Source organism: Streptomyces sp. ATexAB-D23, from assembly GCF_000373645.1.
GTDB classification, from domain to species: domain Bacteria; phylum Actinomycetota; class Actinomycetes; order Streptomycetales; family Streptomycetaceae; genus Streptomyces; species Streptomyces castrisilvae.
Genome location: NZ_KB892001.1, coordinates 499581 through 555393, shown reverse-complemented (window position 1 = coordinate 555393; position 55813 = coordinate 499581). Strand labels below are relative to the sequence as shown.

The 55813-nt window shown below is 71.1% G+C and carries 44 protein-coding genes and 4 pseudogenes (1 of these 48 running past the window's edge); 20 read left to right on the top strand and 28 right to left on the bottom strand.

The genetic code is table 11. From position 1 onward, the window contains the following. Together B082_RS0102390 and B082_RS39705 are read right to left on the bottom strand one after the other, a co-directional pair. Positions 1-954 (bottom strand): annotated as a pseudogene (locus B082_RS0102390) (type IV secretion protein Rhs); the annotation flags it as partial. Beyond that, positions 948-1106 (bottom strand): annotated as a pseudogene (locus B082_RS39705) (SseB family protein); the annotation flags it as partial. The pseudogenes B082_RS39705 and B082_RS0102390, both read right to left, overlap by 7 nt. 206 nt (positions 1107-1312) lie before the next feature. Here B082_RS39705 and B082_RS0102385 point away from each other — a divergent pair. Further along, positions 1313-4303, top strand: coding sequence for a bifunctional [glutamine synthetase] adenylyltransferase/[glutamine synthetase]-adenylyl-L-tyrosine phosphorylase (locus B082_RS0102385; protein ID WP_018550220.1), 2991 nt, complete (start codon positions 1313-1315; stop codon positions 4301-4303). A gap of 84 nt (positions 4304-4387) precedes the next feature. On the opposite strand, the gene B082_RS0102380 is transcribed toward B082_RS0102385, so the two are convergent. Both B082_RS0102380 and B082_RS0102375 read right to left on the bottom strand, forming a co-directional pair. Continuing rightward, a complete protein-coding gene (locus B082_RS0102380) occupies positions 4388-5296 on the bottom strand; it encodes a phosphatase PAP2 family protein (protein WP_018550219.1) in 909 nt (302 codons plus the stop codon). 139 nt (positions 5297-5435) lie between these two features. After that, positions 5436-6500: a LacI family DNA-binding transcriptional regulator gene (locus tag B082_RS0102375; RefSeq protein ID WP_018550218.1), complete on the bottom strand. Its 1065-nt coding sequence runs from the start codon at positions 6498-6500 to the stop codon at positions 5436-5438. Between the two features lie 378 nt (positions 6501-6878). Between B082_RS0102375 and B082_RS0102370 the strand changes: the two genes are divergently transcribed. From B082_RS0102370 to B082_RS0102350, 5 genes are all read left to right on the top strand, one after another. Then, positions 6879-8156: an extracellular solute-binding protein gene (locus B082_RS0102370; protein ID WP_018550217.1), complete on the top strand. Its 1278-nt coding sequence runs from the start codon at positions 6879-6881 to the stop codon at positions 8154-8156. 21 nt (positions 8157-8177) lie between these two features. Beyond that, positions 8178-9194, top strand: coding sequence for a carbohydrate ABC transporter permease (locus tag B082_RS0102365; RefSeq protein ID WP_018550216.1), 1017 nt, complete (start codon positions 8178-8180; stop codon positions 9192-9194). Continuing rightward, entirely contained in the window at positions 9191-10069 is an 879-nt protein-coding gene (locus B082_RS0102360) for a sugar ABC transporter permease (protein ID WP_018550215.1), read from the top strand. The genes B082_RS0102365 and B082_RS0102360 overlap by 4 nt, the downstream gene beginning before the upstream one ends. A 109-nt stretch (positions 10070-10178) precedes the next feature. Then, positions 10179-11906, top strand: coding sequence for a glycoside hydrolase family 13 protein (locus B082_RS0102355; RefSeq protein WP_018550214.1), 1728 nt, complete (start codon positions 10179-10181; stop codon positions 11904-11906). Further along, positions 11891-12961, top strand: a complete 1071-nt coding sequence (locus tag B082_RS0102350; RefSeq protein WP_018550213.1) for a LacI family DNA-binding transcriptional regulator — start codon at positions 11891-11893, stop codon at positions 12959-12961. Before B082_RS0102355 ends, B082_RS0102350 begins: the two co-directional genes overlap by 16 nt. Before the next feature lie 63 nt (positions 12962-13024). On the opposite strand, the gene B082_RS0102345 is transcribed toward B082_RS0102350, so the two are convergent. Next, positions 13025-13837 carry a hypothetical protein gene (locus tag B082_RS0102345; protein ID WP_018550212.1) on the bottom strand — a complete coding sequence of 271 codons (813 nt, stop codon included), beginning with the start codon at positions 13835-13837 and terminating at the stop codon, positions 13025-13027. 563 nt (positions 13838-14400) lie between these two features. On the opposite strand from B082_RS0102345, the gene B082_RS0102340 reads away from it, so the two are divergent. From B082_RS0102340 to B082_RS0102325, 4 genes are all read left to right on the top strand, one after another. Further along, positions 14401-16140, top strand: a complete 1740-nt coding sequence (locus tag B082_RS0102340; RefSeq protein WP_026249346.1) for a carbohydrate-binding module family 20 domain-containing protein — start codon at positions 14401-14403, stop codon at positions 16138-16140. Between the two features lie 89 nt (positions 16141-16229). Continuing rightward, on the top strand, positions 16230-21554 hold the full coding sequence (gene pulA, locus B082_RS0102335) for a pullulanase-type alpha-1,6-glucosidase (protein ID WP_026249345.1): 5325 nt from the start codon (positions 16230-16232) through the stop codon (positions 21552-21554). A 150-nt stretch (positions 21555-21704) separates the two neighbouring features. Next, positions 21705-23741, top strand: a complete 2037-nt coding sequence (locus B082_RS0102330; protein ID WP_018550209.1) for an ATP-binding protein — start codon at positions 21705-21707, stop codon at positions 23739-23741. A 135-nt stretch (positions 23742-23876) separates the two neighbouring features. Further along, a complete protein-coding gene (locus B082_RS0102325) occupies positions 23877-24227 on the top strand; it encodes a 5-carboxymethyl-2-hydroxymuconate Delta-isomerase (RefSeq protein ID WP_018550208.1) in 351 nt (116 codons plus the stop codon). A 4-nt stretch (positions 24228-24231) separates the two neighbouring features. Here B082_RS0102325 and B082_RS0102320 read toward each other — a convergent pair whose 3' ends face one another. From B082_RS0102320 to B082_RS0102305, 4 genes are all read right to left on the bottom strand, one after another. Next, entirely contained in the window at positions 24232-24954 is a 723-nt protein-coding gene (locus B082_RS0102320; protein ID WP_026249344.1) for a TetR/AcrR family transcriptional regulator, read from the bottom strand. A gap of 34 nt (positions 24955-24988) precedes the next feature. Then, positions 24989-26077 (bottom strand): PDR/VanB family oxidoreductase, encoded by a 1089-nt coding sequence (locus tag B082_RS0102315; protein WP_018550206.1) that lies wholly within the window; start codon positions 26075-26077, stop codon positions 24989-24991. 2 nt (positions 26078-26079) lie between these two features. Next, positions 26080-26985, bottom strand: a complete 906-nt coding sequence (locus B082_RS0102310) for a metal-dependent hydrolase (protein WP_018550205.1) — start codon at positions 26983-26985, stop codon at positions 26080-26082. An 83-nt stretch (positions 26986-27068) separates the two neighbouring features. After that, the gene (locus B082_RS0102305; protein ID WP_018550204.1) at positions 27069-27614 is read right to left on the bottom strand and encodes a carboxymuconolactone decarboxylase family protein; all 546 of its coding nucleotides are present in this window, start codon (positions 27612-27614) and stop codon (positions 27069-27071) included. A 69-nt stretch (positions 27615-27683) separates the two neighbouring features. Between B082_RS0102305 and B082_RS0102300 the strand changes: the two genes are divergently transcribed. Beyond that, positions 27684-28175, top strand: coding sequence for a MarR family winged helix-turn-helix transcriptional regulator (locus tag B082_RS0102300; protein WP_018550203.1), 492 nt, complete (start codon positions 27684-27686; stop codon positions 28173-28175). A 145-nt stretch (positions 28176-28320) separates the two neighbouring features. Continuing rightward, entirely contained in the window at positions 28321-29991 is a 1671-nt protein-coding gene (locus B082_RS0102295) for an alpha-L-fucosidase (RefSeq protein WP_018550202.1), read from the top strand. A 219-nt stretch (positions 29992-30210) separates the two neighbouring features. Here the strand turns inward: B082_RS0102295 and B082_RS0102290 are convergent, their stop codons facing one another. Continuing rightward, positions 30211-30864: a LuxR C-terminal-related transcriptional regulator gene (locus B082_RS0102290; RefSeq protein ID WP_026249341.1), complete on the bottom strand. Its 654-nt coding sequence runs from the start codon at positions 30862-30864 to the stop codon at positions 30211-30213. After that, entirely contained in the window at positions 30849-32117 is a 1269-nt protein-coding gene (locus B082_RS0102285) for a sensor histidine kinase (RefSeq protein WP_026249340.1), read from the bottom strand. Before B082_RS0102285 ends, B082_RS0102290 begins: the two co-directional genes overlap by 16 nt. 239 nt (positions 32118-32356) lie before the next feature. Between B082_RS0102285 and B082_RS0102280 the strand changes: the two genes are divergently transcribed. Then, on the top strand, positions 32357-34489 hold the full coding sequence (locus tag B082_RS0102280; protein ID WP_199783739.1) for an MMPL family transporter: 2133 nt from the start codon (positions 32357-32359) through the stop codon (positions 34487-34489). Positions 34490-34564: 75 nt separating this feature from the next. Here B082_RS0102280 and B082_RS0102275 read toward each other — a convergent pair whose 3' ends face one another. The 5 genes and pseudogenes from B082_RS0102275 to B082_RS35425 form a co-directional block, all read right to left on the bottom strand. Beyond that, on the bottom strand, positions 34565-35173 hold the full coding sequence (locus B082_RS0102275; RefSeq protein WP_018550198.1) for a winged helix-turn-helix domain-containing protein: 609 nt from the start codon (positions 35171-35173) through the stop codon (positions 34565-34567). Positions 35174-35603: 430 nt separating this feature from the next. Further along, complete coding sequence (gene glnII, locus B082_RS0102270) at positions 35604-36638, bottom strand: glutamine synthetase (protein WP_018550197.1); 1035 nt, start codon at positions 36636-36638, stop codon at positions 35604-35606. Positions 36639-36767: 129 nt separating this feature from the next. Beyond that, entirely contained in the window at positions 36768-37910 is a 1143-nt protein-coding gene (locus B082_RS0102265; protein ID WP_018550196.1) for an ARPP-2 domain-containing protein, read from the bottom strand. After that, positions 37907-38293, bottom strand: a pseudogene (locus B082_RS35430) (hypothetical protein); the annotation flags it as partial. The gene B082_RS0102265 and the pseudogene B082_RS35430, both read right to left, overlap by 4 nt. Positions 38294-38455: 162 nt before the next feature. Beyond that, a pseudogene (locus B082_RS35425) lies at positions 38456-39558 on the bottom strand (hypothetical protein); the annotation flags it as partial. A 411-nt stretch (positions 39559-39969) separates the two neighbouring features. Between B082_RS35425 and B082_RS0102255 the strand changes: the two are divergent. Then, positions 39970-40884: a Gfo/Idh/MocA family protein gene (locus tag B082_RS0102255; protein WP_018550195.1), complete on the top strand. Its 915-nt coding sequence runs from the start codon at positions 39970-39972 to the stop codon at positions 40882-40884. A gap of 10 nt (positions 40885-40894) precedes the next feature. Here the strand turns inward: B082_RS0102255 and B082_RS0102250 are convergent, their stop codons facing one another. Further along, entirely contained in the window at positions 40895-41254 is a 360-nt protein-coding gene (locus B082_RS0102250; RefSeq protein ID WP_018550194.1) for an arsenate reductase family protein, read from the bottom strand. A 141-nt stretch (positions 41255-41395) separates the two neighbouring features. Between B082_RS0102250 and B082_RS0102245 the strand changes: the two genes are divergently transcribed. Then, on the top strand, positions 41396-41692 hold the full coding sequence (locus B082_RS0102245; protein WP_018550193.1) for a hypothetical protein: 297 nt from the start codon (positions 41396-41398) through the stop codon (positions 41690-41692). A gap of 69 nt (positions 41693-41761) precedes the next feature. Here the strand turns inward: B082_RS0102245 and B082_RS0102240 are convergent, their stop codons facing one another. Together B082_RS0102240 and B082_RS0102235 are read right to left on the bottom strand one after the other, a co-directional pair. Beyond that, positions 41762-42202: a hypothetical protein gene (locus tag B082_RS0102240; protein ID WP_018550192.1), complete on the bottom strand. Its 441-nt coding sequence runs from the start codon at positions 42200-42202 to the stop codon at positions 41762-41764. A 92-nt stretch (positions 42203-42294) separates the two neighbouring features. Then, positions 42295-42669 (bottom strand): VOC family protein, encoded by a 375-nt coding sequence (locus B082_RS0102235; RefSeq protein ID WP_018550191.1) that lies wholly within the window; start codon positions 42667-42669, stop codon positions 42295-42297. Positions 42670-43332: 663 nt separating this feature from the next. Between B082_RS0102235 and B082_RS0102230 the strand changes: the two genes are divergently transcribed. Beyond that, positions 43333-44838 (top strand): SulP family inorganic anion transporter, encoded by a 1506-nt coding sequence (locus B082_RS0102230; protein ID WP_026249339.1) that lies wholly within the window; start codon positions 43333-43335, stop codon positions 44836-44838. 1 nt (position 44839) lies between these two features. On the opposite strand, the gene B082_RS37680 is transcribed toward B082_RS0102230, so the two are convergent. From B082_RS37680 to B082_RS39400, 7 genes are all read right to left on the bottom strand, one after another. Further along, a complete protein-coding gene (locus tag B082_RS37680; RefSeq protein ID WP_018550189.1) occupies positions 44840-46117 on the bottom strand; it encodes an MFS transporter in 1278 nt (425 codons plus the stop codon). Positions 46118-46236: 119 nt separating this feature from the next. Then, entirely contained in the window at positions 46237-46809 is a 573-nt protein-coding gene (locus B082_RS0102215) for a GNAT family N-acetyltransferase (RefSeq protein ID WP_018550188.1), read from the bottom strand. After that, positions 46802-47347 carry a lasso peptide biosynthesis B2 protein gene (locus B082_RS0102210; RefSeq protein ID WP_234018099.1) on the bottom strand — a complete coding sequence of 182 codons (546 nt, stop codon included), beginning with the start codon at positions 47345-47347 and terminating at the stop codon, positions 46802-46804. The genes B082_RS0102215 and B082_RS0102210 overlap by 8 nt, the downstream gene beginning before the upstream one ends. Before the next feature lie 11 nt (positions 47348-47358). After that, positions 47359-49161: an albusnodin/ikarugamycin family macrolactam cyclase gene (locus tag B082_RS0102205; RefSeq protein ID WP_037709235.1), complete on the bottom strand. Its 1803-nt coding sequence runs from the start codon at positions 49159-49161 to the stop codon at positions 47359-47361. A gap of 72 nt (positions 49162-49233) precedes the next feature. Continuing rightward, positions 49234-49374, bottom strand: a complete 141-nt coding sequence (locus B082_RS38765; RefSeq protein ID WP_018550185.1) for an albusnodin family lasso peptide — start codon at positions 49372-49374, stop codon at positions 49234-49236. 163 nt (positions 49375-49537) lie between these two features. Next, a complete protein-coding gene (locus B082_RS0102195; protein WP_018550184.1) occupies positions 49538-49750 on the bottom strand; it encodes a hypothetical protein in 213 nt (70 codons plus the stop codon). Further along, positions 49747-49890: a hypothetical protein gene (locus B082_RS39400; protein WP_018550183.1), complete on the bottom strand. Its 144-nt coding sequence runs from the start codon at positions 49888-49890 to the stop codon at positions 49747-49749. Before B082_RS39400 ends, B082_RS0102195 begins: the two co-directional genes overlap by 4 nt. Positions 49891-50132: 242 nt before the next feature. Between B082_RS39400 and B082_RS39700 the strand changes: the two genes are divergently transcribed. Together B082_RS39700 and B082_RS0102180 are read left to right on the top strand one after the other, a co-directional pair. Next, positions 50133-51374, top strand: a complete 1242-nt coding sequence (locus tag B082_RS39700; RefSeq protein ID WP_234018098.1) for a helix-turn-helix domain-containing protein — start codon at positions 50133-50135, stop codon at positions 51372-51374. After that, positions 51365-51877, top strand: a complete 513-nt coding sequence (locus B082_RS0102180) for a GNAT family N-acetyltransferase (protein ID WP_018550181.1) — start codon at positions 51365-51367, stop codon at positions 51875-51877. Before B082_RS39700 ends, B082_RS0102180 begins: the two co-directional genes overlap by 10 nt. 113 nt (positions 51878-51990) lie before the next feature. Here B082_RS0102180 and glnA read toward each other — a convergent pair whose 3' ends face one another. After that, positions 51991-53400 (bottom strand): type I glutamate--ammonia ligase, encoded by a 1410-nt coding sequence (glnA, locus tag B082_RS0102175; RefSeq protein WP_018550180.1) that lies wholly within the window; start codon positions 53398-53400, stop codon positions 51991-51993. Positions 53401-53685: 285 nt separating this feature from the next. On the opposite strand from glnA, the gene B082_RS0102170 reads away from it, so the two are divergent. Together B082_RS0102170 and B082_RS0102165 are read left to right on the top strand one after the other, a co-directional pair. Then, a complete protein-coding gene (locus B082_RS0102170; protein WP_026249337.1) occupies positions 53686-54153 on the top strand; it encodes an RDD family protein in 468 nt (155 codons plus the stop codon). A 133-nt stretch (positions 54154-54286) separates the two neighbouring features. Beyond that, a complete protein-coding gene (locus B082_RS0102165) occupies positions 54287-55060 on the top strand; it encodes a glycosyltransferase family 2 protein (RefSeq protein WP_026249336.1) in 774 nt (257 codons plus the stop codon). Between the two features lie 265 nt (positions 55061-55325). Here B082_RS0102165 and B082_RS0102160 read toward each other — a convergent pair whose 3' ends face one another. Continuing rightward, positions 55326-55813 carry the 3' portion of a DUF4191 domain-containing protein gene (locus B082_RS0102160; protein ID WP_018550177.1) on the bottom strand. It continues 223 nt past the right edge of the window, so the window shows 488 of its 711 coding nt (coding positions 224-711); its start codon lies beyond the right edge, outside the window; the stop codon is at positions 55326-55328.

The window sequence follows — 55813 nt, the reverse complement described above, 5'->3', positions numbered from 1 at the left end:
GTCTCCGGCGCGGGTGAGGGTGGTGCCGGTGTAGGTGCGGGGGCCGGTGGCCTCGGTGCCGGGGTGGGCGGAGGGCCAGGTGGCGGAGGTCTGGTTGCCGGCGTCGTCGTAGGCGTAGTGCTCGGTCCAGTTCTGGGCGTGGACGGCGGTGACGCGGCCTGCCGCGTCGAGGTCGAAGGTGCGGGTGCCGGACTTCCGGTCGGCGATGGATGTCAGGTGGCCGTCGGCGCGGTAGGTGTAGGTACGGCTGTTGACGGGCCGGGGTCCGGCGTCGATGTGCTGGGCGGTGAGGCGTCCGGTCTCGTCCCGGGCGGAGGTCATGGTGAGCGCGTCGTCGTAGGCGCGGGTGAGTTCGCGCCCGGCGTCGTCGTGGGTGAAGTCGATGCGGTGGCCGCCGCTGGTGAGGTGCTGGGGGCGGCTGTCGGGGCCGTAGGCGTAGCAGGTGGCGTGGCCGGTGGGGGTGGTGCGCCGGGTGCGGCGGCCCAGCGCGTCGTACGTGTAGGAGACGGGACGGCCGTCGACCAGTTCCGTCTTGGTCCTGCCCGAGCGGTCGTACTGGTAGCGGATCTCGCTTTCCGGGCCCACGGCTTCGAGGAGGCGCCCCGCTCGGTCGTAGGCGTACGTCGTCACGTGGCCGTCGACGTCCTTGCGGAGGATCTGGCCGAGCGGGTCGCGTTCGTACGCGATGGTCCCGCCGAGGGCGTCGGTGCGGGCGGTGAGCCTGCCCGCCGCGTCCAGTTCGTAGGTGAGGGTGCGGCCGTCGAAGTCGGTCTCGGCGACCATGCGGCCGGCCGCGTCGTACACGTAATTCCAGGCCAGCCCCTGCGGGTTGGTGACGCGGGTGAGGCGCAGTGCGCGGTCGTGCTCGAACTCGTAGCGGGCGCCGTCCGGTCCGGTGCGGGCGGCGAGGAGGTCGAAGTGGGTGTACTCGAAGCGGGAGACGCCGCCCACCGCACCCCGCCCACCCGCGCCGACCACAGACGGTCACCGGACACCGGCACCAGAAGCACCGCGCGCCGCATCTCACCGACCAGCGCCCGCGGGTCCCCTACCCCGCTCCTCCGCTCGGCTAAGCGCTCGGCCAGCGCTGCCCGAGATCGCTCCACGGCCCCTCCCCCTCCCGCGAACTCACGACACCGTAGACCAGGACGCCCGACAGGCCCGAGACGGTTCTCACCGAGCCGTTGTCCCGGCGGGCGGCGGGCCCGGACGCCCCCTGAAGGAACCGGGCAGGGCTCGCGGGCTGATCCGAACGAAAGGCCATAGGCTTCAAAGCCGGAAGCTGATCGGGCGGCGAGCGGGAGAGCGCGGAATGACGATGGTGCCGGGGCGCAGGAGCAGTACGTTCACCCGACTGCTGCGGCACGGTTTCACCGACCCGTCCGCCGCCGAGCGGCTGCTCGACCTGCCCGACCTCTCCTCCGTACGTTCCGACTCCGTGCTCCTCGACGCGCTCGGGGCCACCGCCGACCCCGATCTGGCGCTGCGCGGCCTGGTCCGGCTGGTCGAGGCCGAGGAGGCGGGCCAGCGGCAGATCCTGCTGGACACCCTGGTCACGGCGAAGCCCCTGCGGGACCGGCTGCTCGGGGTGCTCGGGGCGTCGGAGGCGCTCGGCGACCACCTGGCACGCCACCCCCGCGACTGGCAGGTTCTCGTCACGTACGAGGCCACCGACCTGCACCCCGGGGTCACCGAGTTCGAGCAGGAGCTGGCCGGGGCCGACGACCCGGACGAGCTGCGCGCCGGTTACCGGCGGTGCCTGCTGTCCATCGCCGCCCGGGACGTCTGCGGCACCACCGACGTCGCCGAGACCGCCGCCGAGCTGGCCGACCTCGCCACCGCGACGCTGCGGGCCGCCCTGCGCATCGCGTCGGCGGCGGCCCCCGACGACGCCGCGCGGTGCCGGCTCGCGGTCATCGCGATGGGCAAGTGCGGCGGCCACGAGCTGAACTACGTCTCCGACGTCGACGTCATCTTCGTCGCGGAACCCGCCGACGGCGCCGAGGAGAACAAGGCCGTACAGGCCGCCACCCGGCTCGCCGCGCACCTCATGCGGATCTGCTCCGACACGACCGCCGAGGGCACCATCTGGCCCGTCGACGCCAACCTCCGCCCCGAGGGCCGCAACGGGCCCCTGGTCCGTACGCTCTCCTCGCACCTCGCCTACTACCAGCGCTGGGCCAAGACCTGGGAGTTCCAGGCGCTCCTCAAGGCCCGGCCGGTGGCCGGGGACACCGCGCTCGGCGCCGAATACGTCGAAGCCGTCTCGCCGCTCGTCTGGCAGGCCGCCGACCGCGAGAACTTCGTCCCCGACGTGCAGAAGATGCGCCGCCGCGTCGTGGACACCATCCCCGCCGACCGCGTCGACCGGGAGCTGAAGCTCGGACCCGGCGGGCTGCGGGACGTCGAGTTCGCCGTCCAGCTGCTCCAGCTCGTCCACGGCCGCAGCGACCCCGCCCTGCGCAGCGGATCGACCCTGAAGGCGCTGGGGGCGCTCGCCGACGGCGGTTACGTGGGGCGCGTGGACGCCGTACAGCTGGACGACGCCTACCGGTTCCTGCGCGCCATGGAACACCGCATCCAGCTCTACCGGCTGCGCCGCACCCACCTCGTCCCCGACGACGAGCCGGACCTGCGCCGCCTCGGACGCTCCCTCGGACTGCGCACCGACCCCATCGCCGAGCTGAACCAGGCCTGGCGGCGGCACGCGTCCGTGGTGCGCCGGCTGCACGAGAAGCTGTTCTACCGGCCGCTGCTCGACGCCGTCGCCCAGCTCGCGCCCGGCGAGTCCCGGCTCAGCACGAAGGCCGCCACCGCCCGGCTCGTGGCCCTCGGCTACGAGGACCCGGCGGCCGCCCTGCGACACCTGGAGGCCCTGTCCTCCGGGGTCTCGCGCAAGGCCGCCATCCAGCGCACCCTGCTGCCGGTGCTGCTCGGCTGGTTCGCGGACTCCGCCGACCCGGACGCCGGACTCCTCGGCTTCCGCAAGGTGTCCGACGCGCTCGGCAAGACCCCCTGGTACCTGCGGCTCCTGCGCGACGAAGGGGCCGCGGCGGAGAACCTCGCCCGGGTCCTGTCGGCCGGCCGGCTCGCCCCCGACCTGCTGTTGCGCGCCCCCGAGGCCGTCACCATCCTCGGCGACCCGCACGGCCTCGCCCCCCGCAGCCGCACGCACCTGGAACAGGAGGTGCTGGCCGCCGTGGGCCGCGCCGGCGACGCGGAGTCGGCCGTCGCGGTGGTGCGCGGGGTGCGCAGGCGCGAGCTGTTCCGCACGACGGCCGCCGACCTCATCGGCTCCTACGGCACGGAGGACAGCCCCGCCGAATCCGACCCGGGCGCCCTCGTCGACCGGGTCGGCGGCGCCGTCACCGACCTGAACGCCGTCACCATCGCCGGGGCGCTGCGGGCCGCCGTCCGCGCGGAGTGGGGCGACACCCTGCCCACCCGGTTCGCGGTCATCGGCATGGGCCGCTTCGGCGGGCACGAGCTGGGATACGGCTCCGACGCGGACGTCCTGTTCGTCCACGAGCCGCGCGAGGGCGTGGACGAACAGGAGGCGAGCCGGGCCGCGAACCGGGTGGTCTCCGAGATGCGCCGGCTGCTCCAGCTGCCCACCGCCGACCCGCCCCTCATCATCGACGCCGACCTGCGCCCCGAGGGCAAGAGCGGCCCGCTGGTGCGCACCCTGAAGTCGTACGGGGCGTACTACCGGCGCTGGTCGCTCGGCTGGGAGAGCCAGGCGCTGCTGCGGGCCGAGCCGATGGCCGGGGACCTGGACCTGGGCGCGGACTTCGTCGCGCTGATCGACCCGCTGCGATATCCGAAGGACGGGCTGGAGGAGGACGCGGTCCGCGAGATCCGGCGGCTCAAGGCCCGCATGGAGTCCGAGCGGATGCCGCGCGGCGCGGACTCGACCCTCCACACCAAGCTGGGGCGGGGCGGCCTGAGCGACGTCGAGTGGACGGTCCAGCTGACGCAGATGCAGCACGCCCGGTCGGTCCCCGGCCTGCGCACCACCCGCACCCGCCAGGCACTCGCCGCGGCGTGCGAGGCGGGCCTCATCCCCGAGGACGACGCCAGGACCCTGGACGAGGCGTGGGTCCTGGCCACCCGGGTCCGCAACGCGGTGATGCTCGTACGGGGCCGGCCCGGCGACACCTTCCCCTCGGTCCCGCGCGAGCTGACCGCGGTGGGCCGTTACCTCGGGTACGAGGAGGGGCACGTGGGCGACATGCTGGACGACTACCGCCGCATCACGCGGCGGGCGCGGGGGGTTGTGGAGGAGCGGTTCTACGGGGGGTGAGGCGCGGGCCCTCCGGGGGGCTTGTGGGGCGCCGCCCCACACCCCGCTCCTCAATCGCCGGAGGGGCTTGATTGTGCCGCGGTACTAGTGGCGGGTCGCCGCCGCCTCGCGCGGCTGCGCCGACAGCGCGCTCAGCCGTGGTCTGCGCGCCGTCTTCGGCGCGATCCGCTTCGGCAACCGGTGCGGCAGCGACCCGTACCAGGCGTACGACACCGCGTAACCGAACGCCAGGCACGCCACGCCGCCCACCGCGTCCAGCCAGAAGTGGTTCGCCGTCGACACGATGACCATCAGGGTCACCGTCGGGTACAGCAGGCCCAGGATGCGCGCCCAGGGGGCCGAGGCCAGGGCGAAGATGGTGAGGCCGCACCACAGCGACCAGCCGATGTGCATCGACGGCATCGCCGCGTACTGGTTCGACATGTTCTTGAAGTTGCCCGACGCCATCGAGCCCCAGGTCTGGTGGACCAGGACCGTGTCGATGAAGTTGCCGCCGTTCATCAGGCGGGGCGGGGCCAACGGGTACAGGTAGTAGCCGACGAGCGCGACCGCCGTGGTCGCGAACAGGGCCAGTCGGGCCGCCGCGTACCGGCCGGGGTGTCTGCGGAACAGCCACACGAGCACACTGATCGTGACGATGAAGTGCAGGGTCGCGTAGTAGTAGTTCATCGACACGATGAGCCAGGAAACCGAGTTCACCGCGTGGTTGACCGACTGCTCGACGGCGATGCCGAGGAACCGCTCGACCGACCACAGCCAGTCCGCGTTGGCCAGGGCGGCGGCCTTCTGCTCCGGGACCGCGTTGCGCACCAACGAGTACAGCCAGTAACTCAGCGCGATGAGCAGGATTTCGAACCAGAGCCGGGGCCGCCGGGGCGACCGCGGGGAGCGCAGTCGTGACACGACGTGGCCGAACGGTCTCTCGACCGCTCTGCCGATCCCGTGCGCGCGACCGGATTGCTTCGTGTTCGCCTCGGGAGCCGCCTCGTTCACGATGGGTGACGGGGTGGCCTCCGTACGGCCTTCCTGTCGTTTCACGCTCAATTCACCCATAGGCACAGAGTCTGCCAGATTTGCCCTCCCCGCCCGATGATCCTCCGGCGGGGCGCGAGTTGCACGTCCGGCAGGCCTGTTACGGGCGGGCGTGCGATCCTGGGGGAGCGGCCTGCGAGGTGGTGGCCGTGCCGGGGCCGGCGGCCGTCGAACCGCGTACGACCAGCTCCGGCATGAAGACGAACTCGCTGTGCGGGGCGGGCGTGCCGCCGATCTCCTCCAGGAGTGTGCGTACCGCGGCCTGGCCCATCGCCGTGACCGGCTGGCGGATCGTGGTCAGCGGTGGGTCGGTGAACGCTATGAGCGGCGAGTCGTCGTAGCCCACGACCGAGACCTCGCGCGGGACCTCGCGGGAGAGCCTGCGGGCGGCCCTGATCGCGCCGAGCGCCATCATGTCGCTCGCGCACACCACCGCCGTGCAACCCCGTTCCATCAGCGCCGACGCGGCTGCCTGGCCGCCTTCGAGCGTGTACAGGGAGTGCTGGATCAGCTCCTCGACCTCGTCCGCCGTCAGGTTCAACTGCTCGCGCATCGTGGTGTGGAAGCCCTCGATCTTGCGGAGCACGGGGACGAAGCGCTTGGGGCCGACCGCGAGCCCGATCCGGGTGTGGCCGAGCGACACCAGGTGGGTCACCGCCAGCCGCATCGCGGCCCGGTCGTCCGGGGAGATGAACGGCGCCTGCACCTTGGGCGAGAAGCCGTTGACCAGGACGAAGGGCACGCCCTGCGCGCGCAGTTGTTCGTAGCGCTGCATGTCGGCGGAGGTGTCCGCGTGCAGCCCGGAGACGAAGATGATCCCGGAGACGCCCCGGTCGACCAGCATCTCCGTCAGCTCGTCCTCGGTGGAGCCGCCCGGGGTCTGGGTCGCCAGCACCGGGGTGTAGCCCTGCCGGGTCAGCGCCTGCCCGATGACCTGGGCGAGCGCCGGGAAGATGGGGTTCTCCAGCTCGGGCGTGATCAGGCCGACGAGCCCCGCGCTGCGCCTGCGCAGACGTACGGGCCGTTCGTAGCCGAGGACGTCGAGCGCGGCGAGGACGGATTCGCGGGTGGCAGCGGCAACCCCGGGCTTGCCGTTCAGTACGCGGCTGACCGTCGCTTCGCTGACCCCCGCCTGAGTTGCGATATCGGCAAGCCGTGCGGTCATGGCAATGGACTGTACCGGGAGCGGGTCGGATTGCCCACCAGGAAGGGAACCGGGCGGGAGCGGCGGCGGTGGGCGGGCTTGCGGCCCGGGGGAGGGGGCCGTGGAGGTCCGCAGCAACGTCTTGCAAGGTCTTGCGGTGGTGGTTCGCCGGCTGCGGTCGGATCGTCGCACTGCGGAATCGGGGCTGGTGAGCCCTCCCTGTCAGGGATCGACGGGTTCCGTCAAGAGTCTTGACGGCAACCTTGAGGACACGCCAATGTAACGATCGCCGGAGCTTGCAGAAATCTTCCGCAAAGTCTTTCGGTCGTCTTTCATCCTTGTTACGTTCACGTCGACCCGGCGCCGCGACGGAGCGGTACGGCAGTTGAAGGAGTTCAGATGCGACGTGGCATAACGGCCACCGCCCTGGTCGCGGCCCTGGCGCTCGCGGCGACCGCCTGCGGCAGCGATGACGACAGTTCCGACAGCCCCTCCAAGAGCTCGGGCGAGCTCTCCGGCACCGTCACGTGGTGGGACACCTCCACCGCGGGCAGTGAGGACAAGGTCTTCAAGAAGATCGCCGAGGGCTTCGAGAAGCTGCACCCGAAGGTCGACGTCAAGTACGTCAACGTGCCTTTCGGTGACGCGCAGAACAAGTTCAAGAACGCGGCTCAGGCGGGCTCCGGCGCCCCCGACGTGATCCGCTCCGAGGTCGCCTGGACGCCCGAGTTCGCTGACCTCGGCTACCTCGCCCCGCTGGACGGAACCACGGCCCTCCAGAAGCAGGACGACTTCCTGAAGCAGGCCGCCGCTTCCACCAAGTACAACGGCAAGACGTTCGCCGTTCCGCAGGTGATCGACTCCCTGGGCATCTTCTACAACAAGAAGATCTTCAAGGAGGCCGGCGTCGAGGTCCCCACCACGATCGACGAGCTGAAGTCCGCCTCGAAGAAGATCAAGTCGAAGACCGGCAAGACCGGCCTCTACCTGCGCGGCGACGACGCGTACTGGTTCCTGCCCTTCCTGTACGGCGAGGGCGGCGACATGGTCAACGCCGCCGACAAGGCCGTCACCATCGACAACGCGGCCGGTGTCAAGGCCATGAAGCTCGTCAAGGACCTGGTCGACTCCGGCGTCGCGAAGACGGACGCCACGGACGGCTGGGACAACATGCAGGCGTCCTTCAAGGACGGCGACGTCGCGATGATGATCAACGGCCCGTGGGCCGTCGCCGACACGTACGCCGGCAAGGAGTTCAAGGACAAGGCCAACCTCGGCGTCGCCCCGGTCCCGGCCGGCTCCGTCGCGCAGGGCGCCCCGCAGGGCGGTCACAACCTGGCCGTCTACGCCGGTTCCAAGAACCTTGAGGCCTCCTACGCCTTCGTCGACTACATGACCTCCGTCAAGACGCAGGCCCAGGTCACCGAGGAGCTCAACCTCCTGCCGACCCGCACCTCCGCCTACGCCGAGGAGTCCGTGGTCGACAACGAGATCGTCGGCTTCTTCAAGCCGGTCGTCGAGAGCGCCGTCGAGCGCCCCTGGATCCCGGAGACCGGCAGCCTCTTCGCGCCGCTCGTCACCGAGTACACCAAGGCCCTCACCGGCCAGACCTCCCCGGAGAAGGCGGTCAAGACGACCGGTACCGCCTACCGCAAGCTCCTTGACGGCTGGAAGTAACTCAGGAAGGCAGGCCGGCTGATGGCTGTCCACACCAGCCAGTCGGTGGCGAAGGCCGCGGGCGACGACGTCGCCCGCGGCCGGAGCCGCGGTACTGGCAACCCCCCGCCGCCGGGCAAGCTCCGGCGGGCACTGTCGACACACTGGTACGCCTGGACGATGGTGGCCCCGGTCGTCGTCGTGATCGGCGTGATCATCGGTTATCCGCTGGTCCGCGGCATCTTCCTGTCGCTGACCGACGCCAACGAGCGCAACGTCGCGCGGTCCATCGGTGTCAACCACCTGCCCGCCACGTACAAGTTCGTCGGTCTGGACAACTACGCCGATGCGCTCACCGGCGAACAGTTCCTCGGCACACTCGGGTGGACCCTGGTGTGGACGGTCTCCTGCGTCTCCATCACCTTCGCGCTCGGCATGGCGCTCGCGAACATCCTCAACCGCAGGATCGCCGGGCGCTCCGCCTACCGGATGGCGCTCATCCTGCCCTGGGCGGTCCCCGGCTTCGTCTCCGTCTTCGCCTGGCGCTTCCTCTACAACAACGACCGCGGGCTGCTCAACAAGATCCTCTCCGGCGCCGGCTTCGAGGGCATCGACTGGCTGGGCGACCCCACCATCGCCAAGATCGCCGTCATCGTGGTCAACGTGTGGCTCGGCGTGCCGTTCATCATGGTCGCCCTGCTCGGCGGCCTCCAGTCCATACCCAGCGAGCACTACGAGGCCGCGGAGATGGACGGCGCCAGCGCCTGGCAGCGCTTCCGCCACGTCACCCTGCCCGGACTGCGGCCGGTCTCCACGACCGTGATCCTGCTCTCCACCATCTGGACCTTCAACATGTTCCCGGTGATCTTCCTGCTGACCCGGGGCGGACCCGGCGACGCGACCCAGATCCTGGTGACGCAGGCGTACAAGTTCTCCTTCGAGATCAGCCCGCGCGACTTCGCGCAGTCCTCCACCTGGGGCGTGCTGATCCTCGTACTCCTGCTGATCTTCGCCACCGTCTACCGGCGAGTCCTGCGCACTCAGGGAGATGACTGGTGACCACCGCAACCACCCCCACCGCGCGGCACTCCGCGCCCAAGGTCCGCAAGCGCGGCGAGCGTTCGCCGCTCGCCTCCACGGCCCTGCACCTGACGCTGATCGTGGCGTCCGTGATCGCGGTCTTCCCCGTGCTCTGGGTCCTGCTCACCTCGCTGAAGCCGGCCGAACTCGCCTCCACCACGGACTTCTTCAAAGAGACGACGTTCGAGAACTACACGAACCTCATCAAGGACACGAAGTTCCTGACCTGGTTCGGCAACTCGCTGATCGTCGCGGGGCTCACCACGCTCATCGGCGTCATCGTCTCCGCCTCCACCGGCTACGCCGTCAGCCGCTTCCGGTTCCCCGGCAAGCGCGGGCTGATGTGGACGCTGCTGATCACCCAGATGTTCCCGGTCGCCGTCCTCATCGTGCCGATCTACAACATCATGGCGGGCATGGGGCTGCTGAATAGGCCCGCCGGGCTCGTCATCACCTACCTGACCATCTCGGTGCCGTTCTGCGCCTGGATGATGAAGGGCTTCTTCGACACCATCCCGCGCGAGATCGACGAGTCGGGGCAGGTCGACGGCCTCACCCCGTTCGGCACGTTCTGGCGGCTGATCCTGCCGCTGGCCAAGCCCGGCCTCGCCGTCACGGCGTTCTACTCCTTCATCACCGCCTGGGGCGAGGTGGCGTACGCCTCCGCCTTCATGGTCGGCGAGGACAACCTCACCCTCGCGGGCGGACTCCAGCTGTTCGTCAACCAGTACGGCGCCCAGTGGGGCCCGATGACCGCCGCGTCCGTACTGATCGCGATACCCGCGGCCCTGGTGTTCCTGTTCGCGCAGAAGCACCTCGTCACCGGCATGTCCGCCGGAGCCGTCAAGGGCTGAGCGTCCTCAGCGGCACGCGCCCGTACGACCCGCACGCACCAGTCACGGTGGCGCCGGCATCCCGACCCGGTCCCGGCGCCACTCCCCACCCAGACACCCCAGGGACGACATGACCCAGCACCTCGCTGCCCCCTCCACCGGCACGTCCGACGAAGCCCCGGGCCACCCCACCGGCTGGTGGCAGGACGCGGTGATCTACCAGGTCTATCCGCGCAGCTTCGCCGACGGCAACGGCGACGGCATGGGCGACCTCGCAGGCGTCACCGCCCGGCTCCCGTACCTCAAGGATCTCGGCGTGGACGCGGTCTGGCTCAGCCCGTTCTACGCCTCCCCGCAGGCCGACGCGGGCTACGACGTCTCCGACTACCGGGCCATCGACCCGATGTTCGGCACCCTGCTGGACGCCGACGCGCTGATCCGCGACGCCCACGACCTGGGCCTGCGGATCATCGTCGACCTGGTGCCCAACCACTCCTCCGACCAGCACGAGTGGTTCAAGCGCGCGCTCGCCGAGGGCCCCGGCTCCGCCCTGCGCGACCGCTACCACTTCCGCCCCGGCAAGGGCGCCGACGGCGAACTCCCGCCCAACGACTGGGAGTCCATCTTCGGCGGCCCCGCCTGGACCCGGACCACCGACCCGGACGGCACCCCCGGCGAGTGGTACCTCCACCTCTTCGCGCCCGAGCAGCCCGACTTCAACTGGGAGCACCCGGCCGTCGCCGACGAGTTCCGCTCGATCCTGCGCTTCTGGCTCGACATGGGCGTCGACGGCTTCCGCGTCGACGTCGCGCACGGCCTCGTCAAGGCCGAGGGGCTGCCCGACCTCGGCACCCACGACCAGCTCAAGCTGCTCGGAAACGATGTCATGCCGTTCTTCGACCAGGACGGGGTGCACGAGATCTACCGCAGCTGGCGCACCATCCTGGACGAGTATCCCGACACGATGGGGTCCGGAGCGCCTTCGTCGGACGGGCGGGGCCGGGCGGCCGGCGGGCGCATCGCGGTCGCCGAGGCGTGGACGCCGACCGTCGAGCGCACCGCCAACTACGTGCGCCCCGACGAGATGCACCAGGCGTTCAACTTCCAGTACCTGGCCACCGCCTGGGACGCCGCCGCGCTCCGTGAGGTCATCGACGTCTCGCTCGACGCCATGCGGCCGGTCGGCGCCCCCACCACCTGGGTGCTCTCCAACCACGACGTCACCCGGCACGCCACCCGCTTCGCCAATCCGGCGGGGCTCGGCACCCAGATCCGTACCGCCGGCGACCGCGAGCTGGGCCTGCGCCGGGCCCGCGCCGCCACCCTGCTGATGCTGGCGCTGCCCGGCTCCGCCTACGTCTACCAGGGCGAGGAACTCGGCCTGCCCGACGTCACCGACCTGCCCGACGAGGCCCGGCAGGACCCGTCGTTCTTCCGCGCCGAGGGCCAGGACGGCTTCCGCGACGGCTGCCGCGTCCCGATCCCGTGGACCCGCGAGGGCTCCTCGTACGGCTTCGGCGCGGGCGGCAGCTGGCTTCCGCAGCCCGCGGGCTGGGGCGAGCTGAGTGTCGAGGCGCAGACCGGCACGGCCGGCTCCACCCTGGAGCTGTACCGGGCCGCGATCGCCGCCCGCCGGGCCCACACCGGCCTCGGGGCCGGCGCCGACGTGCGGTGGCTGGACGCCCCCGAGGGGCTGCTGTCCTTCGCCCGCCCCGGCTTCGTCTGCACCGTCAACACGACCGGTCAGCCGGTCCGTATCCCCGTCCAGGGCACCGTGCTGCTCTCCAGCACCCCGGTCGAGGCCGATGGCGACACGGTCGAGATCCCCGCGGACACCACGGTGTGGTGGACGGTGTGACGACCGTCCCCCTGCCACGGGGCCCCGGCGCGGGCGGCGCGCTCAGGCTGTCGGACATCGCGGGCCAGGCATCCGTCAGCGAGGCGACCGTCAGCCGGGTCCTCAACGGCAAGCCGGGCGTCGCGGACACCACGCGTCAGCGGGTGCTCGCGGCGCTCGACATCCTCGGATACGAGCGCCCCGTACGGCTGCGGCAGCGCAGCGCCGGGCTGATCGGGCTGGTGACCCCCGAGCTCACCAACCCGATCTTCCCGGCGTTCGCCCAGTCCGTGGAACAGGTGCTCGCCGGCCACGGCTACACGCCGGTCCTCTGCACCCAGCTGCCCGGCGGCGCCACCGAGGACGAACTCGTCGAGCAGCTCGTCGAACGCGGCGTCGGCGGCATCGTCTTCCTCTCCGGACTGCACGCCGACACCTCCGCCGACCCGGCGCGCTACGCCGCGCTGACCGAGCGCGGAGTGCCGTTCGTCCTGATCAACGGCTACAACGAGCGGATCAGCGCCCCGTTCGTCTCGCCCGACGACACCGCCGCCGTGCGGATGGCCGTGAGCCATCTCGCCGAACTCGGCCACCGCCGGGTCGGCCTCGCCATCGGACCGCAGCGCTACGTCCCCTCCCGCCGCAAGCGGGACGGCTTCGTGGACGCCGCGGTCTCCGTGCTGGGCCTGGACCGCGAGGAGGCCGAACTCCTGGTCTGCTCCACGCTGTTCAGCGTCGAGGGCGGCCAGGTCGCGGCCGGCGCCCTGCTCGACCAGGGGTGCACCGGCATCGTCTGCGGCAGCGACCTGATGGCGCTGGGCGTGGTCCGCGCCGCCCGGGACCGCGGTCTGGACGTACCGCGCGACGTCTCCGTGGTGGGCTTCGACGACTCCCAGCTCATCGCCTTCACCGACCCGCCGCTGACCACGGTGCGCCAGCCCGTCCAGGCGATGGCGGCGGCCGCGGTGGGCGCCCTGCTGGAGGAGATCGGCGGCAGCCCCGTCCAGCGCACGGAGTACGTGTTCCAGCCGGAGCTGGTCGTACGGGGCTCCACGGCGGCGCTGCGGAGCGCGTGAGGCAGCCGGGGCGCGTGAAGGGCCGGCCGGAGGGGGCCGGCCCCGCACCCGGGGCGGTCCGCCTCAGTCCTGCCCGTCGCCCTCCTTGAAGAGGCGCACCGTGCCGAGGATCTCGCGGATCGTGGCGTCGGACACCTCGTCGGGCACGCCGTGGGCGCCGATGTAGGTCCAGGACACGAACTCGCCCTTCGCGTTCTTGAAGGCGAACGTCACCGCCTTGCCGTCGGTGTCGCACTTCCCCTTCTTCGGCGTCCCGGACGAGGTGACGGTCACGAGGCTGCCCTCGACGCCGCTCTCCGTCCGGAACGTCTCGGGCTCACCGATCGTGAGGCGGGAGCGGTCGGGCTGGGTGTAGAGGCCGTAGACCCAGGTCCTGGCGGTGTCCTCGGCGGCCGCGGCGGCGCTCTTGGAGCCCTGCTCCCCGGTGGTGCCCGTCGAGGCGAGCGCGTAGTCGTCCGCGGTGCCGTCCTTGTCGTCGTCGGACGTGCACCACTTCTCCTTGAGTACCGCCGGCGCCATCATCCCGACCAGCGGCTTCTCCTCGGGGTCGTCGTTCTCGGCGACGTAGCTCACCCAGTCCGCGGACTTCCGGGCCCAGGAGGCGGGCACGTCGAAGGTGATGCCGCGCTTGGCGTTGGTCACCGTCTTCCAGCCGGCGACGAGGGGACCCGAGCCGCCCTCGGCCGTGGACCGGGCCGTGCCCTGGGGGCTCGGGGAGCCCGTCGGGGCCGGCTGCGGGCCCGCCTCGTCGTTCCCGTCGTCGCTGAGGACCCGGAAACCGATCACCCCGCAGGCCACGACGACGGCCAGGGAAGCGGCCACGACGGCGGCCGTGACCAGGCTGCGGGGGCGGCGGGGCGGTTCGGGAACGGCCATGCCGACCGTGGGGGCGGCGTGCCGGTCGGGGTCTTCGCGGCCGGGCTGTACGGGATCCGAACTGTGCTGCCCGCCTTGCGGGTTCGGCCGGCCGGGGGGCGACTGCTGTCCTTGCCACATGGGGGACGAGCCTAGAGTGCGCCGCTCGGGCCGGACGGCTCAGGGGTGGGCCGGGAACGGTCGCAGGAGAGGCACCGGAGGTCGGCCCGGACGGGCCGGCGGGGAGGTGACCGCCGGTGCCTCTCTTGTCTGTGACCGGCCCGGCCGGCCGGGCGCGTGGGGCCCGGGGTAAGCGGGACCCCCGGCCGACCGGACCGGAGTCGGGAGAAACTTAACAGCGCTGCAATGTCTTGCGTAAGTCCTTGCAGGAAGAAATCTGCGGTATTTCGCGGATGTGAGCAGCGGGTGTCCAAAGGGTTGACCGGGACCTGGCAGGCTCGTACCGTCTCCCCGCGGCAAGGTTTGCATTCTTGCAGCAAGAACATTCAGGAGCCTTGAGGGCAGGGCGCGTTGCCGTATGAGGCTGCACCGTCACCCGCATTTCCCCCACCGCAGGAGGAAACATGGCCAGCAGACCCTTGTCTGCCGCGCTCGCTCTGATCGCAGGAGCCGCTGCCCTCGTGGTCCCCGCCACGACGGCCGAGGCTTCCGCCCCGGGCGGTAAGGACGTCACCGCCGTCCTGTTCGAGTGGAAGTTCGACTCCGTCGCCAAGGCGTGCACCGACACGCTCGGTCCGGCCGGGTACGGCTTCGTTCAGGTCTCACCGCCGCAGGAGCACATCCAGGGCGGCGAGTGGTGGACCTCCTACCAGCCGGTCAGCTACAAGATCGCCGGACGGCTCGGCGACCGGAACTCCTTCGCCAACATGGTGAACACCTGTCACGGCGCGGGCGTCAAGGTCGTGGCCGACTCGGTCATCAACCACATGTCGTCGGGCTCCGGCACCGGCACCGGCGGCTCCTCGTACACGAAGTACAACTACCCCGGGCTGTACTCCTCGTACGACATGGACGACTGCACCTCGGAGATCAACAACTACGGGGACCGGTTCAACGTCCAGCACTGCGAGCTCGTCGGCCTGGCCGATCTGGACACGGGTGAGGACTACGTCCGGGGCAAGATCGCCGGCTACCTCAACGACCTGCTCTCGCTCGGCGTGGACGGCTTCCGCATCGACGCGGCCAAGCACATGCCCGCCGAGGACCTCGCCGACATCAAGTCCCGGCTGACCAACTCCGGCGTCTACTGGAAGCAGGAGGCGATCTACGGCGCGGGCGAGGCCGTGTCGCCCGACGAGTACGCCGGCACCGGTGACGTCCAGGAGTTCCGCTACGCCCGCAGCCTCAAGCAGGTCCTCAACAACGAGAGCCTCGCCAACCTGAAGAACTTCGGCGAGGGCTGGGGCTTCATGTCCTCCTCGAAGGCCGCGGTCTTCGTCGACAACCACGACACCGAGCGCAACGGCGAGACGCTGAACTACAAGGACGGCGCCAACTACACGCTCGCCAGTGTCTTCATGCTGGCCTGGCCCTACGGCTCGCCCGACGTCCACTCCGGTTACGAGTGGTCCGACAAGGACGCGGGCCCGCCCAACGGCGGCACGGTGAACGCCTGCTACAGCGACGGCTGGAAGTGCCAGCACGCCTGGCGCGAGATCTCCTCCATGGTCGGCTTCCGCAACACCGCGAGCGGCGAGTCCGTCAGCAACTGGTGGGACAACGGCGGCAACCAGATCGCCTTCGGTCGCGGCTCCAAGGCGTACGTCGCGATCAACCACGAGGGCTCCTCGCTGACCCGTACGTTCCAGACCTCGCTGCCCGCCGGCGACTACTGCGACGTCCAGTCCGGCAACGGCGTCACGGTCAACGGCTCCGGCCAGTTCACCGCCACCCTGGGCGCCAACACCGCGCTGGCCCTGCACACCGGAGCCCGCACCTGCGGCGGCGGCTCGACCGACCCGACCGACCCGACGGACCCGACCGACCCGACCGACCCCGGTACGGGCACCTCCGGCGCCTCCTTCGGCGTCAACGCCACCACGCAGCTCGGCCAGAACATCTTCGTCACCGGCAACCAGTCCGCCCTCGGCAACTGGAACACCGACAGCGCGCTGAAGCTCGACCCGGCCTCGTACCCCGTCTGGAAGCTCGACGTCAGCCTGCCCGCCGGGACCTCGTTCGAGTACAAGTACATCCGCAAGGACGCGAGCGGCAACGTCACCTGGGAGAGCGGTGCCAACCGCGCGGCCACGGTGCCCTCCTCCGGCAAGGTCACGCTGACCTCGGACGTCTGGCGCGGCTGATCCTCCCGCCCCCCACCCGCCGGTCGGGCCGTCCCCCCCGCGGCCCGACCGGCCCCGCACACCCCCGTACCCCTTCGAGGAGAGTCCGAGTGAAACGTCCGTCCCCGCGCGTGCCCGCGCGAAGAACGGTGCCCGCCGTCGTCGCGGCCGCCCTGTGCGCGGCCCTGGTGCCCGCACTGCCCGCCGCCGCGGCCCGGCCGCCCGCCGCGCCCTCGGACGCCGAGCTGGCCGCCCAGGCCACCCGGCACGACCTGACCCGCGAGCAGTTCTACTTCGTCATGCCCGACCGGTTCGCCAACGGGGACACCCGCAACGACCGCGGCGGGCTGACCGGCTCCCGGCTGGAGACCGGGTACGACCCCACCGACAAGGGGTTCTACCAGGGCGGCGACCTCAAGGGGCTCACGAACAGGCTCGACTACATCAAGGGGCTCGGCACCACCGCCATCTGGCTCGCGCCGATCTTCAAGAACCGGCCCGTCCAGGGCACGGGCGAGGACGCGTCGGCCGGCTACCACGGCTACTGGATCACCGACTTCACCCAGGTCGACCCGCACTTCGGCACCAACGCCGACCTGACGAAGCTGATCGACAAGGCCCACCGCAAGGGCATGAAGGTCTTCTTCGACGTCATCACCAACCACACCGCCGACACCGTCGACTACGCCGAGAAGACCTACGGCTACAGGTCCAAGGGCGCCTACCCCTACCTCGACCGCGACGGCCGCCCCTTCGACGACAGCGCGGGCATGGCGCGGGTGGACGCCGACTCGTTCCCGTACAAGCCGGTGACCAGCGGCGGCAAGACGCCGTCCTGGCTCAACGACCCGACGATGTACCACAACCGCGGTGACTCCACCTATGCCGGCGAGTCCACCACGTACGGCGACTTCTCCGGCCTGGACGACCTGTGGACCGAGCGGCCCGAGGTCGTGTCCGGCATGGAGAAGATCTACGAGAAGTGGGTCCGTGACTTCGACATCGACGGTTTCCGGATCGACACCGTCAAACACGTCGACATGGACTTCTGGACCCAGTGGGCGACCGCGCTCGACGCGTACGCGGCCAAGCACGGGCGCAAGGACTTCTTCATGTTCGGCGAGGTCTACTCCTCCGACACCGCCGTCACCTCGCCCTACGTCACCCAGGGCCGGCTGGACGCCACGCTCGACTTCCCCTTCCAGGAGGCGGCCCGCCAGTACGCCTCGCAGGGCGCCCCGGCATCGAAGCTCGCCGCCGTCTTCGCCGACGACTACCGCTACACCACCGACAAGGCCAACGCCTACGAGCAGGTGACCTTCCTCGGCAACCACGACATGGGCCGCATCGGGACCTTCCTGGAGCAGGACAACCCGAAGGCCGGTGACGCGGAGCTGGTGAAGCGCGCCCGACTCGCCAACGAGCTGATGTTCCTCAGCCGGGGCAACCCCGTCGTCTACTACGGCGACGAGCAGGGCTTCACGGGTGCCGGCGGTGACAAGGACGCCCGCCAGACGATGTTCGCCTCGAAGACCGCCGACTACCTCGACGACGACCAGCTGGGCACCGACCGGACGCACGCCTCCGACGCGTACGACACCGAGCACCCGCTCTACCGCAACATCGCCGCCCTCTCCGAGCTGACCGCGAAGAACCCCGCGCTGCGCGACGGCGTACAGACCGAGCGGTACGCCGAGGGCTCCGTCTACGCCTTCTCCCGTACGGACCCGAAGCACAGCAACGAGTACGTCGTCGCCACCAACAACGGCGACAGGGCGAAGACCGTCGAGCTGTCCACCGAGTCCGCGCGGATGGACTTCCGCACCCTGTACGGCGGCTCCGGCACCGTCCGCAGCGGCGCCGACAAGAAGATCGAGGTCACCGTCCCGGCCCTGTCGAGCATCGTGCTCCGCGCCGCGAAGCCCCTGGGCACCCCCGACGCGAAGCCCAAGGTCTCCCTGAAGGCACCGGCCGCCGGCGCCACCGGCACCGTCGAGCTGACCGCCGACGTCTCCGGCGGCTCCCTCAACCGGGTCGTCTTCGCCGCCCGGACAGGCAACGGCAAGTGGACCACCCTGGGCACCGCCGACCACGCCCCGTACAAGGTCACCCAGACCCTGAGCGACGACACGGCCGCCGGAACGCCCCTGCGCTACAAGGCCGTCGTGGTCGACCGCACCGGACGCACCGCGAGCGCCCTCGCCTCCTCCACCGCCGGGCAGGCCCCCGCACCCGCCAAGCCCGTCGCCGTCGAACGCGACTACGCGGTCGTCCACTACCAGCGCCCCGACGGCGACTACGACGGCTGGCAGCTCAAGTCCGGCGACGCCACCGCGGACTTCACCGGGCGGGACGCCTACGGCGCGTTCGCCTGGGTCAAGGTGCCCGAGGACGCCGCCTCCGTCCCGTACACCGTCGAGAAGTCCGGCACCGCCGACGGGCCCGAGCGCGCCGTCGACCTCGCCAGGACCGGCCAGGTCTGGATCGGGCAGGGCAAGGACGGCCAGGCCGAAACCGCCCCCGACGGCGCCTACCCCGACCAGGACACCGGCAAGGCCGTCCTGCACTACTACCGGGCCGACGGCGACTACGACGGCTGGGGGCTGCACACCTGGACCGGCGCGAAGGAGCCCACCGACTGGGCCAAGCCGCTCCAGCCGGTGAAGCAGGACGCCTCCGGGCTCACCTTCGAGGTCCCGCTCACCGAGGGCGCCACCTCGCTCAGCTACATCCTGCACCGGGGCGACGAGAAGGACCTGCCCAGCGACCAGGCACTCGACATCGCGAGCCACGGCCACGAGGTCTGGCTGCTCGGCGGCACGGCCGGCTACCTGCTCCCGCAGGCCGGCGGAGTCCCCGCACCCGACCTCACCAAGGCCGAGGCGCAGTGGATCGACGCGGACACCGTCGTCTGGAAGGTGAAGGCCACCGAGGCCACCAGCCAGCAGCTCGTCTACGCGAAGAAGGGCGGCATCTCCGTCGTGGACGGGGCGCTGAGCGACGAGGGCCAGTGGCTGCGGCTCACCCCGTCCGCGCTGAGCGACGCCCAGAAGGCGAAGTACCCGCACCTCAAGGACTACCCCGCCTTCACCGTGGACGCCCGTGACCGGGACAGGGTCCGCGAGGCCCTGCGCGGCCAGCTGATCGCCACCCAGCGCGCCGCCAACGGCGCCCTCCTCGCCGCCACCGGGGTGCAGAGCGCCGGAGTGCTCGACGACCTCTACGGGGCGAAGGCGAAGAACGCCTCGCTCGGCCCGGTCTTCCGCGACGGCACCCCGACGCTCTCCGTCTGGGCGCCCACCGCCCGTACCGTCTCGCTCGAACTCGACGGAAAGACCGTCGCCATGCGGCGCGACGACCGCACCGGCGTCTGGTCCGTCACCGGGAGGAAGAACTGGACGGGCAAGCCCTACCGGTACGTCGTGGACGTCTGGGCGCCCACCGTCCGGAAGCTCGTCACCAACAAGGTCACCGACCCCTACTCCACCGCCCTGACCACCGACTCGGCCCGCAGCCTCGTCGTGGACCTGGAGGACCGGAAGCTCGCCCCCAAGGGCTGGGACACGCTGCGCAAGCCAGCCGCCGCGCCGCTGCGCGACGCGCAGATCCAGGAACTCCAGATCCGTGACTTCTCCATCGCGGACCCCACCTCCCAGCACCCCGGCGAATACCTCGCCTTCACCGACACCCGCTCCGACGGAATGAAGCACCTGAGGCAGCTCGCCGACGCCGGCACCGGCTACCTCCACCTGCTGCCCGCCTTCGACATCGGCACCATCCCCGAGAGGAAGAAGGACCAGGCCGAGCCGGCCTGCGACCTGTCCGTCTACGCCCCCGACTCCGCCGAGCAGCAGGCCTGCGTGGCGAAGGCCGCCGCCAAGGACGCCTTCAACTGGGGCTACGACCCGCTGCACTACACCGTCCCCGAGGGCAGCTACGCCTCCGACCCGGACGGCACCAGGCGCACCGTCGAGTTCCGGCAGATGGTGCAGGGGATCAACGGCGCCGGGCTGCGGACCGTCATGGACGTCGTCTACAACCACACCGTCGCCTCCGGCCAGGACGACAAGTCCGTGCTCGACCGGATCGTGCCCGGCTACTACCAGCGGCTCCTGGAGGACGGCACCGTCGCCACCTCCACCTGCTGCGCCAACACCGCGCCCGAGAACACCATGATGGGCAAGCTCGTCGTGGACTCCGTGGTCACCTGGGCCAAGGAGTACAAGGTCGACGGCTTCCGCTTCGACCTGATGGGCCACCACCCCAAGGCCAACATCCTGGCCGTCCGCAAGGCGCTCGACGCACTGACCCCCGCCAGGGACGGCGTCGACGGAAAGAAGATCATCCTGTACGGGGAGGGCTGGAACTTCGGTGAGATCGCCGACGACGCCCGCTTCGTCCAGGCCACCCAGAAGAACATGGCCGGCACCGGCATCGCCACCTTCTCCGACCGGGCCCGCGACGCCGTGCGCGGCGGCTCCCCGTTCGACGAGGACCCCGGCGTGCAGGGCTTCGCCACCGGCCTCTACACCGACCCCAACACCTCCACCGCCAACGGCACGAAGGCCGAGCAGAAGGCCCGCCTGCTGCACTACCAGGACCTGATCAAGGTCGGCCTCACCGGCAACCTCGCCGACTACACCTTCACCGACACCTCCGGGGCCACCGTCAAGGGCTCGGGCGTCGACTACAACGGGGCCCCGGCCGGCTACGCCGCGGTCCCCGGCGACGCCCTGGCCTACGCCGACGCCCATGACAACGAGACCCTGTACGACGCGCTCGCCTTCAAGCTCCCGGCGGGCACGACGGCGGCGGACCGGGCCCGCACGCAGGTCCTGGCCATGGCGACCGCCACCCTCTCGCAGGGTCCCGCGCTCTCCCAGGCGGGCACCGACCTGCTGCGCTCCAAGTCGCTGGACCGCAACTCCTTCGACAGCGGCGACTGGTTCAACGCCCTGCACTGGGACTGCCGCGCCGGCAACGGCTTCGGCCGCGGACTGCCGGTCGCCGCGGACAACGAGGACAAGTGGCCGTACGCCGGGCCGCTGCTCACCAACGCGAGGATCACCCCCGGCTGCGCGCAGATCAACGGAGCCTCGGCCGCCTACCGCGACCTGCTCACCATCCGCACCACGGAGAAGGACTTCGGCCTGACCTCCACCGCACAGGTGCAGTCCCGGCTCTCCTTCCCGCTCTCCGGCAAGGACGAGACCCCGGGCGTGATCACCATGCGGCTCGGCAAGCTCGTCGTCGTCCTCAACGCCGCCCCCGGCACCACCACCCAGAAGGTCGCCGCACTCGCCGGCAAGAACTACGCCCTGCACCCCGTCCAGGCAAAGGGCGCGGATTCTACCGTCAAGCGGTCGGCATATGAGAGGAGTTCGGGCAGCTTCACCGTTCCGGGACGCACCGTCGCGGTGTTCACCCTGCGCTGACCGTCTCAGGACTACCGTATGGGCAGCCGCCCGGGGGTGTCGCTCCACCGCCCCTCCCGGACAGGCCTCCACTCCACCCGGCCGGCCCCGGCTCCCCGCATCCGCGCGGGGGCCGGGGCCGGCCGCTCCACCTGTGCAGCGACGGTGACGATGGTCAGCAACATCCCCGAGGAGACCACCAGCTTTGTCGGACGGGAGGCGGAGCTGGCCGGGCTCGAAGACGCCCTCGCCACCGGCCGGCTGACCACGCTCACCGGAACCGGCGGCGTCGGGAAGACCCGGCTCGCCCTGCGCGCCGCCCGCCGCGCCGAACCGGGCTTCCGCGACGGCGTGTGGTGGGCGGACCTCTCCCCGCTGCACGACGACGAACTGCTCCTGGCCACCGTCTCCGACGCGGTCGGCCTCAGCGACCACACCCTGCGCATGCCCATCGACGTGCTGTGCGAATGGCTCGCCGACAAGGAGCTCCTGCTCGTCCTGGACTCCTGCGAACACCTCCGCCACGCCTGCGCCCACCTCCTCGGCGAGATCCTCACCACCTCACCCGGCCTCACCGTCCTCGCCACCAGCCGCCGGCCCCTGGACCTGCGGGGCGAGCAGCTGATCGAGGTGGAGCCGCTGCCCGTCGACGGCACCGCCGACGCGCTCACCCTCTTCCGGGAACGGGCCTCGGCCGCCGCCCCCGCAACCCCCCTCGACGACCCCGGCACCGCCGCGGCCGCCGCCGCGATCTGCCGCCGCCTCGAAGGCATCCCGCTCGCCATCGAACTCGCCGCCGCGGGCGCCGGCCGGCAGACAGTCCAGGAGATCGCCGACCGGCTCGGCTCCCGCCTCGACGTCTTCGCCCACACCAGGCTCCGTCCCGTGCGCCACCGCACCTTGCGCACCACCATCGGCTGGTCCCACGAACTGTGCACCCCGCTCGAACGGCTCCTGTGGGCCCGGCTGACCGTGCTGCGCGGCGACTTCGACGCGGACACCGCCGCCGTCGTCTGCGCCGGCGGCCCGCTCACCGCCCACAAAGTCCGTACGGCGCTGCGCGGCCTCGTCGCCCAGTCCGTCGTCGCCCGCGACGGGGACCGCCACCGCATGCTCGACACGCTGCGCGAGTACGGCCGGATGTGGCTCGCCGAACTCGGTGAGGAGCGCGCCGCCGCCGACCGCCACGCCGCCTGCTTCCTGCGCCTCGCCCGCAACGCCCACGCCGGCTGGACCGGCGACGACCAGATCCTCTGGTACCACCGCATCGCCGACGCGCACGCCGACCTGTGCGCCGCCCTCGACCATCTCCTCGCCCACGACCCCGCCGCCGCCCAGGAGATGGCCGGGCGCATCGGCTTCTTCTGGTGCTGCTGCGGCCACCTGCCCCAGACCCGCTCCTACGCCCAGCGCGCCCTGGACACCGGACCGGCCGGCGGCCCGCACCGCACCCGTGCCCTGTGGGTGCTCGGCATCTGCGTCCTGCTCCAGGGCGACTACCCGGCCGCCGAGCGCATCGGCGCGGAGTGCGTCCGCGCGGCCGCCGCCGACGACACCGACGAGGGCGTACTCGCCGCCGCCTATCTGCGCGGCCTCACCCACCTGATGACCGGCGAGCCCGAGAGGGGACTGCGCGTGTCGGAGCGGGTCCTGCGCACCGCCGGGAGCGCCACCCCGCTGGAATCGGCCTATCGGCTGCGCTGCCACCTGATCACCGTCTTCGCCCTCACCGGACTCGGCCGGCTGGACGAGGCGGCCGAGGCGGCCGTCGTCCTGCGCGCCGCCTGCGAGGCCCAGGACGAGTGCTGGACCCGCAGCTACGTCGACTACCAACTCGCCCTGATCGCCCTGCTCCAGGGCCGCGCCGCACCGGCCGCCGCGCACGCCCGCGCCATGCTCACCGGAAAGCACCGGCTCCGCGACCGTTTCGGGATCGCGCTCGGCCTGGACATCCTGGCCGCCGCCATCGCCGCCCAGGGCGAGGGAGCCAGGGCCGCCCGGGTCTATGGCACCGGACAGGTCTACTGGCGGATGGTGGGCCACCCGCAGCGCGGCACCCCGGAACTGGGGCCGCTGCGCGAGGCCTGCGAACGGCGGGCCCGGGAGGCCGTCGGCGACGCCGCCTACTGGCGCGCCTTCGAACAGGGCCGCTCCGACAGCGCGGAGGCGGGCCTGGCCCTCGCCCTGCACGGCGAACTGCTCATGTAGCGCCCGCCCCGGGGCCGCTGCCCCTGTCCCTGTCCCTGCCCCTGCCCACATAGTGAATCGCTGTTGTGCCGGCCCACGGGGCAGGGGAAGGCTGGGCGGCGTCCCTCTGCCGCCGCCTCGCCCCGGGAGCCCGCCATGCCGCAGATCACCGTCGACTACTCGGCCGAACTCGCCGACGCCTTCGACCGCCCCGCCTTCGCCCTCGCGCTGCACCCGCTGATCGCCGAAACCGTCAACACCAGGACCGCCGCCTGCAAGACCCGCTTCCGGCGGACCGAGGAGACGGTGGTGGCGGACGCCCCGGACGGGGACGCGCTCGTGCACGTCGACATCTCGCTGCTGCCCGGCCGCACACCGGAGATCAAGGCCAGGCTCACCGAATCGGTCCTGGAGCTGCTGGCCGGCCACCTCCGCACCGCCCGGGGAACGGCCCTGCACCTCTCGGTCGAGGCCCGTGACCTGGACCCCTCCTACCGCAAGCTCTGACCCGCTACGGCAACCGCTGCGGGGGCACGGCGGGGGCAACGGGGCCCAGTGCGGAGAGCCGCGTCAATAGGTCCGCGAACGGCCCGTCCGCCGGCTCCCGCGCCAGCACCCGCAGCACGATGGCCGCCATCTCCTCGTCGTACGCGGCGCTCACGGCAGCCAGCGCCGCGAAGTCGTGCACCAGTTGCAGTTCCAGTTCGGCCCTCGGCACGCGCCGCCCGTCCAGCCAGAGCAGCGCCGTCGACTCGGCGAGCGAGACCCAGGAGCGTACGACCAACTCCAGCCGGGCCGGGGGCTCGTCGACGTCCAGGTGGGCCAGGATCTGGGCGCAGGCCGCCTGGCGCACCCCGTCGATCATCGCGTTCGCCGTGGAGGAGCCCACGGCCGGGCCACCCCGCATCAGCGCGGCGAACCCGGGCCCGTGCTCGTCCACGAAGTCGAAGAACCGGCCCATCACCCGCAGCAGCCGCGCGCCCAGGGGCCCTTCGCGCGGCTCCACGAACCGGCCCGCCAGCTCGTCGGCCGCCCGCCGCAACGCCGCCTCGTACAGGCTCTGCTTGCCGGGGAAGTAGTGGTAGACCAGCGGCCGGGAGATCCCGGCGGCCGCGGCGATCTCGTCGATCGACACCTCGTCCGGCGACCGGCGGCTGAACAACTCCAGCGCGACACCGATCAGCTGCTGCCTGCGCTCGTCGACGCCCATCCTGCGCCGCATCCCGGTGGTCATGCCCCCAGCGTACCGACCGGTGGGTGAGGCCGGGTTACAGGTCCAGCACCAGCCTGCCGCCCCGGCACCTGGAGACGCAGATCAGCATGGAACCCTCCCGCTCCCGGTCGGTCAGCAGCTCGTCGCGGTGCTCCACCTCGCCCTCCAGGACGCGCTGTTGGCACGTTCCGCAGAAACCCTGTTCGCAGGAGTACGAGACGTGCGGCAGTTCGGCGCGCACGGCGGCCAGCACCGACTGGTCCGCCGCGACCGGGACGGTGCGGCCCGAGCGGCGCAGCTCCACGTCGAACGGGGCCGAACCGGCCGGGTCCGTGGCCGCCGCCGAGAACCGTTCCAGGCGCAGCACGCAGCCGGGCGGGAGGGCTGCGGCGACCGCGTCCATCAAGGGCTGCGGCCCGCAGCAGTGGACCTCCGTGCCCTCGGGTGCCTCCGCGAGGGCGGCGGCGATGTCCGGGTGGCCCGCCTCGTCCTGCGGGACGACCGTGACCCGGCCGCCGTCGGCGCCCAGCTTCTCGATCTCCTCCAGGAACGGCATCGTGGCCCGGCTGCGGCCCCCGTACAGCAGCCGCCAGTCGGCGCCCCCGGCGGCGAGCAGGCGCGCCATCGGCAGGATCGGGGTGATGCCGATGCCGCCGGCGATCAGGACATGGGCGGGGGCGTCGGAGAGCGGGAAGCGGTTGCGCGGGCCGTGCACCTCGACCTCCATGCCCTCGTGGAGCGCGGTGTGCACCTCGCGGGAGCCGCCCCGGCCGTCCTCGACCAGCCGGGCCGCCACGGTGTAGCCGCCGGTGTCGGCCGGGTCGCCGCACAGTGAGTACTGCCGGACCAGGCCGGAGGGCAGCACCAGGTCCAGATGGGCCCCGGGTTCCCAGGCGGGCAGGTCGGGTCCCTCCAGGCGGAGTCGGACGACCCCGTCGGCCGGACTCGTCCGCTCGGCGATCAGCAGTCGCCGCCCGGTGGTGGAACGGCGCTCGGACCGGCCGGATATGGGCTCCTCCAGCGCGGGCAGCGGCCACAGCGGGGACTTCCGGATGCGCCGGCGCAATGCCCGCCGGGCGAGCAGTGCGGCTCCGGTCGCCACGGCGACCGTACGCAGGCGGGGCAGGGGCAGGGGATGCCGCATGGTCAGAGGGCCTTCGGAGTACGGGCCTCGGCCGCGACGGCCGCGGGCGAGCGGGTGAGGTAGTCGACGGCCTGCGCCGTGCTGCCCTCCTGCGAGGGGTGGTAGGAACGGCTCAGATAGCGCGGGATCGACCGCAGCATGGACGGGGTGCTGGGCAGGGTGCCGCGCCGGCCGCTGCGGTAGAACTGCCCGAAGGACGCCTTGCCGTCCAGCAGGGCGGGGTCGTTCTCCATGAAGAAGCGGGCGCCGCGCTGCCAGAGGAAGAGCAGCGCGGAGAAGGCCGTCGCCCAGGTCCGCACCCGCCGCCGGTAGCCGCCGTCGACGTGCATGAACACGTCGAAGGCGACGGAGCGGTGCTCCACCTCCTCGGCGCCGTGCCAGCGCAGCAGGTCCAGCATGGTGGGGTCGGCGCCGCGCCGGTCCAGCTCGTCGGCGTTGAGTATCCAGTCGCCGAGGAAGGCGGTGTAGTGCTCGATCGCCGCTATCGTCGCCACCCGCTCCAGCAGCCACCACTCGCGTGCCCGGCCCGGAGGCAGGGTCCGGTCGCCGAGGAGCTTCTCGAAGAGCCAGTCCACCTGCGCGGTGTACGGGGTCGGGTCGAGGCCCTGCTCCTTGAGGTGCGGCAGGACGTCGTCATGGGCCTGGGAGTGCATCGCCTCCTGGCCGATGAAGCCGATGACGTCCTGCCGCAGCTCCTCGTCGTGGATGTACGGGAGCACTTGGCGGTAGACGTGGATGAACCAGCGTTCCCCGGCCGGGAGCAGGAGGTGGAGCACATTGATGGTGTGCGTGGTGAACGGGTCGCCCGGCACCCAGTGCAGGGGGGTCCGGTCCCAGGCGAAGCTGACCCGGCGGGCCTTGAGGGTGGTTCGCTCCGACGCGACCGCCGCTGGCTGCGTGTTAGACATATTGTCAATGTAGTGAGGGGCAAGCCGGGGGGACAGGGGCGTGCGGTGAATTCCTGAGCCCGTTCCCGCCCTGTGCGGCGGCGTCAGGCGAACTGCGCCAGCGGGCCGTCGAGTGGTGCGTCCGTCATCCGGTTGGCGAGCGTCGACAGGGTGTAGGCGCCGATGCCGAGGACCACCTCCAGTGCGTTGCGCGGGGTGTAGCCGTGGGACAGGAACGCCTCCATCGCCTCGTCGCCGACGGCCCCGTTCGTCGCGGCGGCGGCCAGGATGAACTGCCGCAGCGCTTCCAGCCGTTCGTCGGGGAGCGGGGTGGCCTCGCGAAGCGCGGCGAGCAGGGCGGGCTCGGTGTCCATGGAGGTGAGGATCGCGGTGTGGACGGCGATGCAGACGTGGCAGCCGTTCCGGGTGGCCATCGTCATGCTCAGGACCTCGCGGGAGAGCCGGTCCAAAGTGGTGGCCTCGAAGAGGGCGTTGATCTTCAGGAAGCCGTTCAGCAGTTCGGGGGAGTTGGCCATCCGGGCGGCCGCGGCCGGCAGGAAGCCCTGTTTCTGCGCGATGGCCGCCAGGGCGGGGCGGGCGGCGGCGGGAGCGGAGGCATGGGTGTGGTCGGGGAAGGCGGTCGCGGACATGGGTGACCTCTCGCGGTAAAATCGACAACGTGATTGACGAAAACGTAAACCAGGTTGTCGAGTTCCGCAATGGCTGACCGCGCGCGGAGGCGCTCCGACGAGGCGGGTGCGGGCTTCGAGCTGCCCCTGTTGCTGTTCGCCGGGTTCCGGTCGGTCATCGACGGGCTCCACCGGGAGCTGGCCGAGGAGGGCCACCTCGACCTGCGGCCCGCGTACGGCTACGCCCTTCAGGCGGTGGGTGTCGACGGGGCGACCGCCAGTGAGATCGGCCGCCGCCTCGGCGTCTCCAAACAGGCCGCAGGGAAGACCGTGGACCGGCTCGAAGCCCTCGGTTACGTGGAACGCGCCGACGATCCGGCCGACGGACGCCGCAAGCTGGTCCTGCTGACCGCGCGGGGGACCGACGTCCTGGTCCGGTCCGCCGAGGGCTTCGACCGGCTGCGGGCCGAGTGGGTCCGGAAGCTGGGGGCCGAGCGGGTCCGCGCCCTGGAGGACGACCTGCGCGCGATGGCCCCCGACGGCGCCTTCCGGCTCGATGTGGCGTCCTGGTTCAACGGCTGAGGGTGGTCCCGGCGGCTTGGACTTTACTGACGAGAGATAGGACGTATGAGGCCCACACTCTTTCCGCGGGCCCTTTCTTACGGCAGCATGCACGCGTCGTCACCCGAGAGATCCGACCACTCGTGGTCGTGAAGGAGAGGGAACCATGGCACGACGCACCCATGTGCTCAGCGCGCTCGCGCTGGCGGCCGCCGCCGCGCTCATCCCCGTGACCGCCACCGCGCAGCAGCCGGCGCCCGCGCCCTCCGCGCCCGCCGGTACGTGCCGCGGGCCCGTGAAACCCGCCTCGCAGATGACCGTCGAGGCATGCGACAGCCCCGCCCGGATCATCGAGAAGGCGGCGAACATCGTCCCCACCACCGGGCAACTGGCCTGGCAGCAGCGGGAGATCACCGCCTTCACGCACTTCGGGATGAACACCTTCACCGGCCGCGAATGGGGCTCGGGCACGGAGGACGAGAAGCTCTTCGCGCCCGGCAGCATCGACGCGGACCAGTGGATGCGCGCCTACAAGGCCGCCGGCGCCGAGCAGGTCATGCTCACCGTCAAGCACCACGACGGCTTCGTGCTCTACCCCAGCCGCTACACCGACCACTCCGTCGCCCTCAGCCCCGGCAGCCCCGACGTCGTCGCCGCCTACGTCAAGGCCGCCCGCAAGGCCGGGCTGAAGGTCGGCCTCTACCTCTCCCCGTCCGACGGAGCCGAACTCCCGCACGCCTGGCACGCCGACTGGGTCGAGCAGATCCGCGCCAAGCAGGCCGAGGGCAAGACGCTGAGCCTGCCCGAGCGGATGGCCCTGGAGGACGGCAACCGCGCCCCGGCCGGCCAGGGGCGCTTCGGCAACGGCAGCGCCGTCACCGAGCGCACCATCCCCACCCTCGTCCCCGGCGACGACCGCGCCGCCCGCGTCAAGAGCGGCGAGCTGCCCAGCTTCACGGTCCGCGCCGACGACTACGACGCGTACTACCTCAACCAGCTGTACGAGATCTTCACCCAGTACGGGCCCGTCGAGGAGCTGTGGCTCGACGGCGCCAACCCCTGGTCGGACTCCGGCATCACCCAGAACTACGACGTCGAGCAGTGGTTCGACATGGTCGCGGCCCTCTCGCCGAACACCGTCGTCTTCCAGGGTCCGCAGGGCGTGCGCTGGGTCGGCAACGAGAACGGGACCGCCCGCGAGACCGAGTGGAGCGTGACCCCGCACACCACCGACCCGTGGACCGGACTCGGCAGCCTGCCCAACGACTCCACCGACACCGACATAGGCTCCCGCGCCAGGCTCCTCGGACCGGACGTCAACCACCTCCAGTGGTACCCGGCCGAGGCAGACGTCTCCAACCGGCCCGGCTGGTTCTACCACGAGGACGAACAGCCCAAGACCGCCGCGCAGCTGATGGACCTGTACGAGAAGAGCGTGGGCCGCAACGCCTCGCTCCTGCTCAACGTGCCGCCCGCGCCCGACGGCCGGATCGCCGACGCGGACCTGGCGTCACTGTCCGCCTTCGGCGCCGGTCTGCGCCGGATCTACGGCACCGACGTACGCGAGCAGGGCCCGGGGCCTCACACCTTCGACCGCGTCGCCGTCCGCGAGGACATCCGGCACGGCCAGCGGGTGGAGAGGTTCGCCGTGGAGGCCGAGGTCGACGGGGTCTGGCAGCGGATCGCCGAGGGCACCACCATCGGCCACGAACGCATCCTGCCGCTCCCCGAGGCCGTCACCGCGTCGGCGGTCCGCGTCAAGGTGCTGGAGTCCCGGGCGAAGCCGCACCTGGGCGCCACGACCCTGCACCTGACCGGCACGCCCGCGAAGTCCTAGGGCCGGTCTTCGCACTGCCGTCGTCGCCCGGCAGACGGCGGCCTGAGGACAGGTCCTAAGGGCTGTCCCGCAATTCCTGGCGGGCGCACGACGTCAGCTACGGCACCTCGCCGCGTTGTCGAAACGCCCGAATACATCCAGTATGCGGGCGCCTCTCCGCCTTGCGATGCACCGCATCTGACGCCGCGCGCTGATCCGCCAGGAATTGCGGGACAGCCCTTAGCCCTGGCCCCGGTCCAGGTAGGCCAGGACAGCCAGAACGCGGCGGTTGTCGTCGTCGGACGGGGGCAGGCCGAGCTTCCCGAAGATGTTCGAGGTGTGCTTGGCCACCGCCCGCTCCGTGATCACCATCTGCGAGGCGATCGCCGCGTTCGACCGGCCCTGGGCCATCAGCTCCATGACCTCCCGCTCGCGCGGCGTCAGACCGCCCATCGGCTTGTCCTGCGAACGCCGCGTCAGCAGCTGCGAGATGACCTGCGGGTCCATCGCCGTCCCGCCCGCCGCCACCCGGCGCACCGCGTCGATGAACTGGTCGGCGTCGAAGACCCGGTCCTTGAGCAGATAGCCGATCCCGCCGTTGCCGTCCGCCAGCAGCTCGCGCGCGTACAGCTGCTCCACGTGCTGGGAGAGCACGAGCACCGGCAGACCGGGCCTCGCGCGCCGGGCCGCCAGCGCGCACTGCAATCCCTCGTCCGTGTGGGACGGCGGAAGCCGGACGTCGACAACGGCGACATCCGGCTCCAACTCGGCAAAGGCCCTGGTCAGTTCGGGCCCGGTCTCGACGGCGGCCGCGATCTCGAAGTCGTACGCCTCAAGCATGCGGACCAGGCCGTCGCGCAGCAGGAAGAGATCTTCGGCTAGGACAACTCGCAAGGGATCTCCATGGTCACCATGGTGGGACCGCCCGCGGGGCTGCTGACGGCCATGATGCCGTCGAATGTACCGAGCCGGCGTTCGATTCCGCTCAGGCCCGAGCCCGCGCCGACCGTCGCGCCGCCCTTCCCGTTGTCCGTCACCGAGAACCTGAGCGCCCCCTCGCCGTGGTGCAGGTCCACCCAGATCCGCTCGGCGCCCGAGTGCTTCACCGCGTTCGTCAGCGCCTCGCTGACCGCGAAGTACGCCGCCGACTCGACCGGCGCCTCGGCCCGGCCGGCCAGCTCCACGTCCACCTCGCACGGGATCGGCAGCCGCAGCGCCAGCGCCTTCACCGCGTCCCCGAGCCCGCGCTCGGCCAGTACCGGCGGGTGGATGCCCCGGACCAGGTCACGCAGCTCGGTCAGCGCCTCGGCCGAGGACTCACGGGCCATCGCCAGGAGCTTCTTCGCCTGCTCCGGGTCCTTCTCGATGAGCGCCTCGACGGTGCCCAGATTCATGCCCATGGCGACAAGCCTGGCCTGCGCCCCGTCGTGCAGGTCCCGCTCGATGCGGCGCAGCTCGGACGCGGCCGTGTCGACCGCCTCGTGCCGGGTCTCGGTCAACCGCTCGATGCGCTGCGCGAGTTCACGCTCGTGGGTGGGGGCGAGGACCGAGCGGGCGATCATGAAGTGGGCCCGCAGCAGGGGATTGCTCAGGAAGACGCCGGCCGTGAACAGCACCACGCCCAGCGCGGCGGCGAGCAGAGCCGTCCCCTGGCTGTCGACCGGGACGAACGCGTACCAGTACCGGTCGTCCGTGTAGACCCGCCACAGCCCCGCCGCCAGGACGATCCCCTCCACCGGGTAGAGCATCAGCGCCGACGCCAGCACGGCCACCGTATAGCCGGCCGTCATGTCGACCAGCAGCCACTGGATGTCCCGCCAGGTCGCCGGGTCCTTCAGCATCAGCGTGGTCCGCTCCACCTGCCCGGTGAAGCCGCTGCGCACATCCTTCGGGAACGGGCGGTACGGGACCGGGATGCGCACGTTCGACCAGGTGATCGCCATCAGCCGGCGCTGGTTGGCGTGCTTGCGGACGGCCTCCAGCACCTGCGGGGTGGTGACCAGGCCGATGCCCAGCGGGATGAAGGCGATCGAGAGCACCGTCAGCACGAAGAGTGTGATGGACCCCGCCAGCGCGACGACAGACAGCACCAGCCCGCGCCCCGCGGCCAGCAGTGCCGACCTGACCCGTCCCATTTTCGCGTCCATCACGGTCCCTCTTCCCCTCGCCGGGGCCTCGTGCCGGCCCCGGTCCGCACACAGTCTGACCCGTCGGGCACCGCGGGCGTCAGCCGCTTCCCCACCCGATGGGGGTGTACCCAGCACCACCCCGCTGACCTCGCCCTACGTCTCGCCGGGCGGGGGGTTCAGCGGCTGGGGCGGCGGCCGGCGCCTTCCTAGATTCGAGGAGCAACGTCGGACATCCAGCAACAGGGGGCGAACCCGCCATGAGGCGTAACCTCGCGGCACGTATCGGTGTGTGGAGCGCACACCATCGCAAGACGGCCATTTTCGGCTGGCTGCTCTTCGTCGTACTCGCCGCGGGCATCGGCGGAGCTTCGGGCATGGTCGAGATGACCGACGCGGAGAACGGCGCCGGCGACTCGGCCCGCGCCGAACAGATCCTCTCCGACGCGGGTCTCGGCCACCGGGCCGGCGAACTCGTCATGGTGTCGGCGGCCGAGCCCGACGGCTGGCGGACCGCCGCGCGGGAGCTGACCGCCGCCCTCGACAGGACCGGCGAGGTCACGGGCCTGGCGGACCCGGTCCGCTCCGAGGACGGCAAGGACGCGCTGATCACCTTCGAGATGAAGGGCGACGCGGGCACCGCGTCCGACCGGGTGCAGCCGGTGCTCGACGCCGTGGCGGGGGTGGAGGAGAAGCGGCCGGACGTCACCATCCACCAGTTCGGCGACGCCAGCGCCGGCAAGTGGCTCGGCGACCTGCTCTCCGAGGACTTCAAGAAGGCCGAGTTCACCGCCGTACCCCTGGCCCTGGGCATCCTGCTCGTCGCGTTCGGAGCCGTCGTCGCGGCCCTGCTGCCCGTAGGGCTGGCCCTCACCGCGTGCATGGCGGCCTTCGGACTGCTCTCGCTGGCCAGCCACCAGCTGCACCTCTTCCAGACCACGTACTCCGTGATGTTCCTGATGGGCTTCGCCGTCGGCGTCGACTACTGCCTGTTCTACCTGCGGCGCGAACGCGACGAGCGGGCCGCCGGACGCGACGCCGAGACCGCCCTGCGCATCGCCGCCGCCACCAGCGGCCGGGCCGTGCTGGTCTCCGGGCTCACCGTGATGGTCGCGATGGCCGGGATGTTCCTGTCCGGGCTGATGCTCTTCAAGGGCTTCGCCCTCGCCACGATCATCGTCGTCCTCATCGCCATGCTGGGCTCCGTGACGGTGCTGCCCGCCCTGCTGTCCTGGCTGGGCGACCGGGTCGACGCGGGCAGGGTGCCGCTGCTGAACCGGCGCGGCAAGCGGGGCGGCAAGCAGAGCGGCCGATTCGCCGGCCGGCTGCTGCGGCCTGTCCTGAGGAGCCCGAAGTTCTTCGCCGCCGCCTCCGTCGCCGTCCTGCTCGCGCTCGCCGTGCCCGCCATCGGCATGAAGACCGAGTCCCTCGGCCTGGAGAAGCAGTTCGGCTCGGACTCCGCGCTGTCCGTCGCCTACCGCCACATCAGCGACACCTTCCCCGGCGGCCCCGCCCCCGCCCAGGTCGTCGTCGAGGCCGACGACATCACGGCCCCCGCCGTCCGCAAGGCCCTCGCCGGCTTCGACCACGTCACCGTGCACCGGGCGCAGAACGTCGCCGAGATCGAGGTCCCGCTGCCGGACGGGAAGGACGGCCTCGCCGAACTGCGCGAGGAGCGGCTGCCCGCCGCCTTCGGCTCGACCGGCGCCCGCGCCTACGTCACCGGTGAGGTGGCCGGGTCCGTCGACTTCAACGACCAGCTGAAGCGCGGCATCGCCCCCGTCTTCCTCTTCATCACCGCGGTGACGTTCCTGCTGATGCTGTTCTGCTTCCGGTCGTACGTCATCGCCGTCACCTCGATCCTGCTCAACCTGCTCTCGGTGGCCGCCGCGTACGGGGTGATGACCGCCGTCTTCCAGCACGGCTGGGGCGCCGGCCTGATCGGCTCGGAAGGCGTCGGCGCGGTCGAGGCATGGATGCCGCTGTTCGTCCTCGTCGTCCTGTTCGGCCTTTCGATGGACTACCACGTCTTCGTGGTCTCCCGGATCCGCGAGGCGCACGGCCGCGGGCTCGCCACCCCGGCCGCGATCGACGAGGGCATCCGGCGCACGGCCGGGGCGGTGACCGGCGCCGCCGTGATCATGGTGGCGGTGTTCTCGGTCTTCGCGACCCTCTCGATGCAGGACATGCAGCAGATGGGCGTCGGCCTGGCCGCCGCCGTACTGCTGGACGCCACGATCGTACGGATGGTGCTGCTGCCCTCCGTGATGGCGATGCTCGGCGAGCGCAACTGGCGCACCCCGCGCGGCCTCGGCCGGCTGCGGGCCATGGACCACGGCGAACCGGAGCCGGCCGCCCCCGCCACCCCGGTGGGACCCGGGGTGCGCGGCTGACCCCGGACGGACCGGACGGGCTCCGGCCCCGGCGCACCGCACCGGGGCCGGAGCCCGTCGTGTTCACACGAGCGCTCAGGGGGCGTACTTGTACCCCACCCGCCGCACCGTCTGGATCGAACGGCGGTGCTCGGCGCCGAGCTTGCGGCGCAGCCGGGCGATGTGGACATCGACGGTGCGCCCGTCGCCCACGTGCCCGTACCCCCAGACCGTGGTCACCAACTGATCGCGGGTGTGCACCCGGTGGGGGTGCGCCACCAGATGGGCGAGGAGCTCGAACTCCAGGTAGGTGAGGTCCAGCAGCTGCCCGTTCACCGACGCGGAGCGCTGGACGGGGTCGATGGTCACCGGCCCGCCCGCCGCGTCCACCGGCTGCTCCGGCACCGTGTACTGGGCGGCGGCGGCAGCGAAGGCCGGCTGCTGGTCGGCGGGCACGAGCACCAGGTAACCGACCATCGGCGGCCGGCCCGGCAGAGTGGGCAGGGTGTGCTGAGGAGCCGGCAGCCAGGTCGCGTCCGGTGTGAGGAACGCGGATACGTCGGCCTGCTGGACGACCTCGTCGGGGGCGACGGCACGCAGCCGGTGCCGGCTCAGGGACTGGGAACGGACGGATGCGGTCGCAGCGGCCACCGCCGGCGCTGCGGTGGCAGCGGCTGCGGCGGAGAAGGAACGGGTGTTCGCCATGAGGGGTCAGCTCTTTCGCGCGAAGGAGTCGTCTGTGGACGGACTTGCTGCGTGCGCGCAGACCGGAGGCCGGGTGAGCGGCTTCAGAGGGCCGGCGCGTTCAGCGCGCGGCAACACACCCGGTCGAAGTCGTGATGCTGACGGGAGGGCCAGAACGGCTCGAGGTCGCTGCGACCTGCCGAGGTGTGCGGGTAACTGGCCATGCCCCCATTCAACCAGAGAACGGCACCCCGGAGCAGACCTCTTCCACCCGTCGATACCGACCCTTTGCGTTACGTTCCTCACGCCGGCCCGGAACCGGCCCCGCCGCCCACCCGGAACCGGCCCCTCCAGCCGGTCGGGGTCCGTCACCCACTGACAACGCCGGAGGGGGCGCCCACCGGACCTCCGGTGGGCGCCCCCTCGTTACTACGGGCGTCGGTGCCTGGGCTCAGACCTGGCCGGCCTTCTCCAGCGCCGTGCAGCAGGTGTCCACGATCAGCCGCGTGACGACGTACGGGTCGACGTTGGCGTTCGGGCGGCGGTCCTCGATGTAGCCCTTGCGGTCCTGCTCGACCTGCCACGGGATGCGGACCGAGGCGCCGCGGTCGGAGACGCCGTAGCTGTACTCGTTCCACGGGGCGGTCTCGTGCAGTCCGGTCAGCCGGTCGTCGATGCCCGCGCCGTAGTTCTTGACGTGGTCCATCGGCTTCGAGCCCTCGCCCAGCGACTCGCACGCGGTGATGATCGCGTCGTAGCCCTCGCGCATCGCCCTGGTGGAGAAGTTGGTGTGCGCGCCCGCGCCGTTCCAGTCGCCCTTGACCGGCTTCGGGTCGAGGGTCGCGGAGACGTCGAAGTCCTCGGCGGTGCGGTAGAGCAGCCAGCGGGCGATCCACAGCTGGTCGGAGACCTCCAGCGGGGACAGCGGGCCCACCTGGAACTCCCACTGGCCCGGCATGACCTCGGCGTTGATGCCGGAGATGCCCAGGCCCGCCTTCAGGCAGTTGTCGAGGTGCTTCTCGACGATCTCGCGGCCGAAGATCTCGTCCGCGCCGACGCCGCAGTAGTAGCCGCCCTGCGCGGCCGGGAAGCCGCCCTCGGGGAAGCCGAGCGGCCGGTGGCCGTCGAAGAACGTGTACTCCTGCTCGATGCCGAAGATCGCCTCCTGCCCGGCGAACCGCTCGGCGACCGGACGCAGCAGTGCCCGCGTGTTGGAGGCGTGCGGGGTCATGTCGATGTCGAAGACCTCGCACAGGACCAGGACGTCGTCACCGCCGCGGATCGGGTCCGGACAGGTGAAGACCGGCTTCAGCACCCGGTCCGAGGCGTGGCCCTCGGCCTGGCTGGTGCTCGACCCGTCGAAGCCCCAGACGGGCAGCCGGGCCACGTCGGACGACGGGGCACCGGGCATGATCCTGGTCTTGGAACGGAGCTTGGCGGTCGGCTCGGTGCCGTCGATCCAGATGTACTCAGCCTTGAACGTCACGGAAGCCATCCTTTGCGGGTGCTGCGGTGTATGCGACGCAGCTTCGCAAGGCGCGATTTCCCGACCGTTGCCCTCGTGTGAACCCCGTGTTACCGGGGTTTCCCGGCCGGACAGCCCTTGGCGCGGGCCTCATCCCTCCCGGTGCCGGAGCAGATGCGCGAAGCCCGCGCCGCTGATCCGCCGCCGCAGTTCCGGCTCGCTGGTGCCCAGCGCCCGCGCGGCGACGGGCAGCCGCCAGTCCGCGTCGGCCAGCCGCCGCAGCAGATATCCGCGCCGGATCTGCGCCTCGGACAGCCGGAACGTCTTCAGATACGCCACCCGCCCCTTGTGGTCGGTGACCGTCTCGCCGATGTGCTGCCCGGTCCCGTCGCGTACGAACGGGGGCAGGAACCGCCACAGCGTGAACCCGCCCATCCGGTAGACCCGTTCGAAGCCGTACGAGGTGTCCAGCAGCTCCCGAGCGAAGAGCGTGTCGTGCGCCTCGGCCCACGCACGCTCCTGCTCCCGCGCGGCCGCCCGCAGCCCCGCCAACGTCCGCAACCCGGGCCCGTCCGCGATGCGCGCCCCGAACTCCGGTACCGGCGCCCCGTACATCGCGTACTGGTGGACCAGCTCACCGAACAGGTCCTCCACGAGCGTGGGGTGCAGCAGCCGGTAGTCGTCCGGGTGGGGGACGACGAAGGCGGCGGCCAGGGCGTCGGCGGCGTACACCAGCACCCCGCACTGGCCCGGATGGATCTCGAACGCCCGCAGCGCGTCCCCGAGCCCGCGCACCGACCGGCCCAGGTACGCGTCCTCGGCACGCGGCGAGAGCCCGTCGCGCAGCGCCTGCCGCGACCACTCCTCCCAGGCCGTCGAGGGACCGCCGAAGTGCAGCGCGAGATAGCCCTCCAACGCCAGGTGCAGCGGCAGGAATCGCAGCCGGTCACCGGCCTGCCGCTTGGCGAGCCGGTGATGGCGGTGGCGCGGCAGCCGCAGGACCCGGGGCGGCTCGCCGGCCCGGCCCCGCCCGTCGTCGGCGCCGAGCTGCGTCCCGTACGCGGCACCGGCCGCCCCCTCACCGGACCAGTCGGCGACGAACCCGTGCGGAATGTACGAGGTGTCATGCGTACGCGGCCCCACCCGCACCGCCCCGGTCCCGCCTCCCGCGTACACCTCCCGGTGCAGCCGCAGCCCCTCGACGGGACGCTCACGCACCAGCGGCACCAGCCGGATGCCGCCCCACACCTGCGAGGGGCGGACGGCCAGTCCGGTCGGCTCCAGCCGGTTCACCGCGCCCCTCCCGTCTCCGTGAACCGGGCGGCCCGCCGGTCCAGATACGCGTACAGCTCGGCGGACCCGGTGCGTCCCTCGGAGAACCGCGCGATCTCCACCAGCGCCGGCAGGTCCTCGGCGTCCCGGATACCGGCGGTCGGCACGCTCGCCGACAGCCGCCGGACGTCAAATCCGTCCGCGTCGTATACGGGGTTCACGTGCACCACCGCCGTACGCCGGTCCGGGTCGATCCGGGCCCGCCACACCCGCAGCACCTCACCCGCGAGCCCCGGCGGGGCGTTGTCCCAGCCGTCCGAGACGATGACCAGCCGGTCGGGGCCGTGCTCCAGCGCGTCGACGACCCGGGTGCCGAGCGGGGTCGGCCCCCACGGCACGACTAAGGGCTGTCCCGCAATTCCTGGCGGATCAGCGCGCGGCGTCAGATGCGGTGCATCGCAAGGCGGAGAGGCGCCCGCATACTGGATGTATTCGGGCGTTTCGACAACGCGGCGAGGTGCCGTAGCTGACGTCGTGCGCCCGCCAGGAATTGCGGGACAGCCCTTAGCAGCGGATCGCTGGTCCCGGTCGTCCACAGCGGGGTGTACGCGCCGGGCGCGGCGAGCGCCTCCAGCAGGAAATGGCAGGCCAGCGCCACGGCGAGCGGCCGGCGCCGCTTCTCGCCCGAACCGGACGAGGAGTAGCTGTCGTCCAGGACGGCGGCCACCCGCCCCCAGCTCCCGGCATGCGGACCCGCCGCGCGGCGGGCGGCGGTGCGCAGCGCCCCGGTCAGCTCCTCGCGGCGACGCGCACGCGCCTGTCGGTCCAGCGACAGGACGTACAGCGCGAGCCGGGTCAGCGGCATCACCGTCAGATCGACGCCCGCCGGCAGATCCGGCGGACCGTCCACACGCTCCCCCTGGGTGCGCAGCCGCTCCAGCCGGGTCATCCGGGGCACCATCCGCTCCACGAACGCCTCCCGCCTCATCCCGTGCCGGGCCGCGAACCCCTCGGCCACGGTGAACGGCAGCTCGCCGACCGCGCCCTGCTCGTAGTGCGCGCGGCGCCAGGCGTCCAGCAGCCGGTGCGCGTAACGCGGCAGCGACCCCGGCCGGAACAGGAACGCGCCCAGCTCACCGTCGGGCGCGGCGCCGGTGCCCAGGCCGTCGAGCCGCAGGTGGGCGTGGCGGACGGCGGTCTTCAGCCCCGCCCGGTACTTCACGGCGTCGTGCGCCGTGTCCGGCCGCGCGGCCAGCCAGTCCCGCATGATCGCGCGGGTGCGCCGGTTGTTGACCCGGGCCGCGCGCAGCTCCCGGAACAGCCGGTAGACCCGCTGCGGCGGCAGCTTCGCCAGCCGCGCCGCGATCAGCGCCCCCTCGGCGCGCCTCTCCTCCACCGAGGCGTCGGCCGCGTGCTCCAGCAGGCCGCGCACGATGCGTGCGGCGTTGTGGTCGTTGATGTCCAGGGCGAGCGAAGCGGCGTACACCCGGCGGTAGTTGACCCGCACGTACGCGTGCAGGAAGTCCAGCGAGAGCCGCTGCCGGTTTGCCTGGGTGCGGAACTCGCGCTGTCCGGTGGCGGTGATCGCGGCGTTGACGAAGAGGAGTACGTCCTCCGCGGCGACGAGACCGGCACGGCCCTCGGCCCCGGTCGTGGTTCCGGTCGTCATGTTGTGTGTCCCCCGTGGCGTTCCGGACGGCGGTACGCGCGCCCGGAAGCCGGCCGGGGAATGAGGGGGCGAGCAGCGAAATATTTGCTTTACAGGCAAGTCCCGGAAGTCGCCCCGGAGTCCCGCGGCCGGCCCCGCCAACGTAGCCTTCCGGCCCGGCGCCCCGCCACCGCATTGCCCGGCGCCCCGCCACCGCAATGCCCGGCGGCCGGGGCGTCGGCCCGGGGGCCCCGCGGGTGCGCCGGGGCCGCCGGGCGATGTGGTGGCGGGGCTGCCGCGATCCGGTCCGCGCCGGGCCGCCGGGCGATGCGGTGGTGGGGCCGCGATCCGGTCCGCGCCGGGGCCGGTGCCCGGGTCGCACGGGCGCACCGGTACCGCCGCTGCCCCGCCCGCACCGGGCACACTGGTTCCATGACGACACCCGAGACCCCCCTGCGCATCGGCCTGGCAGGCACCGGCCCCTGGGCCCGGAACACTCAGGCCCCCGCCCTCGCCGCCCATCCCGGCGCCGTGCTCAGCGGAGTGTGGGGCCGCCGCGCCGAGGCCGCCGCTGAACTGGCCGCCGCGCACGACGCCCCCGCCTACTCCGGCGACACGGGGCTCGACGAGCTGTTCGCCGCGAGCGACGCCATCGCGTTCGCGCTGCCGCCGGACGTACAGGCCCCGCTGGCCGCCCGCGCCGCCGCGGCCGGCTGCCACCTGATCATGGACAAGCCGGTCGCCACCACGGTCGACGGAGCCCGGCTGGTCGCCGAGGCGGCCGAGCAGGCCCGGGTCGCCTCCGTCCTCTTCTGCACGCTGCGGTTCGCGCCCCGGACCTCGGCCTGGATCGCCGAACAGGGCGCGGTGGGCGACTGGTTCACCGCCCGCGCGGAGTGGATCGGCGCGCTGTGGGCCCCCGGGGCGGACAGCGAGTACGCCGCCTCCCCCTGGCGCCGCGAGCGGGGCGGCCTGTGGGACGTCGGCCCGCACGCCCTCTCGGTCCTGATCCCGCTCCTGGGCGACGTCACCGGACTCACCGCCGCCCGGGGCCCCTCCGACGTCCACCACCTCGTCCTGCGCCACACCTCGGGAGCCTCCAGCACGGTGACCCTCGCCCTGGGCGCCCCGGTCGCCGCGACCGGGGTGGAGGTCGTGCTCAGGGGCGAGCACGGCGTGGCCGAACTGCCGAAGTGGGACGGCGCGGTGGAGGCGTTCGCGGCGGCGGTGGACGCGCTGATCACCTCGGTGCGCACGGGCGAGGCCCACCCCTGCGACGTACGCTTCGGCCTCCGCCTCACCGAACTGCTGGCCGAGGCGGAGGCGCTGGCGGGCACGGGGGAGTAGCGGCGGCTGCTCAGCGGCCCATCGCGTCCCGGACCGCCTCGTCGGTGCGGGCGACGACGGCGGTACCGTCCTGCGCCGTGATGATGGGCCGCTGGATCAGCTTCGGGTGATCGGCGAGCGCGGTGATCCACCGCTCCCGGGCCTCCGCGTCGCGCGGCCAGTCCTTGAGGCCCAGCTCCTTCGCGTCCGCCTCCTGGGTCCGCGCGATGTCCCACGGTTCGAGCCCGAGCCGGTCGAGCACGGCCCGGATCTCCTCGGGCGAAGGCACGTCCTCCAGGTAACGGCGGACCGTGTAGTCGGCCCCCTCGGCGTCGAGCAGCCGCACCGCGCTGCGGCACTTGGAACAGGCGGGATTGATCCAGATCTCCATGGGGCCAAAGGTACGGGACGGACGCGCGGAAGACCCACGAAAACCCCTCTGGCCAGGGGCGATTGTCAGTGCCCGGCGGTAAAATGGGGGGTAGTTCGTGAGGGTTCCCAGGAGTACCGCCACCGCGCCAGGAGGTTGCCCATGGCCGTTGCCGCAGTCACGACCGAGCCGCTGACCAAGACGCCGCCGACCAAGACCCCGTTCCAGCCCCTGAGGAAGAAGCCGCTCCCCGCCGGCCGCCCCCGCGAGTGGTATGTCTCGCACAACCGCCGCCTCAAGGCGATGCGCCTGGCCATCGCCCTGCTGGACTCCGGCGTCTACCTCCCGTCCAGTGCGAACAACGCCCGGATACGCACGACCGCCGAGCGCCTCGGCATCCACCCGCCGTCCGACACCACCTGCCGCATGGTCCGCGCCCTCATCCGCTACGGCCGCTGACCGAAGGGACGGGCGCCGACCGAAGGGGCGGGCGCCCCCGCGCAACCGTGGGGGCGCCCGCCCGTCGTCTCAGTACCCGTCACACGTGGCCGTGGCGAACGCCCCGGAGGCCGAGTCCGTGCGCCGCGTACCGTCGTCCACGGTCACCGCGCAGGAGACGTCCCCACCGCCCCGGCCCACGCTGACGACGAACGAGCCCCCGCTCATGAACCCCTTCGTGTCCAGTTCCCCGGCCCACGGCAGCGACCGCAGCGCCAGCCGCCCGGTCGACAGCTCCTCGCCCCGCCAGGTGCTGTACGTCAGCACCACGTCCTGGGCGGACCCCGTGACCTCGTAGCGGATGTGCACGGTCCGCGAGCCCTCCGAGCGGATCACGTCGGAGAGCACCGCCCAGGCCGCGCCCGCGGCGAGGGCCAGCAGCACGGCGATCATCAGCAGCACCCAGGGCCACATCCGCCGCGGGGGAGGCGGCGGCGGGACCGGGTTGCCGGGGGGCGCCTGCTCACTCATCCCCCCAGCTTCGGCGCATCCTCCCTGCACCGCGACCCCGCCGCCGCCCTTTCTCCGCCGTCCGGCCTACAGATCCGGCCTACAGATCCGGCTTACAGATAGGGGCGGGTGATCAGCTCGATCGCGTGACCGGCGGGGTCCTTGAAGTAGACGCCCCGCCCGCCGTGCCCGGTGTTGGTCTCCCCGGGCCGCGTCATCTGCGGATCGGCCCAGTGCTCGATCCCGCCCTCGGTGAGCCGCTGGTAGGCCCGGTCGAACAGTTCGTCGTCGATGAGGAACGCGTAGTGCTGCATCTGGATCTCGACCGGCGGCTCGGCGAACTGGAGCAGCACGCCGTCGGGGAGCTGAATGTTGACGAACGGCCCCCAGGAGGGAGCCTCGTCGACCTCCAGCAGTTCACGGAAGAACCGCGCGGACGCGTGGCGGTCCTTGGAGGCGATGATGGTGTGATTGAACGAAACGGACATGGGTGAACGACCTCGTGATCTCTTCGTGGCTCGGCACAGTGGGAAACGCACGCTGTACGAGCCCGGGGAGGTCCCCGTGCCAGGCATACGGAACGCGCCGCGAGGCGCGTCCGGAGGGGGCTCAGCCCACCACCGGGTAGCCGTTCCGTGAATGGCCTACAGCCGGTCCGGTGTTCACGGGCACGATCTTAGCGCCTGTCCGGCGGATCTTCGCGGGCCCGCGACGCCTGGCACGCACTCTCGCCGCGCGCCCGAATCACCCAAGTACGTCCAGTACGAGGGCGATTCTGGCGCACGCCGATAGCACGCACCAGACGCCGCGGGCTGATCCACGAAGATCCGCCGGACAGGCCCTGAGGGCCACGGCCGGGGCAGGTACAGTTGTCTGGCGCCAGGGACCACGCGTACGCGTGTGTGTACATTCCACGCCCCACGGGGCGGAGCCGAGGAACGCGCCCGAAATTCCGGTGGGAGAGAGAGCGAGCGAGCGGATGACGACGACGCCCCGCAACGCCGCCTGCCCGCCGTGACCCGTCACCCCTGAGCCCCGGCTCCACCCGGCACGCCGCCCCGCGCCTCCGCACCCCTCTCGTCCCCGCACGTGCCCCCGTACGCCCGCACGCTCCCAGCGACCGGGCGCGCCCGACCGACAGGTACGCCCTCTTGTCTGCTTCTGCGCTCTCCTCCACAGCACGGCTGCGTTCCCTCCGACCGGACTGGCTCTCCGACCCCAAGGTGTGGCGTACGGAGGTCCTCGCCGGTCTGGTCGTCGCGCTCGCCCTGATCCCGGAGGCGATCTCGTTCTCGATCATTGCCGGGGTGGACCCCGCGATCGGCCTGTTCGCCTCCTTCACGATGGCGGTCACGATCTCGGTCGTCGGCGGCCGGCGCGCGATGATCTCCGCAGCGACGGGCGCGGTCGCCCTGGTCATCGCCCCGCTGAACCGCGAGCACGGCTTCGGCTACCTGATCGCGGCCGTGATCCTGGCCGGCCTCTTCCAGATCGTGCTGGGGGCCCTCGGCGTCGCCAGGCTGATGCGGTTCGTCCCGCGCTCCGTGATGGTCGGCTTCGTCAACGCCCTCGCCATCCTGATCTTCATGGCGCAGGTGCCCGAGATGCACGACGTGCCCTGGGCGGTGTACCCGCTGATCGCCGGCGGCCTGCTGCTGATGGTGTTCTTCCCGAAGGTCACCCGGGTGGTCCCGGCGCCCCTGGTCTCCATCGCCGTCCTCACCACCATCACCCTGGCGGCGGGCATCGCGGTCCCGAGCGTCGGCGACAAGGGCGACCTGCCCTCCTCGCTGCCGGTCCCCGGCCTGCCCGACGTGCCGTTCACCCTGGACACCCTGACGACCGTCGCCCCCTACGCCCTGGCGATGGCCCTGGTCGGCCTCATGGAATCCCTGATGACCGCCCAGCTGGTCGACGACATCACCGACACCCGCTCCAACAAGACCCGCGAGTCCATCGGCCAGGGCATCGCCAACATCGTCACCGGCTTCTTCGGCGGCATGGGCGGCTGCGCCATGATCGGCCAGACAATGATCAACGTGCGGGTCTCCGGGGCCCGCACCCGCCTCTCCACCTTCCTCGCCGGCTCCTTCCTGATGGTGCTCTGCATCGCCTTCGGCCCGATCGTCTCCGACATCCCGATGGCGGCGCTGGTCGCGGTCATGGTGATGGTCTCGTTCGCGACGTTCGACTGGCACTCCATCGCCCCGAAGACCCTCCGCCGGCTGCCGGTGGGCGAAACGACGGTCATGGTCATCACCGTCGCCATCGTGGTCGCCACGTCCAACCTCGCCATCGGCGTCGTCGTCGGCTCCGTCACCGCGATGGTCATCTTCGCCCGCCGCGTCGCACACCTGGCGGACGTCACCGCGGTCACCGACCCCGACGGCGGCCAGGTCGTCTACTCCGTCACCGGCGAACTCTTCTTCGCCTCCTCCAACGACCTGGTCACCCGCTTCGCCTACGCCACCGACCCGGACAAGGTCGTCATCGACCTCTCCGCCACCCACATCTGGGACGCCTCATCGGTCGCCGCCCTGGACGCGATCGAGACGAAGTACGCCCAGCGCGGCAAGACCGTCGAGATCGTGGGCCTCAACCCGCCGAGCGCCGCCCTGCACGGCACCCTGAGCGGAGAGCTGACGGGCGGGCACTGAGCTACTCGGCGCCCGCCGCGCCCTCCCCGGCCACCCGCGTGAAGGCGAGGAGCAGGCTGGGAAGGGCGACGGCGGCCGATATCAGGAAGATCGCCTGCGGGTTCCACCACAGCACGATCACCGAAGCGGCCGTGAACCCGCAGACGCTGATGAAGTTGTCGATCATCGTGTCGATGCCCTCGACCCGGCCGAGATACGCGGCCGGAATCCTGCTCATGTACAGGGACGTCACCGACACGTTGTACGGGGCGTTGGCGAGGGCGCTGATGGCGACACCGACTCCCAGCACGTAGATGTTCGGCGCCACACCCATGACCACCTGTGCCACGCACAGCCCCAGCATCGACAGTGCCATGAGCCGCCCCAGGAACGCCTGTTTCGCCAGCGCGGTGGCCAGCACCGCGGCGATCACGGCGACCGCTCCGTTCAGCGAGTAGATGTACCCGAGAGCCGAGGCGTGCAGCGCGAAGGTGCGTGCGACGACGAAGATCAGCCCGTAGCTCGTGCAGGCGGTCAGGAACGCGATCCCGTAGGACGCGAGCAGCAGCGCACGGATGTCCTTGCTCCGCCGGATGATCCTGACGCCGTCGGTGAAGTCCGCCCAGTGCCCGCCGCCCCTCTCGTCCTCCTCGCCCGCCGCCCGCCCGGCGTCCACCGGCTGCGGCCCCGGCGCCCTCAGCACCCCGCGCAGGCACCGGAGGATCACGGCGGACACGATGAAGGACGCGCTGTCGAGGGCGAAGGCGAGACTCGCGGAGCCGGTCGCCAGGGTGATCGCGGCGAGGGACGGCCCCACGATCTGCACGACCCACTGCCCGGTCTCCATGAACCCGTTGGCGCGCGGCAACCGCTCCTCGCTCACCAGCCGCGGCAGCAGCGAGAACGACGAACTGTTGAAGAAGACGCCGACGCCGTTGCCCACCGCGATCAGAACGAGAGCGGGAACCGTACGGGAATCGAGCGCGCACCACGCGAGCCCGAGCCCCACCCCCGTACGGACCAGGTCGGAAGCGATGAGCACGGTGTACTTGTCGTAGCGGTCCGCGACGACACCGGACAGGCCGCCGAGCAGCATCCCGGGCAGATTCGCCAGCAGCACCACGAGCAGCCGGGCACCGGTGGAGCCCGAAGTGGCGTTGAAGATCCATACGTTGACGGCGAGGAGCCGGAAGGCGTCGCCCAGGGCCGACACGACGAACGACGTGTAGAAGAGACCGAAGGCCGCGTGAGTCCTTCGATCCTGGACGTCCTCCGCGCCCGTGCCGGCTTGTACGGTCATCGAGTCCCCGCCCCCAGGCGCCGGCCGGCATCTTGACGACGCACAGCATGTCCATGGCGGGAAGCCGCCGCAATCGAATTAGGTGGGCGACCCTCCGCGAGTCGACCCGAGACCCTGGGTCAGACACGGCCCAGGAGCGCCTGCACCGCCGAAGGCCCGGTGAAGTCCTGCGCCAGAGCATCCATCAGCACCTCGTCGCAGACCTGGCCGAGCCAGTATCCGGCCTCGCGCAGCTTTCCCGCTGGCTGGAACCCGGCGCGCTCGTACGCCTTGAGCCCGGCCGCGTTCGGAGCCAGCACCTTGAGCCACACCATGCGCAGGTTGGCCACGTGGAACGCGTAGTCGAGGGTCAGGCGAGTCGCTTCGGTGCCGAGGCCGCGTCCACGGGCTTCGCGCGCCAGCATGACGACGAACTCGGCGGTGCGTACGGAATCGTCGGGCAGCAGAGTGGTGACGCCGACCGGGACGGGCTCGGTGCCGGCCAGGTCGTAGACGGTGAAGCGGGTGTTCGATCCCCGGAGCTGGTGCTGCATCCCTTCGGCGCGGGCCTCCAAGGACTCGGGGGCCTGGCGGCCGTAGCCGATCATCAGGGTGAGGTCCTGCTCCCATTTCCAGTACGTCTCGACCAGATCGGCGCGGTAGGAGCCGAGGCCGCAGGTCTTGGTGGTCAGCCACAGAGCCGGCTCAGTCATGGGTATCTCCGATCATCAAGACGGGCGTGTAGAGGAACGTGGACGGCGGTTCGGCTACGGGAACTCCTTCGCCAGTCTGGACCCATGCGTGCAGGCGTACGGGGTCCGGCGCGACGCCGTGGCACCAGACGACAGACCGGCGCCGGAGGGCGAGGAGAAGCACGGCGGCGGCCGACTCTTCCAGACAGGCGGTTCGGGCGGGAGAGAACCAGGCGGCCCGGCGCACGGCGAGGACAGCACGCTCGGCCTGCTCGGGGGTGGCGGGGTGTGTGGTTGTTGACGTCGCTGTGCGTATGACATCGATGAGGCGTCGCATGGCGGTTTCCTTCTTCCCCGCTGCTTTCACCGCCAGGACGCCGGCGAGGACGGCGGCTGCGGTGGAGCTCCATGCGCTGTGGGGGACAGTGAGGCCGGCGGGGTGCTCGGTGCTGCCCCAACTCGCCTTCGGAGCGGTCGACGGGGCAGGCTCTGCAGGGATCAGACAGCGCACGCCGCCGGTGTCGTAGTTGATGACGACCTGTACGTGACCGAAGTCCACGGACCGCTCCATCACTCCACCTTTCCGGGGACACGAGCGACCCACACGGGCTCGGGAGCGTGGATGAGGGCGTGCAACCAGGCGTCGGCGGCCAAGGCCTGCTCGATGTGCGCGAGTGGCATAGGCGCCCCGGCGGCGGCCCGGAGGATCTGGTCACGGAAGCGCTTCGCGTCGATCAGGCCGAGCGAGGCCAGGTTCATGCCCCCGGTGGCGAGCAGTCCGGGAAGCGCGGCGCGCAGTCCGCCGTAGTGGTCTGCCTCGAAGGCGCCCTTCGTGGTACGGGCTGCTAGTTCGGCGGGGAGCAGATCTGCGAACGCCCGCGTCAGCACCGGCTTGTAGGCGTAGAGCGGGGGGCGCCGGCCCAGCGGGGTCCGTAGCACCGCGTCGACCACGGAGGCGTCCAGGAACGGATTGTGCAGCTCGATTCCGCAGGCGTCGGCCAGTTCGGCATCGGCCACCGCCGTGCGCGCCACCTCCCGGATCTCGTCCACGAGGATGCGCACTGAGGCGTCCGGACCCGGCAGCGGGTCGGGCTCGGCAGCGTAGCCCTCGGTGGCCTCGGTGAGGAGGCGTACGGCTGAGGGGTTTGCCCATGAGGGCACGGGGAGGGCGGAGAACCACCCGACATTCTCCCGATTCTGCTTGACTCCGTTGCTCAATTCGGTGGCGACAGTTGTCAAGGCGTGCTCGCGAGTGGTGGTCGTCATCATCGCTGCGGAGCGAAGCAGCGGGGCGACGGCGGTGTGGCGAAGCCGAGCCCATCCGAGCGCGTCGCGGGCGGCGCGGATGTACCTGCGATGGCGCAGGAGGTCGGCAAGATGGGCCGGCGGCTGGAAGAGAATGCTGTCCCCGCCGTCGCCGGTCAGGTGGGTGCGGGTGCCGAGTTCCCGGCGCATCCAGCGGAATTGGGCCAGGAGCCGGATCTGCGTAAGCGTGGAAGGCGCGGGTTCGCCGGTCACGGGTATGTCGGTGAGCCCGGTGTACGGCCGGTGTTCATCGCCGAGCGGGAGGAGATGGTGGCGGAGCCTGCCGTGGAAGGCCGCAGCGGTGAGCCGAGCGTAACGGAGGTCGGCGCCGTCGAGGACGCCTCTGGGGTGGACGGTGACGGCGTTGACCGGGTCCGGCACGGCGCAGGAGGCGAGGACGGCGACCGTGGTGGAGTCGAGGCCACCGGAAAGGTCGCTGGACAGGGCCGGGTCGGTGTCGGCGCGGAGACGTACGGCGGCAGTGAGGGCGCTACGCAAGCGCAGGTGTGGCGGTGGTCCATTGAGGGGGTCGGGACACCACATGCTGCTGCACGTGTAGCGGTCTCCGGTGGCAGGGAGTTCGATGCGGCTGCCGGGTGGGAGCTGTTCGACTCCGGAGAAGTACGTACGGCCAGAAGCCAATGCGGGCACGGATGGGGCGAGGAACGCGCAGGCCAGGCGCCTTATGTCGATGCGCGCGTCCGCCAGGGCGGCAAGGTGGCGCGCCGATGTCGACCAGGCCCAGGTCCCGCGCCAGGCGACCGCGTACAGGGGGAGTGCGGCGGCCGGGTCGGTATGGAGGACAAGGCCGTGCTCCAGTTCCTCCAAGACCGCGTAGGTACCCGGCCACTGCCACGTCGCGTGGGTGGGGACAAGGCCGTCGGCGAGAGACTGCACCTCTTCAGCCGTGGCTCCGCACAAGCCGATGACATGGACGCGTCGGCCGGGCCGCTGGGCCGTGCGGACGGGGGCGCTGCCGAGTCGCCACAGAGAGGTCGTGGTGATGCTCTCCGCGCCGAGCGGCCGAGGAAGGTCGGGCCGGTTGGCGCTGAATCCGCCGATGGGCAACGTGTCCTCCAGGGTCAAAAGCGGGGAACGGCCCCAGCCCGAGGGCCAGGGCCGCGCCCGGTGCGACAGGGATCAGCAGTTGTACGCGCGGCGCTTGTCCTCCGACTGTCCGCCGCCTTGGCCCTCGGTCAGCTCAGCGACATCGCCAAGGTCGACCGCCACCGATTTCTTCTCGGGAGCGGTGTCGCTGTTCTCGTTGCAGGTGTCGATCATGGTGGTGCCCTCCTGTAAATGTGCGAGTGATGCCTGGTGGTGCACCCGCCCCGGGCTGGTGATGCGGCGGGGCGGAAGTCAGTGGGCTACCTTCCCGAACGTGTCGGCGAGGGCCGTGCGAGAACGGTGAGGATGGTGTCCGAGAGGACTGCCAATCGCTGTCTCACGGGATGAGCTGGAGGTTGTCTACGGACGTCGTCCACTCGACCCCGGATGCGGGCCGCACATGCGCGACACGAACAGTTCGTCCGTTTGTCCTCTCGTGGACGATCGCGGTGAGCTTGCCTTCGCCCCGGCTCGCGACGTCGCGGACTTGTCGATGCAGCCAGGGGTGGCCGTCTTCGTGGAAGAACGATCCGATGCCGACGGCGGTCATTGTGCGACCTCCTCGTCCGGCGGGTCGTTGTCCTCGAACTGGGCGAGGAACACCGCGAACCCTTCGTGGGCACGGGCTGTCAGGTCGGAGCTCGGGACGCCGTACTCCGGCTGCTCGTCGGCGGGGAGGGGCGTGGTCATCGCGCACTCCTGCGGGTGAGGGCTGGTGCAGCGGGCCGTACCACAGACAGGGCGTGGCCGCTGCTTCGGGGGAACCGCCCGGAGCGTCCTTCAACCTCCGGGGCGTATGACCAGTCAACGACCGTCGGGCGGCTGTGGACAGGAAAGGTCGCCGTCGAGGCGCCAACAGCCAACCGGAAAACTTTGCGTCCGTATTACCCGACGGCTGGTTCGGACGTACCGACCCGGCTACGTTCTGCCGCATGGGAGCGAACGTCATCCTGCGAGGCCGGATGGACGAACTTGGTCTGACGCAGGACGAATTAGCACGTCGGATGAACATCGCGCTCGACGAGCTCGGAGGGAGGCCGGGCGATGTGTCCGCGCGGACAGTGCGCAACCTTCTCAACGGCAGCACCCGCAGACCGATCGGCCGCACGTGTGCCGCACTTGAGGCGGTATTCGGCTGCCCTGTCGCGGATCTGGGGTTCGCCCCACCACGTACCGCCGTACAAGCGGAGGGCCCAGTGCACCGCCGTACTTTCCTTGTCGCAGCGACCGGAACCGTCGCGGCCGTTGCCACCTCGCCACGCCTCACGCGGTTGGGACAGTGCGACGCCGACCGGTTTCACCTGGAGTACACCGAGCTGCTGCGCGATGACTCGCGACTCGGCGGGGCGCGGAGGGTCGAGAACAGAGCCATCGAGCTCACGGCACGTATCCAGTCGTCGCTCGCCGGCGGTGGCGCCTCGGACCGCGTGCAGCGCCAGATGTACCGGCTCGCCTCCGATGCCATGTGTCTGGCGGCCTTCGCCGCCATCGACGCAAGCGCTCCACAGCGTGCCCGCTCCCACCTCGACAAAGCCCTCCCCCTCGCGGGTCTGGCGCGTGAGGGGGAGGGCATGTACCGCGTTTGGGATCACTTGATGCTCACCTCCAGCCAACGCGAGAACCACGCCGAGGCGGCGGCCGGCGCCGAGGTCATGAAGCGGTCCTCGACCGCCCGGCGGGACCCGCTGTATGCGTCGCTGGGACACATGCGGCACGCGAACGCCTTGGCGAGGTTGCATCAGCCCACCGAATCGCTGCGGGCCATGAGCTTCGCGGAGAAGGCATTCGGACGCGCCGACGATGTACGGCCCTCCGCGTGGATCTCGTTCTACGACTGGGCCGAATACAACGCCCTGGCGTCGTACGTCTGGACCGCACTGGGGGAACACGAGCGGGCCGAGTCCTGCCTCCACCACACTCTTGCGGGGATCCCCGACGACATGGTCCGGAACAAGGCCCTCTACACGGCGCACCTATCGCTTTCCCAGGCGAGGCAGGGAGAGGTGGAGCTTGCCGCCGGAACAGGACGCCGCGCGTACGAGATGCTGCTGCCGGCGTCCGGGTCGCTGCGCACGACGAGGACGCTCGCTGTCACTCGCCAAGTCATTGAGGCCACGGGCACGAAGGCGGCCGAGGTCGTGAGCTGGATCGAGGAGTCACGCCGATGGATCTGAAGACGCACACGCACGCCGATGCGCAGGACGTGCGTTCCTTGCTCCTGGACATACATGACGAGGTCTACGCGGACGAGCCCGACCCGTTTCACTCGCGCGAGCGGTTCTCGCACTACGTCGACCTGTGGTCCGGGCGCGAGAACTGGCTGTGCGTCTCGGGCTGGGAGGACGGCGGACCGATCGGGTACGCGTACGGTTCGAGGTTCAAGCCGGGCGGCTGGTGGAAGGGATCGGACCGGCCCAGGGATGTGCGCGGCCGGATCTTCGCCCTGTCCGAGCTGATGGTGGTACCCCAGTGGCAGGGGACCGGCCGGGCGCAGCAGATCCACGACGCACTGATCCGATCGGTCGAGGTCGACTTCGTGACGCTCCTGGTCGACTCCACCCACCCGAGGGTGCAGGCCCTGTACGAGAAGTGGGGCTACGAGAAGCGGGACGGGGCCAAGCCCTCCGACGACTCCCCGCTGTACGCGGTCATGGTCAGAACGCTGCGAGAGAGTTAGCGAAGAGCCCTGCCACTCTCCGTGAAGAGTGGCAGGGCTCTGGCTCCGGCGTGGCCGCGCCGGTACGCCATCAGGTTCCGACCGGCGGTGCGGGCGCGTTCGGGCCGCGCGATTTAGAGGTCGAAGTACAGCTCGAACTCGTGCGGGTGCGGGCGCAGCTGGATCGGGGCGATCTCGTGGGTGCGCTTGTAGTCGATCCACGTCTCGATCAGGTCGGACGTGAAGACGCCGCCCGCCTGGAGGTACTCGTTGTCCGCCTCCAGGGCGTCCAGGACGGCCGGGAGGGAGGTCGGGACCTGCTGGACGTTGGCGTGCTCCTCGGGAGCCAGCTCGTAGAGGTCCTTGTCGATCGGCTCGGCGGGCTCGATCTTGTTCTTGATGCCGTCCAGGCCGGCCATCAGGAGGGCCGAGAAGGCCAGGTACGGGTTGGACGACGGGTCCGGGGCGCGGAACTCGACGCGCTTGGCCTTCGGGTTGGAGCCGGTGATCGGGATGCGCATCGCGGCGGAGCGGTTGCGCTGCGAGTACACCATGTTGACCGGGGCCTCGAAGCCGGGGACCAGGCGGTGGTAGGAGTTCACCGTCGGGTTGGTGAAGGCCAGCAGCGACGGGGCGTGCTTCAGGATGCCGCCGATGTAGTAGCGCGCCATGTCCGAGAGGCCCGCGTAGCCCTGCTCGTCGTAGAACAGCGGGTCGCCGCCGGCCCACAGGGACTGGTGGACGTGCATGCCCGAGCCGTTGTCGCCGAAGATCGGCTTCGGCATGAAGGTCGCGGTCTTGCCGTTGCGCCAGGCGACGTTCTTCACGATGTACTTGAAGAGCATCAGGTCGTCGGCCGCGGCGAGCAGCGTGTTGAACTTGTAGTTGATCTCGGCCTGGCCGCCGGTGCCGACCTCGTGGTGCTGGCGCTCGATCTGAAGGCCGCTGTTCTCCAGCTCCAGGGACATCTCGGCGCGCAGGTCGGCGAAGTGGTCGACCGGCGAGACGGGGAAGTAACCGCCCTTGTAGCGGACCTTGTAACCGCGGTTGTTCTCGATCGCACCGGTGTTCCAGGCGCCGGCCTCGGAGTCGATGTGGTAGAAGCTCTCGTTCGCCGACGTCTGGAAGCGGACGTTGTCGAAGACGTAGAACTCGGCCTCCGGGCCGAAGTACGCGGTGTCGGCGATGCCGGTCGAGGCGAGGTAGGCCTCGGCCTTCTTGGCCACGTTCCGCGGGTCACGGCTGTACTGCTCGCCGGTGATCGGGTCGTGGATGAAGAAGTTGATGTTGATGGTCTTGTCGCGGCGGAAGGGGTCGACGCGGGCGGTCGACAGGTCCGCGCGCAGCGCCATGTCGGACTCGTGGATGGCCTGGAAGCCGCGGATCGACGAGCCGTCGAAGGCAAGCTCGTCGGCCGGGTTGAAGGTCGCCGCCGGCACGGTGACGTGCTGCATCACACCGGGCAGGTCACAGAACCGGACATCGATGAACTTGACGTCGTTGTCGGCGATGAACTTCTTCGCGTCGTCGGCGTTCTGGAACATCCAACTCCTCCTACTCCCGGCCCGGGAGGGACGGGGTTGCAGCTCGTTGTGTGACCAGTGCGGTGGCACACGCTGGACCCGACCATAGGCAGACCGGATTTCTCAAGCATGACCCATTTGTTTCGCCGAAGTTAACCGAGCCGGGTGCGACAGGCGGTCGAACAGCCCCCCGGCCGCCTTCGTACCGGGGTCCGGCGGGTTTCCCGGCCGTCTCGCCCGGATGTCCGGGGAATGGGACGACACCCGCCGGGGAAGAGGCGCGGGCGGGCGCAGTACCGTGGTCGGGTGGACAACAGGCAAGCAATCGGATCGTGGCTCTCCGGGCCGCGCGCGGCCGCCGAGGAGATGGGCGCCGACTTCGGCTACCGGGGCAAGCGGCTCGGCCTCCCCGAGCAGGGCCCGGGGGCCATCGCCCCGCTCGGCCGGCGCTTCGGAGCTCTCTTCATCGACTGGGCCCTGTGCCTGCTGATCGCATACGGACTGTTCGCTCGCGGTGACCAGCAGTCCGCGGGCAACTGGGCGCTCGGCATCTTCCTCGTCATGAGCGTGCTCACCCTCGGCACCATCGGCTGCACCCCCGGCAAGCGCCTCATGGGCATCCGCGTCATCGCCGAGGACGGCGGCCGCCTCGGCCTCGTACGCGTCCTCATCCGCAGCGTGCTGCTCTGCCTGGCGATCCCGGCCCTCGTCTGGGACCGCGACGGCCGCGGCCTCCACGACCGCCTCGCCCGCGCGGTCCAGGTCCGCCTCTGAGCCGTACGCAGCGCGAAGAGGGCGGGCCGTGAACCACGAGGTTCACGGCCCGCCCTCTCGCTGTCGGGGCTGGACGCGGCTCCTACTAAAATTCCGGTCGGAATGAGAATTCGGTCTATCAGGGAGAAGCGCTGTGCCCTTGGTGTCTGTCGTGATGCCGGTGTACAACTCGGCAGTCACTCTCGGTGCTGCGGTCCGGTCGGTGCTCACCCAGACGCACAGCGATCTGGAACTGCTGGTCACCGATGACCAGTCCTCGGACGGGTCCATGGACCTGCTGGAGGAATTCGCCCGGCAGGACGAACGCGTCCGCCCGGAAACGGCCCCGGAGCGGGGCGGCGCGGGCCGGGCTCGTAACCTCGCCATGGAGCGGGCCAACGGGGACTACATCGCCTTCCTCGACAGTGACGACATGTGGCTGCCGGAGAAGCTGGAGCGGCAACTCGCGTTCGCGGCGACGGCGCAGGTGCCTCTGACATTCACCGCCTACTACAAGATGGACGCCGATCACGTCGGTGAGAGCTCCGATTTCGAGCCGAACGGGCGCATCGTCCCCGTCCAGGAACGCGTCGACTACCGCGCGATGCTGCTTCAGGACCACATCGGTGCGCTGACCGCGATGTACGACCGCACGGTCCTGGGTACGCGGCTGATGCCGGAGATGCCCAAGCGCCAGGACTACGCCCTGTGGCTGTCCATCATGCGTGACGGGTTCGATGCCGCGGGGCTCCCGGAGCCGCTGGCCGTGTACAGGGCCCAGCGTCCGGGATCGCTGTCCTCGAACAAGCTGTCACTCATCCCGTACAACTGGGCCCTGTACCGGGAGCACGAACAGCTTTCGGTGCCCCGGTCGACGCGGGCGCTGGCAGGGGCCGCCTGGCACTCGCTGCGCAAGAGGCGGATCTAAGGGCTGTCCCGCAATTCCTGGCGGATCAGCGCGCGGCGTCAGATGCGGTGCATCGCAAGGCGGAGAGGCGCCCGCATACTGGATGTATTCGGGCGTTTCGACAACGCGGCGAGGTGCCGTAGCTGACGTCGTGCGCCCGCCAGGAATTGCGGGACAGCCCTTAGGGCCTGTCCGGATCCGGAACATATGAAGCCTGTGACAGGGCGCCGCAGGCGCCCTGTCACAGGCTTCATATGTGGGAGACGACCGCCGCGGGAGCCCGCGGCTAGCGTGCGCGGGGCGGGCGGCCGGCGCCCCCGCGGCCGGGGAGGGGGCCCTTCGGCAGCGGCATGTTGCTCATCAGGTCGCCCATCGCGCGCAGCCGGTCGTTGGCGGCGGTGACCTGGGGGCCGGTCAGTACGCGCGGCAGCTTCAGCATCTTGGTGCGCACCTTCTTCAGCGGCACCTGGCCCTCGCCGTTGCCGACGATGATGTCGTGGACGGGGACGTCGACGACGATGCGGGCCATCCGCTTCTTCTCGGCCGCGAGCAGGCTCTTCACCCGGTTCGGATTGCCCTCGGCGACCAGCACGATGCCCGCCTTGCCCACGGCGCGGTGGACGACGTCCTGGTTGCGGTTCATCGCGACCGCGGGCGTCGTCGTCCAGCCGCGGCCCACGCGGTCCAGCACCGCGGCCGCGGCGCCGGGCTGGCCCTCCATCTGCCCGAAGGCCGCGCGCTCGGCGCGCCGTCCGAAGACGATCGCCATCGCGA

Coding starts and splice junctions, on each gene's coding strand:
- B082_RS0102255 (WP_018550195.1), top strand. CDS start 39,970: ATGACGACACCCGAGACCCCCCTGCGCATCGGCCTGGCAGGCACCGGC.
- B082_RS0102375 (WP_018550218.1), bottom strand. CDS start 6,500: ATGACCGCACGGCTTGCCGATATCGCAACTCAGGCGGGGGTCAGCGAA.
- B082_RS39700 (WP_234018098.1), top strand. CDS start 50,133: ATGGGAGCGAACGTCATCCTGCGAGGCCGGATGGACGAACTTGGTCTG.
- B082_RS38765 (WP_018550185.1), bottom strand. CDS start 49,374: ATGATCGACACCTGCAACGAGAACAGCGACACCGCTCCCGAGAAGAAA.
- B082_RS39400 (WP_018550183.1), bottom strand. CDS start 49,890: ATGACCACGCCCCTCCCCGCCGACGAGCAGCCGGAGTACGGCGTCCCG.
- B082_RS0102215 (WP_018550188.1), bottom strand. CDS start 46,809: ATGACTGAGCCGGCTCTGTGGCTGACCACCAAGACCTGCGGCCTCGGC.
- B082_RS0102285 (WP_026249340.1), bottom strand. CDS start 32,117: ATGGACGCGAAAATGGGACGGGTCAGGTCGGCACTGCTGGCCGCGGGG.
- B082_RS0102340 (WP_026249346.1), top strand. CDS start 14,401: ATGGCCAGCAGACCCTTGTCTGCCGCGCTCGCTCTGATCGCAGGAGCC.
- B082_RS0102315 (WP_018550206.1), bottom strand. CDS start 26,077: ATGCGGCATCCCCTGCCCCTGCCCCGCCTGCGTACGGTCGCCGTGGCG.
- B082_RS0102330 (WP_018550209.1), top strand. CDS start 21,705: ATGGTCAGCAACATCCCCGAGGAGACCACCAGCTTTGTCGGACGGGAG.
- B082_RS0102275 (WP_018550198.1), bottom strand. CDS start 35,173: ATGGCGAACACCCGTTCCTTCTCCGCCGCAGCCGCTGCCACCGCAGCG.
- B082_RS0102365 (WP_018550216.1), top strand. CDS start 8,178: ATGGCTGTCCACACCAGCCAGTCGGTGGCGAAGGCCGCGGGCGACGAC.
- B082_RS0102305 (WP_018550204.1), bottom strand. CDS start 27,614: ATGTCCGCGACCGCCTTCCCCGACCACACCCATGCCTCCGCTCCCGCC.
- B082_RS0102245 (WP_018550193.1), top strand. CDS start 41,396: ATGGCCGTTGCCGCAGTCACGACCGAGCCGCTGACCAAGACGCCGCCG.
- B082_RS0102280 (WP_199783739.1), top strand. CDS start 32,357: ATGAGGCGTAACCTCGCGGCACGTATCGGTGTGTGGAGCGCACACCAT.
- B082_RS0102370 (WP_018550217.1), top strand. CDS start 6,879: ATGCGACGTGGCATAACGGCCACCGCCCTGGTCGCGGCCCTGGCGCTC.
- B082_RS0102385 (WP_018550220.1), top strand. CDS start 1,313: ATGACGATGGTGCCGGGGCGCAGGAGCAGTACGTTCACCCGACTGCTG.
- B082_RS0102320 (WP_026249344.1), bottom strand. CDS start 24,954: ATGACCACCGGGATGCGGCGCAGGATGGGCGTCGACGAGCGCAGGCAG.
- B082_RS0102325 (WP_018550208.1), top strand. CDS start 23,877: ATGCCGCAGATCACCGTCGACTACTCGGCCGAACTCGCCGACGCCTTC.
- B082_RS0102300 (WP_018550203.1), top strand. CDS start 27,684: ATGGCTGACCGCGCGCGGAGGCGCTCCGACGAGGCGGGTGCGGGCTTC.
- B082_RS37680 (WP_018550189.1), bottom strand. CDS start 46,117: ATGACCGTACAAGCCGGCACGGGCGCGGAGGACGTCCAGGATCGAAGG.
- B082_RS0102355 (WP_018550214.1), top strand. CDS start 10,179: ATGACCCAGCACCTCGCTGCCCCCTCCACCGGCACGTCCGACGAAGCC.
- B082_RS0102240 (WP_018550192.1), bottom strand. CDS start 42,202: ATGAGTGAGCAGGCGCCCCCCGGCAACCCGGTCCCGCCGCCGCCTCCC.
- B082_RS0102310 (WP_018550205.1), bottom strand. CDS start 26,985: ATGTCTAACACGCAGCCAGCGGCGGTCGCGTCGGAGCGAACCACCCTC.
- glnA (WP_018550180.1), bottom strand. CDS start 53,400: ATGTTCCAGAACGCCGACGACGCGAAGAAGTTCATCGCCGACAACGAC.
- B082_RS0102295 (WP_018550202.1), top strand. CDS start 28,321: ATGGCACGACGCACCCATGTGCTCAGCGCGCTCGCGCTGGCGGCCGCC.
- B082_RS0102195 (WP_018550184.1), bottom strand. CDS start 49,750: ATGACCGCCGTCGGCATCGGATCGTTCTTCCACGAAGACGGCCACCCC.
- B082_RS0102345 (WP_018550212.1), bottom strand. CDS start 13,837: ATGGCCGTTCCCGAACCGCCCCGCCGCCCCCGCAGCCTGGTCACGGCC.
- B082_RS0102235 (WP_018550191.1), bottom strand. CDS start 42,669: ATGTCCGTTTCGTTCAATCACACCATCATCGCCTCCAAGGACCGCCAC.
- B082_RS0102250 (WP_018550194.1), bottom strand. CDS start 41,254: ATGGAGATCTGGATCAATCCCGCCTGTTCCAAGTGCCGCAGCGCGGTG.
- B082_RS0102180 (WP_018550181.1), top strand. CDS start 51,365: ATGGATCTGAAGACGCACACGCACGCCGATGCGCAGGACGTGCGTTCC.